Annotated in this window: 58 protein-coding genes and 1 riboswitch (2 of these 59 only partly in view); of the genes, 31 read left to right on the top strand and 27 right to left on the bottom strand. The window is 72.3% G+C overall.

Annotated elements, in window-relative coordinates:
- The 3 genes in view from NDW01_RS09725 to NDW01_RS09715 are tightly spaced (at most 51 nt apart) and all read right to left on the bottom strand, a layout consistent with a single transcriptional unit that may run on beyond the window.
- On the bottom strand, nt 1-233 hold the 5' portion of the coding sequence (locus NDW01_RS09725; RefSeq protein WP_252819000.1) for a MarR family winged helix-turn-helix transcriptional regulator. 319 nt of this gene lie to the left of the window's left edge; only the first 233 of its 552 coding nucleotides appear in the window; its start codon is at nt 231-233; its stop codon lies beyond the left edge, outside the window.
- 47 nt (nt 234-280) lie between these two features.
- The gene (locus tag NDW01_RS09720) at nt 281-1,495 is read right to left on the bottom strand and encodes a calcium:proton antiporter (protein ID WP_252818998.1); all 1,215 of its coding nucleotides are present in this window, start codon (nt 1,493-1,495) and stop codon (nt 281-283) included.
- 51 nt (nt 1,496-1,546) lie between these two features.
- Nucleotides 1,547-2,365, bottom strand: coding sequence for an SAM hydrolase/SAM-dependent halogenase family protein (locus tag NDW01_RS09715; protein WP_252818996.1), 819 nt, complete (start codon nt 2,363-2,365; stop codon nt 1,547-1,549).
- 99 nt (nt 2,366-2,464) lie between these two features.
- Here NDW01_RS09715 and NDW01_RS09710 point away from each other — a divergent pair, with 99 nt between their 5' ends.
- Together NDW01_RS09710 and otsB are read left to right on the top strand one after the other, a co-directional pair.
- Nucleotides 2,465-2,764, top strand: a complete 300-nt coding sequence (locus NDW01_RS09710) for a DUF3263 domain-containing protein (protein ID WP_252818994.1) — start codon at nt 2,465-2,467, stop codon at nt 2,762-2,764.
- A 109-nt stretch (nt 2,765-2,873) separates the two neighbouring features.
- A complete protein-coding gene (gene otsB / locus NDW01_RS09705) occupies nt 2,874-3,686 on the top strand; it encodes a trehalose-phosphatase (protein ID WP_252818992.1) in 813 nt (270 codons plus the stop codon).
- Nucleotides 3,687-3,692: 6 nt separating this feature from the next.
- Here the strand turns inward: otsB and NDW01_RS09700 are convergent, their stop codons facing one another.
- Entirely contained in the window at nt 3,693-4,232 is a 540-nt protein-coding gene (locus NDW01_RS09700) for a PadR family transcriptional regulator (protein ID WP_252818990.1), read from the bottom strand.
- Between the two features lie 44 nt (nt 4,233-4,276).
- Nucleotides 4,277-6,130, bottom strand: coding sequence for a serine/threonine-protein kinase (locus NDW01_RS09695; protein ID WP_308211669.1), 1,854 nt, complete (start codon nt 6,128-6,130; stop codon nt 4,277-4,279).
- Nucleotides 6,131-6,178: 48 nt separating this feature from the next.
- Between NDW01_RS09695 and NDW01_RS09690 the strand changes: the two genes are divergently transcribed.
- Nucleotides 6,179-6,745: an RNA polymerase sigma factor gene (locus NDW01_RS09690; RefSeq protein WP_252778089.1), complete on the top strand. Its 567-nt coding sequence runs from the start codon at nt 6,179-6,181 to the stop codon at nt 6,743-6,745.
- 133 nt (nt 6,746-6,878) lie between these two features.
- Here NDW01_RS09690 and NDW01_RS09685 read toward each other — a convergent pair whose 3' ends face one another.
- Nucleotides 6,879-8,300 carry an alpha,alpha-trehalose-phosphate synthase (UDP-forming) gene (locus tag NDW01_RS09685; RefSeq protein ID WP_252818986.1) on the bottom strand — a complete coding sequence of 474 codons (1,422 nt, stop codon included), beginning with the start codon at nt 8,298-8,300 and terminating at the stop codon, nt 6,879-6,881.
- A gap of 263 nt (nt 8,301-8,563) precedes the next feature.
- Nucleotides 8,564-8,729, top strand: a riboswitch (SAM riboswitch).
- Between the two features lie 15 nt (nt 8,730-8,744).
- Between NDW01_RS09685 and thrC the strand changes: the two genes are divergently transcribed.
- The 4 genes from thrC (at nt 8,745) to groL (ending at nt 13,273) form a co-directional block, all read left to right on the top strand.
- Nucleotides 8,745-9,989 carry a threonine synthase gene (gene thrC / locus NDW01_RS09680; protein ID WP_252818966.1) on the top strand — a complete coding sequence of 415 codons (1,245 nt, stop codon included), beginning with the start codon at nt 8,745-8,747 and terminating at the stop codon, nt 9,987-9,989.
- Entirely contained in the window at nt 9,986-10,264 is a 279-nt protein-coding gene (locus NDW01_RS09675; RefSeq protein WP_252778086.1) for a MoaD/ThiS family protein, read from the top strand. Before thrC ends, NDW01_RS09675 begins: the two co-directional genes overlap by 4 nt.
- A 429-nt stretch (nt 10,265-10,693) precedes the next feature.
- Nucleotides 10,694-10,894, top strand: coding sequence for a cold-shock protein (locus NDW01_RS09670; protein WP_252778085.1), 201 nt, complete (start codon nt 10,694-10,696; stop codon nt 10,892-10,894).
- Nucleotides 10,895-11,641: 747 nt separating this feature from the next.
- Nucleotides 11,642-13,273: a chaperonin GroEL gene (groL, locus tag NDW01_RS09665; RefSeq protein WP_252778083.1), complete on the top strand. Its 1,632-nt coding sequence runs from the start codon at nt 11,642-11,644 to the stop codon at nt 13,271-13,273.
- A gap of 197 nt (nt 13,274-13,470) precedes the next feature.
- On the opposite strand, the gene NDW01_RS09660 is transcribed toward groL, so the two are convergent.
- Nucleotides 13,471-13,860, bottom strand: a complete 390-nt coding sequence (locus NDW01_RS09660) for a cupin domain-containing protein (protein ID WP_252818964.1) — start codon at nt 13,858-13,860, stop codon at nt 13,471-13,473.
- 52 nt (nt 13,861-13,912) lie between these two features.
- Here NDW01_RS09660 and NDW01_RS09655 point away from each other — a divergent pair, with 52 nt between their 5' ends.
- Nucleotides 13,913-14,890 (top strand): helix-turn-helix domain-containing protein, encoded by a 978-nt coding sequence (locus NDW01_RS09655; protein WP_252818962.1) that lies wholly within the window; start codon nt 13,913-13,915, stop codon nt 14,888-14,890.
- Nucleotides 14,891-14,903: 13 nt separating this feature from the next.
- Here the strand turns inward: NDW01_RS09655 and NDW01_RS09650 are convergent, their stop codons facing one another.
- On the bottom strand, nt 14,904-15,917 hold the full coding sequence (locus NDW01_RS09650) for a zinc-dependent alcohol dehydrogenase family protein (protein ID WP_252818959.1): 1,014 nt from the start codon (nt 15,915-15,917) through the stop codon (nt 14,904-14,906).
- 143 nt (nt 15,918-16,060) lie between these two features.
- Between NDW01_RS09650 and NDW01_RS09645 the strand changes: the two genes are divergently transcribed.
- Together NDW01_RS09645 and NDW01_RS09640 are read left to right on the top strand one after the other, a co-directional pair.
- Nucleotides 16,061-16,858, top strand: a complete 798-nt coding sequence (locus NDW01_RS09645) for a helix-turn-helix domain-containing protein (RefSeq protein WP_252818957.1) — start codon at nt 16,061-16,063, stop codon at nt 16,856-16,858.
- A 99-nt stretch (nt 16,859-16,957) separates the two neighbouring features.
- On the top strand, nt 16,958-17,548 hold the full coding sequence (locus tag NDW01_RS09640; RefSeq protein ID WP_252818955.1) for an LURP-one-related/scramblase family protein: 591 nt from the start codon (nt 16,958-16,960) through the stop codon (nt 17,546-17,548).
- An 84-nt stretch (nt 17,549-17,632) separates the two neighbouring features.
- Here NDW01_RS09640 and NDW01_RS09635 read toward each other — a convergent pair whose 3' ends face one another.
- Both NDW01_RS09635 and NDW01_RS09630 read right to left on the bottom strand, forming a co-directional pair.
- A complete protein-coding gene (locus tag NDW01_RS09635) occupies nt 17,633-17,965 on the bottom strand; it encodes an XRE family transcriptional regulator (protein ID WP_252818953.1) in 333 nt (110 codons plus the stop codon).
- Nucleotides 17,966-18,181: 216 nt separating this feature from the next.
- A complete protein-coding gene (locus NDW01_RS09630) occupies nt 18,182-18,895 on the bottom strand; it encodes a TetR/AcrR family transcriptional regulator (protein WP_252818951.1) in 714 nt (237 codons plus the stop codon).
- Between the two features lie 119 nt (nt 18,896-19,014).
- Here NDW01_RS09630 and NDW01_RS09625 point away from each other — a divergent pair, with 119 nt between their 5' ends.
- Nucleotides 19,015-19,461 (top strand): nitroreductase/quinone reductase family protein, encoded by a 447-nt coding sequence (locus NDW01_RS09625; protein ID WP_252818949.1) that lies wholly within the window; start codon nt 19,015-19,017, stop codon nt 19,459-19,461.
- A 64-nt stretch (nt 19,462-19,525) separates the two neighbouring features.
- On the opposite strand, the gene NDW01_RS09620 is transcribed toward NDW01_RS09625, so the two are convergent.
- From NDW01_RS09620 to NDW01_RS09595, 6 genes are all read right to left on the bottom strand, one after another.
- The gene (locus NDW01_RS09620; protein ID WP_252818946.1) at nt 19,526-19,729 is read right to left on the bottom strand and encodes a ferredoxin; all 204 of its coding nucleotides are present in this window, start codon (nt 19,727-19,729) and stop codon (nt 19,526-19,528) included.
- Nucleotides 19,730-19,731: 2 nt separating this feature from the next.
- The gene (locus NDW01_RS09615) at nt 19,732-21,042 is read right to left on the bottom strand and encodes an NADH-ubiquinone oxidoreductase-F iron-sulfur binding region domain-containing protein (protein WP_252818944.1); all 1,311 of its coding nucleotides are present in this window, start codon (nt 21,040-21,042) and stop codon (nt 19,732-19,734) included.
- The gene (locus tag NDW01_RS09610) at nt 21,039-21,797 is read right to left on the bottom strand and encodes a ferric reductase-like transmembrane domain-containing protein (RefSeq protein ID WP_252818942.1); all 759 of its coding nucleotides are present in this window, start codon (nt 21,795-21,797) and stop codon (nt 21,039-21,041) included. The genes NDW01_RS09615 and NDW01_RS09610 overlap by 4 nt, the downstream gene beginning before the upstream one ends.
- On the bottom strand, nt 21,794-22,903 hold the full coding sequence (locus NDW01_RS09605) for an FAD:protein FMN transferase (protein WP_252818940.1): 1,110 nt from the start codon (nt 22,901-22,903) through the stop codon (nt 21,794-21,796). Before NDW01_RS09605 ends, NDW01_RS09610 begins: the two co-directional genes overlap by 4 nt.
- 2 nt (nt 22,904-22,905) lie before the next feature.
- The gene (locus tag NDW01_RS09600) at nt 22,906-23,274 is read right to left on the bottom strand and encodes a hypothetical protein (RefSeq protein WP_252818939.1); all 369 of its coding nucleotides are present in this window, start codon (nt 23,272-23,274) and stop codon (nt 22,906-22,908) included.
- Between the two features lie 94 nt (nt 23,275-23,368).
- Nucleotides 23,369-23,866 carry a DUF2231 domain-containing protein gene (locus tag NDW01_RS09595; protein WP_252818937.1) on the bottom strand — a complete coding sequence of 166 codons (498 nt, stop codon included), beginning with the start codon at nt 23,864-23,866 and terminating at the stop codon, nt 23,369-23,371.
- A gap of 126 nt (nt 23,867-23,992) precedes the next feature.
- Here NDW01_RS09595 and NDW01_RS09590 point away from each other — a divergent pair, with 126 nt between their 5' ends.
- The 4 genes from NDW01_RS09590 (at nt 23,993) to NDW01_RS09575 (ending at nt 28,841) form a co-directional block, all read left to right on the top strand.
- Nucleotides 23,993-24,661 (top strand): response regulator transcription factor, encoded by a 669-nt coding sequence (locus NDW01_RS09590; protein WP_252818935.1) that lies wholly within the window; start codon nt 23,993-23,995, stop codon nt 24,659-24,661.
- Nucleotides 24,658-26,013, top strand: coding sequence for a sensor histidine kinase (locus NDW01_RS09585; protein WP_252818932.1), 1,356 nt, complete (start codon nt 24,658-24,660; stop codon nt 26,011-26,013). Before NDW01_RS09590 ends, NDW01_RS09585 begins: the two co-directional genes overlap by 4 nt.
- 248 nt (nt 26,014-26,261) lie before the next feature.
- On the top strand, nt 26,262-27,170 hold the full coding sequence (locus NDW01_RS09580; protein ID WP_252818930.1) for a hypothetical protein: 909 nt from the start codon (nt 26,262-26,264) through the stop codon (nt 27,168-27,170).
- An 87-nt stretch (nt 27,171-27,257) separates the two neighbouring features.
- Complete coding sequence (locus NDW01_RS09575) at nt 27,258-28,841, top strand: outer membrane protein assembly factor BamB family protein (protein ID WP_252818927.1); 1,584 nt, start codon at nt 27,258-27,260, stop codon at nt 28,839-28,841.
- Between the two features lie 58 nt (nt 28,842-28,899).
- Here the strand turns inward: NDW01_RS09575 and NDW01_RS09570 are convergent, their stop codons facing one another.
- From NDW01_RS09570 to NDW01_RS09555, 4 genes are all read right to left on the bottom strand, one after another.
- Nucleotides 28,900-30,552 (bottom strand): DNA repair helicase XPB, encoded by a 1,653-nt coding sequence (locus NDW01_RS09570; RefSeq protein ID WP_252818924.1) that lies wholly within the window; start codon nt 30,550-30,552, stop codon nt 28,900-28,902.
- A gap of 82 nt (nt 30,553-30,634) precedes the next feature.
- Nucleotides 30,635-31,081 (bottom strand): hypothetical protein, encoded by a 447-nt coding sequence (locus tag NDW01_RS09565; protein WP_252818921.1) that lies wholly within the window; start codon nt 31,079-31,081, stop codon nt 30,635-30,637.
- Nucleotides 31,082-31,190: 109 nt separating this feature from the next.
- Nucleotides 31,191-32,426, bottom strand: a complete 1,236-nt coding sequence (locus NDW01_RS09560) for an MFS transporter (RefSeq protein ID WP_252818918.1) — start codon at nt 32,424-32,426, stop codon at nt 31,191-31,193.
- Between the two features lie 172 nt (nt 32,427-32,598).
- Nucleotides 32,599-33,078, bottom strand: coding sequence for an SRPBCC family protein (locus NDW01_RS09555; RefSeq protein WP_252818917.1), 480 nt, complete (start codon nt 33,076-33,078; stop codon nt 32,599-32,601).
- Between the two features lie 144 nt (nt 33,079-33,222).
- Here NDW01_RS09555 and NDW01_RS09550 point away from each other — a divergent pair, with 144 nt between their 5' ends.
- The 3 genes from NDW01_RS09550 to NDW01_RS09535 all read left to right on the top strand — a co-directional run bounded on the left by NDW01_RS09550 (nt 33,223) and on the right by NDW01_RS09535 (nt 35,349).
- Nucleotides 33,223-33,939: a TetR/AcrR family transcriptional regulator gene (locus NDW01_RS09550; protein WP_252818915.1), complete on the top strand. Its 717-nt coding sequence runs from the start codon at nt 33,223-33,225 to the stop codon at nt 33,937-33,939.
- The gene (locus tag NDW01_RS42790) at nt 33,936-34,751 is read left to right on the top strand and encodes an AraC family transcriptional regulator (RefSeq protein ID WP_308211668.1); all 816 of its coding nucleotides are present in this window, start codon (nt 33,936-33,938) and stop codon (nt 34,749-34,751) included. The genes NDW01_RS09550 and NDW01_RS42790 overlap by 4 nt, the downstream gene beginning before the upstream one ends.
- A 160-nt stretch (nt 34,752-34,911) precedes the next feature.
- On the top strand, nt 34,912-35,349 hold the full coding sequence (locus tag NDW01_RS09535; protein WP_252818914.1) for a pyridoxamine 5'-phosphate oxidase family protein: 438 nt from the start codon (nt 34,912-34,914) through the stop codon (nt 35,347-35,349).
- A gap of 30 nt (nt 35,350-35,379) precedes the next feature.
- On the opposite strand, the gene NDW01_RS09530 is transcribed toward NDW01_RS09535, so the two are convergent.
- Nucleotides 35,380-37,716 carry a helicase-associated domain-containing protein gene (locus NDW01_RS09530; RefSeq protein ID WP_252818912.1) on the bottom strand — a complete coding sequence of 779 codons (2,337 nt, stop codon included), beginning with the start codon at nt 37,714-37,716 and terminating at the stop codon, nt 35,380-35,382.
- Nucleotides 37,717-37,782: 66 nt separating this feature from the next.
- Nucleotides 37,783-39,036, bottom strand: coding sequence for an MFS transporter (locus tag NDW01_RS09525; protein ID WP_252818910.1), 1,254 nt, complete (start codon nt 39,034-39,036; stop codon nt 37,783-37,785).
- Between the two features lie 296 nt (nt 39,037-39,332).
- Here NDW01_RS09525 and NDW01_RS09520 point away from each other — a divergent pair, with 296 nt between their 5' ends.
- The 3 genes from NDW01_RS09520 to NDW01_RS09510 are packed head-to-tail and all read left to right on the top strand — an operon-like array spanning nt 39,333 to nt 41,396.
- Nucleotides 39,333-39,791, top strand: a complete 459-nt coding sequence (locus NDW01_RS09520; RefSeq protein WP_252818907.1) for a MarR family winged helix-turn-helix transcriptional regulator — start codon at nt 39,333-39,335, stop codon at nt 39,789-39,791.
- Nucleotides 39,788-40,612, top strand: a complete 825-nt coding sequence (locus tag NDW01_RS09515) for an ABC transporter ATP-binding protein (RefSeq protein ID WP_252818903.1) — start codon at nt 39,788-39,790, stop codon at nt 40,610-40,612. The genes NDW01_RS09520 and NDW01_RS09515 overlap by 4 nt, the downstream gene beginning before the upstream one ends.
- Nucleotides 40,524-41,396: an ABC transporter permease gene (locus NDW01_RS09510; protein ID WP_252818900.1), complete on the top strand. Its 873-nt coding sequence runs from the start codon at nt 40,524-40,526 to the stop codon at nt 41,394-41,396. The genes NDW01_RS09515 and NDW01_RS09510 overlap by 89 nt, the downstream gene beginning before the upstream one ends.
- A gap of 13 nt (nt 41,397-41,409) precedes the next feature.
- Here the strand turns inward: NDW01_RS09510 and NDW01_RS09505 are convergent, their stop codons facing one another.
- Together NDW01_RS09505 and NDW01_RS09500 are read right to left on the bottom strand one after the other, a co-directional pair.
- The gene (locus tag NDW01_RS09505; protein WP_252818898.1) at nt 41,410-42,027 is read right to left on the bottom strand and encodes a TetR/AcrR family transcriptional regulator; all 618 of its coding nucleotides are present in this window, start codon (nt 42,025-42,027) and stop codon (nt 41,410-41,412) included.
- Between the two features lie 148 nt (nt 42,028-42,175).
- Nucleotides 42,176-42,529 (bottom strand): hypothetical protein, encoded by a 354-nt coding sequence (locus NDW01_RS09500; RefSeq protein WP_252818895.1) that lies wholly within the window; start codon nt 42,527-42,529, stop codon nt 42,176-42,178.
- Between the two features lie 389 nt (nt 42,530-42,918).
- Here NDW01_RS09500 and NDW01_RS09495 point away from each other — a divergent pair, with 389 nt between their 5' ends.
- The gene (locus NDW01_RS09495; RefSeq protein WP_252818892.1) at nt 42,919-43,542 is read left to right on the top strand and encodes an HAD family hydrolase; all 624 of its coding nucleotides are present in this window, start codon (nt 42,919-42,921) and stop codon (nt 43,540-43,542) included.
- A 45-nt stretch (nt 43,543-43,587) separates the two neighbouring features.
- Nucleotides 43,588-43,974 (top strand): cold-shock protein, encoded by a 387-nt coding sequence (locus tag NDW01_RS43510; protein ID WP_252778055.1) that lies wholly within the window; start codon nt 43,588-43,590, stop codon nt 43,972-43,974.
- 154 nt (nt 43,975-44,128) lie between these two features.
- Here NDW01_RS43510 and NDW01_RS09485 read toward each other — a convergent pair whose 3' ends face one another.
- Entirely contained in the window at nt 44,129-45,532 is a 1,404-nt protein-coding gene (locus tag NDW01_RS09485; protein ID WP_252818888.1) for an MFS transporter, read from the bottom strand.
- 60 nt (nt 45,533-45,592) lie between these two features.
- Between NDW01_RS09485 and NDW01_RS09480 the strand changes: the two genes are divergently transcribed.
- Entirely contained in the window at nt 45,593-46,405 is an 813-nt protein-coding gene (locus NDW01_RS09480; protein WP_252778053.1) for a DUF3027 domain-containing protein, read from the top strand.
- A 284-nt stretch (nt 46,406-46,689) separates the two neighbouring features.
- Nucleotides 46,690-49,713, top strand: coding sequence for a sacsin N-terminal ATP-binding-like domain-containing protein (locus NDW01_RS09475; RefSeq protein WP_252818886.1), 3,024 nt, complete (start codon nt 46,690-46,692; stop codon nt 49,711-49,713).
- Nucleotides 49,714-49,827: 114 nt separating this feature from the next.
- Here the strand turns inward: NDW01_RS09475 and NDW01_RS09470 are convergent, their stop codons facing one another.
- Nucleotides 49,828-50,430 carry a TetR/AcrR family transcriptional regulator gene (locus NDW01_RS09470; RefSeq protein WP_252818884.1) on the bottom strand — a complete coding sequence of 201 codons (603 nt, stop codon included), beginning with the start codon at nt 50,428-50,430 and terminating at the stop codon, nt 49,828-49,830.
- 89 nt (nt 50,431-50,519) lie between these two features.
- On the opposite strand from NDW01_RS09470, the gene NDW01_RS09465 reads away from it, so the two are divergent.
- Entirely contained in the window at nt 50,520-51,365 is an 846-nt protein-coding gene (locus NDW01_RS09465) for an NAD(P)H-binding protein (protein ID WP_252818882.1), read from the top strand.
- Between the two features lie 47 nt (nt 51,366-51,412).
- Here NDW01_RS09465 and NDW01_RS09460 read toward each other — a convergent pair whose 3' ends face one another.
- Nucleotides 51,413-51,664: a DUF2530 domain-containing protein gene (locus NDW01_RS09460; protein WP_252778050.1), complete on the bottom strand. Its 252-nt coding sequence runs from the start codon at nt 51,662-51,664 to the stop codon at nt 51,413-51,415.
- Nucleotides 51,665-52,056: 392 nt separating this feature from the next.
- Here NDW01_RS09460 and NDW01_RS09455 point away from each other — a divergent pair, with 392 nt between their 5' ends.
- The 5 genes from NDW01_RS09455 to NDW01_RS09435 all read left to right on the top strand — a co-directional run.
- Complete coding sequence (locus NDW01_RS09455; RefSeq protein ID WP_406566956.1) at nt 52,057-52,413, top strand: MarR family transcriptional regulator; 357 nt, start codon at nt 52,057-52,059, stop codon at nt 52,411-52,413.
- Nucleotides 52,410-53,654: an MFS transporter gene (locus tag NDW01_RS09450; RefSeq protein ID WP_252819834.1), complete on the top strand. Its 1,245-nt coding sequence runs from the start codon at nt 52,410-52,412 to the stop codon at nt 53,652-53,654. The genes NDW01_RS09455 and NDW01_RS09450 overlap by 4 nt, the downstream gene beginning before the upstream one ends.
- A gap of 59 nt (nt 53,655-53,713) precedes the next feature.
- On the top strand, nt 53,714-54,253 hold the full coding sequence (gene thpR / locus NDW01_RS09445; RefSeq protein ID WP_252818880.1) for an RNA 2',3'-cyclic phosphodiesterase: 540 nt from the start codon (nt 53,714-53,716) through the stop codon (nt 54,251-54,253).
- Nucleotides 54,254-54,386: 133 nt separating this feature from the next.
- Nucleotides 54,387-54,698, top strand: coding sequence for a hypothetical protein (locus NDW01_RS09440; RefSeq protein WP_252818878.1), 312 nt, complete (start codon nt 54,387-54,389; stop codon nt 54,696-54,698).
- Nucleotides 54,699-54,707: 9 nt separating this feature from the next.
- Nucleotides 54,708-55,252 carry the 5' portion of a C40 family peptidase gene (locus NDW01_RS09435; RefSeq protein ID WP_252818876.1) on the top strand. 481 nt of this gene lie beyond the right edge of the window, so only the first 545 of its 1,026 coding nucleotides appear in the window; it begins with the start codon at nt 54,708-54,710; its stop codon lies beyond the right edge, outside the window.

The following is a 55,252-nucleotide window of genomic DNA, read 5'->3' as shown; positions in this document are numbered from 1 at the left end:
GTCGATGGGTCGATCTCGAGGAGCTCGGCGACGGCGCCGACGGTGACGTCACCACGGTCCTCGCCCTGCTTGGCGATCGCGTAGATGACCATCAGGTTGGACAGCTGGATGCCTCGTCCAGGCTCGCAGTTCTCGCGCAGCCGCCGGAGAAGCTGCGGCTTGGCCCAGAGCCTGCGGAGCTGGAACGCTGCCTGCTCGATCTCCGCGACGCTCGGGTCGATGTCTGTACCCACATCGTCACAGTAATTGAGGGCGTCACCTTTCCTCGCATCCTGCGGGATCATCCCCACCAGAAGGCCGTGGCGATGATCCCGTACAGCACCATCAGCGTCGCGCCCTCGAGCCAGTTCGACTCGCCGTCGAGGACGACGAGCACGGCGATCACCACGGCCATGATCAGCACGGCGATGAGGAGCGGCGACAGTACGAGGGTGAAGGACGCGCCGACCAGCGGGGAGAGCAGGACGAGAGCGGGCGCGACGACCAGGGCGATCTGCAGCGGGCTCTGCAGGATGACCGACAGCGCGAAGTCGGACTGGTTCTTGAGGGCGAGCTGGATGCCGACGACGTTCTCGACGGCGTTGCCGGCGATCGCGACGATGACGAGTCCGGCGAACGCCTGGGAGATGCCCAGCGAGTCCATCGCCGGTTCGAGCGCGGCGACGAACCAGTCCGAGACGAACGCCGCGCCGACTCCGGTGATCGCCAGCATGGCGAGGGCGACGGCCAGCGGCCACGTGGGCCCGTGCCCGGACTCCGCCCCCTTCCCCGCGCCCTTCCCCGAGGCCTCCGCTCCGGGCTTCTCCGCGGCCGGCTCGGCGGCGCTCGCACCGCCGTCCGCGACGACGGTGCCTTCCGCGCCCGCGCTCATGGCGGCGGCCTTCACCGGCTTGTCCGCCGCGCCGTGCCCCTCCTCGGCCTGCTGCCGCTTGATCGAGCTGGGCAGCGACGCGGCGAACAGGCAGAGCAGCAGGATCGACACCACGACCGAGAGGTTGCGCTCGTGCAGGGCCGCCTTCGTCGCGTGCGAGCCGAGCGCCGCGGTGAGCGAGGGCACGAGCAGCGCCGCGACCGACAGGAACAGCAGCACCGACAGGGTGCGGGCGGCGTCACCGCCGAACTTCTGCGGCCCGTGCTTGATGCCGCCGAGGAAGAACGCCAGACCCAGGACGAGCAGGACGTTGGCGAGGATGCTGCCGACGATGGTCGCTGTAGCGACGTCGTACAGCTTCTTCTGCAGCGCGAACAGGACGACGAACAGCTCGGGGAGGTTGCCCAGCGCGCTCTGGACGACGCCGGTGGCACCGGCGCCCAGCCGGTCGGCCAGGTTCTCGACGCTGCGCCCGACCAGGCTCGCCAGGAGTGCGAGCGCGATCGCCGCGACGATGAACGGGACGACGGTGCCGCCGATCTTCCCGAAGTGCGTGACACCGGCCGCCGCGGACGCCACGAGGGTGATGACGATCAGGCGCCAGTCGGAACGCGTGAATCCCATGGCGGAGATCATGCCGCATCCGGACCTGCGGACTTGACGTTTTCTTGGCGTTCAGTACGTCGAGGTGAGCGCCGTCGCGACGCGAACGTGCGCTCCCGGCGGCAGGCCCAGGCGCTGCGCCGCGTTTCCGGAGTTCACCGCGAGCGCCAGGCAGCCCGCCGAGTCGACGAAGGCGACCAGCTCCCCGGGAGGCACGGCGCCGAACGTCTCGCGGAACGGCACCGTGAGGGTCCGTCGCCCGAGGATGAAGCTCAGCGGGACGCCCGTGACCGCGCCGATCCGGCGCAGGTCATCGGCGGTCACGGAGAGCTGGACGTTCCCGAACCGGTCGACGGTCAGCACCTCGCCCTCGACCGTCCCCTCCTGCACGCGGCGGGTCGGCCGGGGCAGCGCCACGAGGTCGGCGACGTCGAACTCCGGCCCCACGGACGCGATGTCGCGGCCCGCCGCCAGGTGCGCCGCCACCGGCGCGAAGATGTCGCGGCCGTGGAACGTCGCCGACGTGGGCTCCAGCCACAGCTCACGGTTGGTCAGCTCGAAGGCGCGCGCGCCGCCGTCGGGAACGCACCAGGACAGCACGCCGTTGTCCGGCCCGACGAAGATCCGGCCGCCCGCGGCGACCGCGACCGCCCGCCGCGTCGTTCCCACACCGGGATCGACGACCGCGACGTGGACGCCCTCCGGGAGGTACGGCACCGTCTGGGCGAGGATCGCGGCCCCGCGTCGTACGTCGGCGGGCGGGACCAGGTGGCTGATGTCGATGACGCGGGCACTGGGGGCGATCCGCGCGATCACCCCGTGACAGGCCGCCACGAACCCGTCCTCCAGCCCGTAATCGGTCAGCAGCGATACGCAGTCTGTGAGCGCCACGCTTGCAGACTACGTCGAGGCATTACCCGGAGAACACCGCGAACAAGTCGACGATCACGCGTAGCATGACAGCCCCCCGACCCGTACAGAGGGGACCTGATGCAACCGGCGAACGCCCGGGGCGATGGCCCTGACAAGGAAGACGACGGCCGCCTGGAAGAGCGCGACCGCAAGATCCTCGACTTCGAACGACAGTGGTGGAAGCACCCCGGCGCCAAGGAGCAGGCGATCCGGGAGCTGTTCGACATGTCCTCGACCCGCTACTACCAGATCCTCAGCCGGCTGATCGAACGCCCCGAGGCGTTGGAGTACGACCCCATGCTGGTGAAACGGCTGCGGCGTCAGCGATCCGCCCGCCAGCGCCAGCGGGCGGCGCGTAGGCTCGGTATCCGAACCTGACCTGCCCGAAGCGGCGCGGTCCCTCCCCGACGGGCGATCCGGTGATCGGTCGCCTCCCCGGGCGGCCGGTCCGTGACGGGCGACCGCGGGCTGAGGAGAGGGACGATAGATGAGCGTTGAGCCGAGGTCCGAAACGGCCGCCGGAGCCGAAGGGCTGTCCGCGATCCGCGACCGCCCGCGGGAGGCGCTCATCGGCTTCGACTTCGACGGGACGCTGTCGCCGATCGTCGACGACCCCGCCGACGCGCGGGCGCATCCGGGCGTCGTCCCGGCGCTGCGCCGGATCGCGCCGCTCATCGGCACGGTGGCGGTCATCACCGGCCGTCCCGCCGCGACCGCCGTCGAGGCCGGCGGGTTCGCCGACCTGACGGGCCTCGTCATCCTGGGCCAGTACGGCCGGGAGCGCTGGGAGAACGGCGTCCTGCAGGCTCCGGAGCCGCCGCCCGGCGTCGCGGAGGCCCGCGCGAAGCTCCCCCAGATCCTGGCGAACGCCCCCGAGGGCGTCGCGATCGAGGACAAGGGGCTCGCGCTCGCGGTGCACACCCGGCGGGCCGCCGAGCCGCAGGTCGCCCTCGAACGCCTCCGGAGCCTCGTGGAGGCCCTGGCCGAGCGCACCGGCCTCGCCGTCGAACCGGGCCGTTACGTGCTCGAACTCCGGCCGCCGGGCATGGACAAGGGCGCGGCGCTGCGCGCCCTGGCCGCCGAGCGCGGCGCGTCCGCGGTGCTGTTCGCCGGCGACGACCTCGGCGACCTCGCGGCGTACGACGCGATCGACGCGCTGCGCAAGGAGGGCACGCCCGGCGTGAAGGTGTGCAGTTCGTCCGACGAGGTGACGGCGCTCGCCGAGCGCGCGGACCTCGTCGTCGACGGCCCGCCGGGCGTCGTCGCCCTCATCGAGCGACTCGCCGACGAACTGGAGTGACGCGGGTCAGTCGTCCTCGGCGAGGATGCCGTACAGGCGGCGGCGGGCGTCGTTGATGACCTCGAGGGCGCGTTCGCGCTGCTCCTCGTCGCCGGCGTGCATGACCTGCCGGAGCGCCATCATCAGCCGGCCCATCGCGGAGTGGAGGTGGGTGGCGGCCTCGCCGGCGTCCTCGGTGATCTCCGCCCACGGCGGCGTCCGCCCGGCGGCGGTCTCGGTCTCGGCGCGGCCGGCGTCCGTCAGCGCGAACAGCCGCTTGCCGGACGACTCCCGCCCGGAGATGAGTCCCTCGTCCTCCAGGAGCTGCAGCGTCGGGTACACCGAGCCGGGGCTGGGCCGCCAGAGCCCGCCGGTGCGGCTCTCCAGCTCCTGGATCATCTCGTAGCCGTGCATCGGGCGCTCGGCCAGCAGCGCGAGGATCGCGGCCCGCACGTTGCCGCGCTTCGTACGGCGCCCGCCGCGTCCGCCACGGCCGCGCGGGCCGAACCCCGGCCCCCAGTCGCCGAACGCCGCGCGCTCCTCACGGTGCGTTGATCCTCTGCGCATGACCTCTCTCCGCCGATATGTCGAACGATATATCGTACGGCGGGTCAGCCCCTGACCTGGATGCTGTCGAGGATCTTGCGGGTGAGGTCGGGCGGCCCGGCGAGTTTCACGCGGACCCACATCGTGTACCTGCCCTTGGTGTCCTTCAGCCCGACCTCGTTGATGGTGATCGTGCCGCAGCGCCACGGGTAGATCTGGCCGACGAGCGTGCCGTGGCGGTACTGCTGCACGGCGCCCGGCGTGCACTTGGCCCGATGGCTGCCCAGGGCGCGGGGCGGCACCGTGACGTTCGGGTCCCGGGTGAGGCCGGCGAAGACGCCCGGCGTCGGAACATCGTCCTTGACGAACTGGGCGTAGTCGGGGGTCGCGCGCAGCGCGGGGGCGTTCGGGCGGTCCGCGACGGAGACCGGCCAGGTGGTGTGCTGGGTCTGCAGCTTCCAGGTCGGCGGCACCCGGATGCTGAGCCGGCCCGTCACGTCGGTCACGGTGACGAGGCCGTCCCCGGGTTTGGATCCGGAGGAGGAGCCGGTGAGCTTGCCGACCGCGTACGCGCCGCCGCCCCCGACGACCAGCACCGCGGCCAGGCCGGCGATGACCAGCAGCCGTTTGCGGCTCGGCCCGCCGGACGACCCGCCGCCCCTCGCCTCGGGCCGCCGCGGTCCGGAGCCGGCCGGGTCCGCGGGACGGTCGCCTCCGGCGCCGCGCGGGCCGTACGGCCGCTGCAGGTCGACCACGGTGTCGTTACCGCCCTCCGGGGGAGGCGGCGTCTGGATCGTCCGGTCGCGGGCGTTGTCGTACGGCGCCGGGCCGTGGTCGCCGCCGACGGGGGGAACCCGGAGCGTACGGCTCGAGGGGGTGTCCTCGGGGCCGCCGGGCCCCGCCGGTTCGTCCGGGATCGGGGAGACCCGCGGGGTCCGGCCCGACCCCTCGTCACCGGACCGGTCCACCGGCCCCGCCCCGTACGGGCGGTCGGAGGGCCGTCCGTTCGATCCGGGGTCGGTCCGTCCCGCGCCGTACGAGCCCTTCGAGGGCCATCCGCCCGTTCCGGAGTCCACCATCGTCGCGTCACCCGCGGGCATGTCCCGGCGCGTGGAGTCGTCGGCGACGGACATCAGCGGGACGCTCAGCGCGGCCGCGAACGCCTCCGCGGACGGCCAGCGGCGCTCCCGGTCGCCTTCGAGCGCCCGCATCACGATCTCGTCGACGGCCGGCGGCAGGCCGCGCCGGGCCGCGCTGGGCGGCTCGCTCACCGGCGCCGGGCCCGGCGGGTCCCCGGTGAGCAGGTGGTACGTCAGCGCGCCCAGGCCGTACACGTCGGCGCGGACGTCGAGGCCGCCGCCGAACCGCGCCTGCTCCGGCGACATGTACCCCGGTGTGCCGACCGGCATCGTGAACGCCCCGGAGGCGTGCGCGAGCGCCTTGGCGAGCCCGAGGTCGGCGATGAGCAGGCGCTCGCCGCCGTCGGTCGTCGACTGGAACAGGATGTTCGACGGCTTCAGGTCCCGGTGGATGACGCCCAGCCGGTTGATCACCTCGACGCCGTGGGCGATCTCGATGGCCAGCCGCAGCGCCTCGGCGACCGTGAGATTCCGCTCACGCATCCGGTCGGCGAGCGTCCCGCCGTCGGCGTAGGACATGACGAAGTACGGCCGCCCGTCCTCGAGTTCGCCGATGTCGTGCACGCGTACGAGACGTTCGGAGTCGGCGCGGCGCAGGATCTTGGCCTCTTCGAGGAAGCGGTTGCGCACGTCGAGGTCGTCGATGAGTCCCCCGGCCAGCACCTTCACGGCCACGGGGGCATCGAGCAGTTCGTCCTGGGCGAGCCACACAGAGGCGAATGCTCCGGACCCGAGGACACGATCGATTCGGTAACGACCGACGTTCGAAGGTATGGACACCCCCGTATCATGCCCAATGCGGGGCGATATCGAGGGCGAGGACGCACCATGGCGTACGACGAGCGGACCGAGGAACTGGCGGCGAGGGCGGCCAAGGGCGACAACGCGGCGTTGAATCAACTGCTCAAGGTGATCGAGCCGGATGTCCTGCGCCATTGCGGCCGTTTTCTGCCCTGCCGGCAGGACGCCGAAGAAGCGTGTCAGGACGCGTTGATGCAGGTGGCGCGCAATATCGGGCGGTTCGAGGGCCGTTCGCGATTCAGCACGTGGCTGCACGTGGTCGTCGCCAATTCCGCGCGCTCGACCTACCGTTCGCTCAAGCGCCGCTCGATGGAGCAGGCCGGCGAGCTGCCGCAGCAGCGCCCGGACCCACGCCGTACGAGCGTCATCGCCGGCTCGCGCGTCGACATCCTGGACGCGATGGAGGACCTGGAACGGCGCAAGCCCGACCTCATCCAGGCGCTGGTGCTGCGCGACGTGTCCCAGCTGGAGTACAACGAGATCGCCCAGCAGCTCAACCTGCCGCTCGGCACGGTGAAGTCGCGCATCCACGAGGCCCGCAAGCAGTTCCGGCAGGCGCTCGGCAACGACTACGGGTCGGCTCCCCAGTCCTGACCGGCGACCGGGCTCCGGTCCTCAGGCCTCGCCCGATCGCCGTCCGCGCCGGGTGCGAGCGCCGACTCGGCGACGGGCCGGGCCGTGCGCGTCGGGCATGACGCCTGGACCGGCGGATCGGCTCGGGGCGGTCTCAGTCGAGTGCGTCGAGTTGCGCGGCGAACCAGCGCTGCGGCGGCAGGGCGGTCGCGGCGGCGGTCAGCCGGGCACAGCGCTCGGCGCGTTCGCGGCGGGGCATGAGCAGCGCCTGGTTCAGTGCCTCCGCCGTCTGCGACACGTCGAACGGGTTGATCATCAACGCGTTCTCCTCCATCTCGGCGGCGGCGCCCGCCTCGCGGGACAGCACCAGGGCGCAGCCGTCCTCGGACAGCACCGGGCCCTCCTTGGCGACGAGGTTCATGCCGTCCCGGATGGGGTTCACGAGCAGGACGTCCGCCAGCCCGTACGCCGCGAGCGAGCGCGGATAGTCGTCGTTGACCTGCAGGATCAGCGGATCCCAGCCGCTGTCGCCGAACTCGTCGGAGATCTCGGCCGCCGTCCGCTGCACGGCGGCGGTGTACTCGCGGTACTCCGGCAGGTCGTGCCGTGAGGGGTAGGCGAAGGCCAGGTGCACGACCCGGCCGTGCCACTCCGGATGCTTGGACAGCAACTCGCGGTAGGCCGCGAGCCCCCGCACGATGTTCTTCGACAGCTCGGTGCGGTCGATCCGCACGATCAGCTTGCGGTCGCCGACCTGCTCGCGTAGCGCCTGCTTGCGGGCCTGCACGTCGGGTTCGGCGGCGCGGGCGCGCAGGGACCCGCCCTCGACGCCGAGGCCGTGGACGCCGATCCTGGTGACGCGCCCGGCGTGGGTGACGGTGCGGGAGACCTTGTCGACCTTCGCCTGCAGCACGGCGGCGCAGCAGTCGATGAACGCGTCGGCCCAGCGTTCGGCGTGGAAGCCGGCGTGGTCGGCGCCGAGGACGCCTTCGAGGACCTGGCGGCCGATGTCGTCGGGCAGCAGGCGGTAGTACTCCGGCGGTGCCCACGGCGTGTGCGAGAAGTGCGCGATCTTCAGGTCGGGACGGCGTTCGCGCAGCATGCCCGGGGCGAGCGTCAGGTGGTAGTCCTGGATCGCGACCTTCGCGCCGGGCCGGGCGTCGCGGGCGAGCGCGTCGGCGAACGCCGCGTTGTACGCCTCGTAGGACTGCCAGTCCCGCCGGGAGCGCGCGTCGAAGTGCGGGGCGTTCGGCGTGTCGTAGAGCATGTGGTGGACGAACCACAGTGTGGAGTTGGCCACCGAGTTGTACGCGCGGTGGAAGGTTGCAGGCGGGATGTCCAGCATGCGGACGCCGTCGGTGCCGTAGACGTCCAGTCTTCCGTCCTGCGCCCGGCGGGTCGCCGCGCGGTCGGCGTCCGAGAGCGCCGCGCAGATCCACAGGATGTCCCCGTCCAGGCCGGCCATGGCCGAGACCAGGCCGCCGCCGCCGCGACGGACCGAGAGGGTCCCGTCATCGGCGAGCGCGAACGAGGCGGGACCGCGGTTGGACGCCACCAGGACCTGCGAGTCACCCATGTGGGGAGCGTAACCGGCCGACGTGAACAGGGGTCGAAGAAGGTCCGGTGGTCGGGCGGTGCGGGCGGCTTCCCGGGAGGACCCCGACCAAGACCATCCGAGCATGTCACCCCGCGGAAGACCGCTGGTGGCAGGGTTTCCCGGCGGCGCGCCGCCGGGCCGGCGAGGGGGCCGGAACCGGCCGCGCGGGTGTCTCGCGAACTGAGACGCGCTTGGCGGGGAACCGGTCAGTCACGTATACAAGTCCTCAGACAACTTAATAACGCTCATCCAGAGGGGTGGAGGGACCGGCCCGTTGAAGCCCCGGCAACCCTCCCGGACATGCGGTTCACCGCGTGCGAAGACACGCCGCAACTCGCTCGTAGCGAGGCCGCCCGGGACAGGTGCCAACTCCGGCTCGTGACCAAGGTGGCACGGGAAAGATGAGGAGAGAGGCCTCGCTTCATGTCGCACAACGCCGCCCCCGATCTCGGCCCCGCGACCGCATTGACGTGCCGCGAATGCGGTCAGTCCTACGATCTGGGTCCTCGCTACGCCTGTGAGCTGTGTTTCGGCCCCCTTGAGGTCTCCTACGACCACACCGGGGTGACCCGGGAGCGGATCGAGTCCGGCCCGCGCAACATCTGGCGCTACCGCGGGCTGCTGCCGGTCCCGTCGAACGTCGTCGACTCGCCGAACACCGAGCCCGGCTTCACCCGCCTCGTACGCGCCGACAACCTTTCCGAGTCGCTCGGCCTGCGGTCGCTGTGGGTCAAGGACGACAGCGGCAACCCCACCCACTCGTTCAAGGACCGCGTGGTCGCGGTGGCGCTCGCCGCCGCCCGTGAGCTCGGGTTCAAGGTGCTGGCCTGCCCGTCCACCGGCAACCTCGCCAACGCGGTCGCGGCCGCGGCGGCGCGCGCCGGCATCCGCAGCGCCGTCTTCGTGCCCTCGGACCTCGAGCGCCAGAAGATCATCACGACGGCGGTGTACGGCGGCACGTTCGTCACCGTCGACGGCAACTACGACGACGTCAACCGGCTGGCCTCCGAGCTCGCCGGTGAGCAGGAGGACTGGGCGTTCGTCAACGTGAACGTCCGGCCGTACTACGCCGAGGGCTCCAAGACCATCGGGTACGAGATCGCCGAGCAGCTCGGCTGGCGGCTGCCCGAGCAGATCGTGATCCCGATCGCGTCCGGCTCGCAGCTCACGAAGATCGACAAGGCGTTCCAGGAATTCATCAAGCTCGGCCTGGTCGAGGACCGGCCGTACAAGATCTTCGGTGCCCAGGCGACCGGCTGCTCGCCCGTCTCGGCCGCCTTCAAGGCCGGCCACGACGTCGTCCAGCCCGTCAAGCCCTCCACCATCGCCAAGTCCCTCGCGATCGGCAACCCCGCCGACGGCCCGTACGTCCTCGACGCCGTCCGCCGCACCGGAGGGGCCGTCGAGGACGTCTCGGACGAGGAGGTCGTGGACAGCATCGGCCTGCTCGCCCGCACGGAGGGCATCTTCGGCGAGACGGCCGGCGGCGTGACGCTGGGCGTGCTGCGCAAGCTGCTGTCGGCCGGCGTGCTCGACCCCGACGCCGAGACGGTGTTCATCAACTCCGGCGACGGACTCAAGACCCTGGACGCGGTGGCCCCGGTCGCCCAGCCGTCCGCGAACATCGCCCCGACCCTCGAGGCATTCCGAAAGGCAGGTCTGGCGTGAGCTCGATCAGTGTCCGCATCCCGACGATCCTCCGCAGCTACACCGGAGGCGAGGCCGAGGTGAAGGCGACGGGATCGACCGTACGCGAGGTCGTCGCCGACCTGGACGCCAACTACTCCGGCATCGCCGCGCGCATCCTCGACGACAACGGCAAGATCCGCCGGTTCGTCAATGTGTACGTGGGGGAGGAGGACGTGCGGTTCGCCGACGGCCTCGACACCCCGACTCCGGACGGCGCCCAGATCTCCATCATCCCGGCCGTCGCCGGCGGCTGACCCGTGGGGCGAACCGCGCGGTGACGGGCCGCGCGGGTGACGCCCCGTGATCGGGCACCACGTCACGATCCCCGGTGTTCGCCGAGTCCCTCGACTCGGTGAACACCGGGGATCGTGCGTTGGGCCGCCGAAATGGCGGAGCCGAACGTTCTGGCTCCGCGTTCCTGATCGGGAATTGTGTCTCCCTTATACGGATTTATGGACATGCGTCGTTAGTTCCGGCCAGAGTCGTTCGGTTTTTGACCAGCATCGGCCGTCCGCACTTGTGGGGTAAAGGCTGTTCCACGGACGGTAGCCGTGTGTAGGGTCGGCGATGGCCGCCGCAGCCGAGTCGGCGGGCGATCGACGGGTTCCGCAGTGGTCCGGCGGGCTCGAAACAGTGACTGTGGCCAATGGCCACGGGAATTGCCCTGGTGGGAGTTGTTGGGAATGGCGCAAGGCACCGTCAAATGGTTCAACGCGGACAAAGGCTACGGCTTCATCGCGGTCGACGGTGGCAGGGATGTGTTCGTGCACTACTCGGCCATCGTCGCGGATGGCTACCGCAGCCTCGAGCAGGGGCAGCGGGTCGAGTTCGAGATCACGCAGAGCGATCGCGGTCCGCAGGCGGACGCGGTTCGGGCACTCTAAGTCCCATAGCCTGACGGAGGCCCGGCGCTTCGGCGCCGGGCCTCCGGCCGTCCGCCCAGCGCGCCCTGCGCCTGTCCAGCGCGCCCTGCGCCCGCCCGGCGTAGCCCAGCCCGGCCTCCGCCCGGCGCAGCCCGGCGCGCGTCAGGTATCTGCCCGGCGCAGGCTGGCGCAGGCTGGCGCAGGCCGGCGCTCGTCCGGCCTCCGTCCGGCGTAGCCCGGCGCTCGTCCGGCCTCTGCCCGGCCTTGCGGGCCGCCCGCTTCGCCGCCGTTGAGGCCACCTTGCCGCCGTAGCGAACCAGACTCGTCCCTACTTGCCCCTTTCGTCCCGTCATCACCGACGGCGAAGATGCCACCGGCACGCTCCTTGCGGCGCCAGGCGTGCTCCCTGGGTGCTGGCGTTCCCCTGGGGCCGGTCCATCCGGCGGCCCGGCCCCTCCCGCGGCCGTCCGGCATGCCGTTGTCCCTCGTACGGGGGCTTTGCTCTTGGAGCGCCGGTGATTTCGGGCGAGGTCTCTGAGGCGCCATGGGGAGATGTTCACCCTGGTGAGAGGTGACTCCGCTTGCACTCTCAATGGGAGAGTGCTAAACAAGCGGTTGGCACTCTAGTATTGAGAGTGCCAAACAGGTGATCGAGGCGATGAGGCCTCGCGCCGGCGGCGGAATGGACGTCGTCGAGCGAGGCCGTCCGTCGCGGGCGTCGACTCGATCCGCGTGAAAGCCACCCCGTTCCGGGAGGATCTGGAGCCTATGGCTGCAAAGATGATCGCGTTCGACGAGGACGCGCGGCGCGGCCTCGAGCGCGGCATGAACCAGCTTGCCGACGCCGTGAAGGTGACCCTCGGTCCCAAGGGCCGTAACGTCGTTCTGGAGAAGAAGTGGGGCGCCCCCACGATCACGAACGACGGTGTCTCCATCGCCAAGGAGATCGAGCTCGAGGACCCGTGGGAGAAGATCGGCGCCGAGCTCGTCAAAGAGGTCGCCAAGAAGACCGACGACGTAGCCGGTGACGGCACGACGACGGCGACCGTGCTGGCCCAGGCGCTCGTCCGCGAGGGCCTGCGCAACGTGGCCGCCGGCGCCAACCCGATGTCCCTGAAGCGGGGCATCGAGTCCGCGGTGGAGCGCGTCAGCGAGCAGCTCGCGCAGATCGCCAAGGACGTCGAGACCAAGGAGCAGATCGCCTCCACGGCCTCGATCTCCGCCGGCGACACCTCGATCGGCGAGATGATCGCCGAGGCGATGGACAAGGTCGGCAAGGAAGGCGTCATCACGGTCGAGGAGAGCCAGACCTTCGGTCTGGAGCTCGAGCTGACCGAGGGCATGCGCTTCGACAAGGGTTACATCTCGCACTACTTCGTGACGGACCCGGAGCGTATGGAGGCCGTCTTCGACGACCCGTACATCCTGATCGTCAGCTCGAAGATCTCGGCGAACAAGGACCTGGTGCCGGTTCTGGAGCAGGTCATGCAGGCCGGCAAGCCGCTGGTCATCATCGCCGAGGACGTCGAGGGCGAGGCCCTGGCCACCCTGGTCGTCAACAAGATCCGCGGTGTCTTCAAGTCCGTCGCCGTCAAGGCCCCGGGCTTCGGTGACCGCCGCAAGGCCATGCTGCAGGACATCGCGATCCTGACCGGTGGCCAGGTCATCAGCGAGGACATCGGCCTCAAGCTGGAGAACACCACGCTGGACATGCTCGGCCAGGCCAAGCGCATCGTGGTGACGAAGGACGAGACCACGGTCATCGATGGCGCCGGCAACCCCGACGACATCGCCGGCCGGGTGAACGAGATCCGCGCCGAGATCGAGAACTCCGACTCGGACTACGACCGCGAGAAGCTCCAGGAGCGTCTCGCCAAGCTGGCCGGCGGCGTTGCCGTCATCAAGGCCGGCGCGGCGACCGAGGTCGAGCTGAAGGAGCGCAAGCACCGCATCGAGGACGCCGTGCGCAACGCGAAGGCGGCCGTCGAGGAGGGCATCGTGCCCGGCGGTGGCGTCGCGCTGCTGCAGGCGAGCGTCAAGGCGTTCGAGAAGACCGACCTTGAGGGCGACGAGGCGACCGGTGCGCAGATCGTGCGCCGTGCGCTGGAGGAGCCGCTGAAGCAGATCGCGGTGAACGCCGGCCTCGAGGGCGGCGTGGTGGCGGAGAAGGTCCGCAACCTCGAGCCGGGCTTCGGCCTGAACGCCGCGACCGGCGAGTACGTCAACATGTTCGACTCGGGCATCATCGACCCGGCGAAGGTGACGCGCTCCGCGCTGCAGAACGCCGCGTCCATCGCGGCGCTGTTCCTCACCACCGAGGCGGTCATCGCCGAGAAGCCGGAGAAGGAGAAGGCTCCGGCCGGCGACCCGTCCGGCGGCATGGGCGGCATGGACTTCTAGTCCACTCGCTTAAGGGGCGGTTCTCGGTGCTGGGACCGCCCCTTTCGCATGCCCGGTCTGCGCCGCAGCTCATCGAGTCTCCGCGAACCCATGTCGATGACCAGACGGCCGGCAGCAGTGGGAAGCGTTGCCGAGCGGCGGCGTCCGCGCGGCTCAGCGCAGTGCCCGACCGCAGTGTCGTAGGGGAGCGCGCGGGGTTAGTCGAGCGGTCTCCCGACGGTCGCGTCGACGTGGTGCGGCACGTCGTCGTGCCGGTCTCCGACGGTCAGCGTTCCGGTCGGCTCGAACATGAGGATCGACGCCCCGCCCGGGGCGGACGGCTTGTGCTCGACGCCACGCGGGACGACGAAGATCGCGCCCGTGGACAGTGTCACGGAGCGTTCGCCGCCGTCCTCGCGGAGCGCGATGGTCAGTTCGCCGTCGAGCACCAGGAAGAACTCGTCGGTGTCGTCGTGGGCGTGCCAGAGATGGTCCCCGGCGACCCTGGCGACGCGGACGTCGTAGTCGTTCACCCGGGAGACGATGCGCGGGCTCCAGAGGTCGCTGAAGGAGGCCAGCGCGGACTGCAGATCGATCGGTTCGTTCACCTCTCCACTCTCTCGGGTGGCCCCGGCGCAGCGTGAGTGCTAGGAAACGCGTATGCCGCAAGGATCCTCGCACCGCGTCGTGATGATGGTCGACGAGGGCTCGAACCCGTTCGAGATGGGCGTCGCGACCGAGTTGTTCGGCCTGCGCCGGCCCGAGCTGGGCATCCCGTGGTACGACTTCACGCTCTGCGCGCCAGGCCCGGTGGTCATGCACGCGGGCATGTTCACGATGTCGGGGATTCCCGGCCTCGAAGCCGTCGAACGGGCCGACACCGTGATCGTTCCCAATCGTCCCGACCCCGGGGAGGCTCCTGCCGAGCCGATCCTCGCCGCGATCCGGGCGGCCGCCGCACGGGGCGCGCGGCTCGTCGGCTTCTGCACGGGCGCGTTCACCCTGGCGGCCGCCGGCGTGCTCGACGGCCGCCCGGCGACCACCCACTGGCGCTGGGCCGACCTCTTCCGGTCCCGCTTCCCGCCAGTACGGCTCGAACCCGACGTGCTGTTCGTGGACGACGGCGACGTGCTGACGGCCGCGGGCAGTGCCGCCGCGCTCGACCTGGGCCTGCACATCGTGCGCCGCGACCACGGCGCGGAGGTCGCCAACGCCGTCGGCCGGCGCCTGGTCTTCGCCGTGCACCGCGACGGCGGCCAGCGCCAGTTCGTCGAACGCCCCATTCCGGCGATCCCCGACACCTCGCTGGCGCCCGTCCTGGCCTGGGCCCAGGAACGACTCGACCTGCCCCTGACCGTCGCCCATCTGGCCGGCCAGGCCGGCACCAGCGTCGCCACACTGCATCGCCGTTTCCAGGCGGAACTCGGCACCACCCCGCTCGCCTGGCTGACCGCCGAGCGGGTCGCGCTGGCGTGCAGGCTCATCGAGAACGGTGAGCTCCGGCTGGAGGCCGTCGCGCGCGCCAGCGGCCTGGGCACCCTCGCCAACCTGCGCACCCAGGTACGCCGCCGGACCGGCCTCAGCCCGTCCGCCTACCGGGCCCGCTTCGCGGGCACTGGACACCACTCGGGGACGTGAACGCAATCGCGGGTCAGGTGTGGCCGATGATGACCTTGCCGAAGCCGCCGCCCGACTCGCAGTATTCGAAGGCGTCGGGCACCTGCTCGAACGAGAACACCCGATCGATCACGGGGCGTACCCGGTGCGTTTCGACGGCGCGGTTGAGCTCCAGGAAGTGCGCCCGGCTGCCGGTGGCGACCCGGCGCAGCACGGCACCGGCCATGAACAGGGAGCCGGGATGAACGGGCTCGGCCCCTGCGGCACCGGACAGCCAGTAGCCGACGAAGGCCACCTCGCCGGTGGGCGCGACCGATTTCAGCGACTGCTCCAGCGGCCCCGTCGCATCGACGACGAGATCAACGCCGAGGTCATCGGTCAGGGCACGCACCTTCTCCGCCCAGGCGGGATTCTCCCGGTAGTCGATCACCTCGTCCGCCCCCAGCGCCCGCAGCCGTTCGGCCTTGGCGGCGCTGGACGTGGTCACGATCACCCGGGCGCCGGCCAGCGTGGCGAACCGCAGGGCGAACAGCGACACGGCCCCCGATCCGAGGGTCAGCACGGTCGCGCCGGGGCGAAGCAGGCCGCCGCTGGTCAGTGCGTTCCACGCGGTCACCGCCGCCAAGGGGAACGCCGCCGCCTCTTCGTACGACAGGTGCTCCGGGACGGGCACCACGCCGTCCTCGTCCAGCACCGCGTACTCGGTCAGCACCCCATCGAGCATGGTGCCGAGTTGCGCGGCGTTCTCGCGCCTGAACGGGCCGTCGAGCCAGCGCGGGAAGACGGTGGCGGCCACGCGATCGCCCGGCTTGACGCGGTCGACGTCCTCGCCGACGGCGACCACCTCCCCCGCCCCTTCGCAACCGGGCACCACGCCGGGCCGGATCGGCAGCACGTAGTCGCCGGCCAGCACCTTCAGGTCACGGAAACCGAGCGAGTTCGCGCGGATCCTGACCACGACCTGCCCGCGCCCGGGTTCGGGCTCGTCCCGCTCCTGAAGCGTCAGCCCGGCAAGGCCACGGCCCGGGTCAAGGTGGTAGCTCTTCATCGAACGCCTCTCGCACTCGTTGTTCGGCCGGCCGGTTCGGTCCGGCCGCGCGTCGGGGCACGAGCGTGCTGAGCGGCGATGACATCCGGCAATTCCCCCGAGGGAATCGCCGACGTGACGCGATCACGGATAGAACTGAGCGGGTGAGCAGCACGATCGAGCGGGACAGAATCGGCGCGGAGCTCAGACGCTGGCGTACGGTCCGGCGGGTCAGCCAGCTCGAACTGGCCGTGCTGGCCGGCACGACCCAACGCCATCTGAGCTTCATCGAGAGCGGTCGCTCGCGGCCGGGCCGTGCGATCGTGATCCGGCTGGCCGAGTCGCTCGGTCTGTCGCTGCGGGAGCGCAACGACCTGCTCACCACGGCCGGTTACGCGCCGGTGTTCCCCGAGTCGGATCTGGACGAGGCGGCGCTGCGCCCGGTCCGCGCCGCCCTGGAGCAGATCCTGCACGGCCACATGCCGTATCCGGCCCTCATCATCGGGCCGTACGGACGGGTGGTCGCGGCCAACGACGCCGTCGAGGTGTTCACCGAGGGCGCGTCCCCCGAGCTGCTCGGACCACCGGTCAACATGCTGCGGCTCATGCTCCACCCGGAGGGAATGGCGCCGAGAGTACGGAACTTCGCCGAGTGGGGCCGGCACGTCATCGAGAACCTCCGCGCCAGGACGCGGCGGAGCCCGGACCCGCGCCTCGACGATCTCGTCGCCGAACTGGCCGGGTACGTTCCCCAGGCCCCGGTCGGCCCCGAGCACCTCGGCTTCGCCGTGCCCATGAGGCTGGCGTCGGCGGACGGAGAGCTGCGCCTGATCACCACGCTGACCTCGTTCGCCACCGCGACCGACATCACGCTCGCCGAACTCCACCTGGAGGCGTTCCTGCCCGCCGACCAGGCCACCGCCGAACTGCTGCGGCTCCGAGCCGAGCGCCACCGCCCCTGAGGGCCGATCCCGCGGCCTCCGCCGTCTCTTCGATCTGGTGATCCACGGACCAGGTCATCGGTAGGACACCGAGCCGATCAAGGTCGTAAGCTTCCCGCCGTGGATCTCTTTAACTCCCCCGTCCTGCTCGTCGAGCAGCCCAAGAGAGTTCTCGCCGTCGAGTCGCGGTACACGGTCTTCAACGGCCAGGGCCAACCGGTCGCGACGGTGGGGGAGCCGAACCTCTCCGGCGGCAAGAAGGCGATGCGCTTCATGTTCTCCCAGTACTCGGGGAACACCCGCCACACCCTGCACGTCGTACGGCCCGACGGCATGCCGATGCTGATCATCGACAAGCCCTTCGCCCTGGTGACGCCGAAGGTGCAGATCGCCTGGCCGAACGGCCAGCCCATCGGTGCGATCCAGTGCCACTTCGGCCTCCGGCCGCGGTTCACGCTGCTCGACCCGCAGGACCGCCAGCTCGGCGAGATCCGCGGCGACTTCTTCGCCTGGGACTTCACGATCACCGACTGGCAGGGCGTCGAGGTCGCCCGGGTGAACAAGCAGTGGGAGGGCCTGGCCGCCGCCTGGTTCACGACGGCCGACCGCTACGCGGTCCAGATCCCGCACCAGCTGCCCGACCCGCTCCGCACCCTGGTGATTTCGACAGCCATCACCATCGACGTCGTCCTCCGCGAGAACAAGAAGTAGCCCGCAGCCGGGCGGCGCTGAGTGCCGAGGTTCTTCGTTGCTGGAGCGACCGGGATCCTCGGCGTTGCTGGTGTGGCGGTCGGGTTATGCGACGATGCAGGAATCGTCCCCGAAGTCGGCGATGATCCGCAGCTTCCCGCCGAGCGCCTCGACGTATGAACGGAGCGTGGCGACTTCCACCTTGTTCATGTCGCCGTGCTCGATCGCGGATACCCGGGGTGCTGAGACGCCCATGGCGGCGGCCACCTCCCGCTGGGTGCGGGCCTGGCGGCGGCGGACCTCCGCCAACTGGTAGGCGTGAATCTCGTCCAGCATCTGCCGCCGGATCGCCGCCCGCATCTCGTCGGTGAACTCGCGCCCCTGCTCCTCGCGGATCTGCGCGGCTTCCCGCTTGACGTCAGCCCACTTTCGGTTCATCTGTCTCCCTCGGTGAGTGCCTTCAGGTGTGCGTCGTAGCGGTCATCCGCGATCGGTATGTGTGTTCGATACCACCCCCGCCAGTTCGACTGCCCATCTACCCATAGCCCGTCAAGTTAATGCTTACGTTAAGTCTTCGCGGGCCCTTGAGCAATCCGATACACGCCGCGTTACGGAGCAGTGCCACGAGGCGAGACCGGACGAGCCTTGGGGCCGCTATGGGATGGGTTCGGTTTCCGGGAGGCCGATCAGGTCGGCGAGGCGGTCGATGCTGTAGTCGAAGAAGGCGTCGGCCGGGTCGAGGCTGTTGGCGTACTGGCCGAACAGCTCGAAGGTGATCAGGCCGAACAGCTGGGTCCAGGCCGTGGCGCTGCGGATGATGACGCCGTTCGGGATGTCGGAGTCGAGGAGACCCGCGATGTGGGCCGCCTGGTCCGCCAGGACCGGCGGCAGGGGCGGCTCCTCCCGGGCGGCCAGCGCGCCGGCCTGGTGGGCGTCGCGGACGATGGACAGGAGCGCCATCGGGACGCGGGCGCCGGGGGCGATGGTCGTCTCGGGGGCCTGGTAGCCCGGCACGGGGGAGCCGTAGACGAGGGCGTACTCGTGGGGATGCGCGGTCGCCCAGGCGCGCGTCGCGCGGCAGGCCGCCTCCCAGCGGCCACGGAAGTCGGTCGAGAGGGCGGCGCGGTCGGCGGCCTCGATCTCGGTGGCGAGCGCGTCGTACGCGTCGATGATCAGCGCGGTGAGCAGCTCGTCGCGACTGGCGAAGTAGCGGTACAGGGCCGAGGAGACCATGCCGAGCTCGCGGGCCACGGCGCGCAGTGAGAGGCCCTGGGCGCCGGAGACCGACAGCCGGCGGCGGGCGGCCTCTTTGATCTCCCGGGTCAGCTCGGACCTTGCCCGCTCGCGCGCGGTACGGCTCGCGTTCATGCCGTCCAGTCTGCCAGTCGGCAGATCGGTGGACAAATATGAGAGCAGTGCTCTTGCTTTGCCCATTCTCTCTGATGCACACTGCTCCTATACGAGAGCAGTGCTCACAAGGAGTCGAGATGACCGCCGTTCAGCCGCGTCACGTCCAGGCCGCCGGGTTCGAGGTCTACTTCAACAAGGTCGTCCACTTCCTGACCCGCAAGGGGATCAGCCTTCTCGGCACGCGCATCCTGGCCGTACGGGGGCGGACGAGCGGCGAGTGGCGCACCAACCCGGTGAACGTCCTCACCTACGACGGCGTTCGCTATCTGATCGCGCCGCGCGGTCACACCCAGTGGGTGCGCAACATCCGCGTCACCGGCGGGGGCGAGCTGCGGCTCGGCCGGCGGACCGAGGCGATCACCGTCACCGAGCTGCCGGACGAGGAGAAACCGGCGCTGCTGCGCCAGTACTTCAAGCGCTGGGGCTGGGAGGTCGCCCGGTTCTTCGAGGAGGACATCAAGAAGGCCGACGACGAGCGGCTCGCGGCCATCGCCGCGACCGTCCCGGTCTTCCGCATCGGCTGACCCCTGCCACCGCGCCGAGATCCGAAGACTGCAGCCGGAGGACCCGGCAGGAGCCTGGGAACGGTCAGCGCGTACGGTCGCGTTCGAGGAGCAACGCGAGAGTGGGACAGTCCGCCACCGCACGGCGCGCCAGCGGCAGCAGCCCGTCGGACAGGCTCCCGATGATCGGGTAACCCCACTCGTCCAGGTCGATCGTCTCCGGAAGGAGCTCGGCGCACAGGCCGTGGCCGGTGCAGGCGATCGGATCGACCCTCAGCCGCCATGTCATCGTCACCACTCCTCGGGGATCGGCAGAATCGACGGCCACCGGGCGAGCAGGCAGCCTTCCGCGCGCGCGTGAACGCGCAGGTGACGTCCGAAGACGCGCAGGGCGCTGGCCGCGAACCGCACGGCGCCGTCCGGGTGGCGGCAGGCGCCACGACCCGAGATGACCGACAGCCGCCGGTCGAGCCGGCGGTACAGCTCCGTGCTGACCCGGCAGGACGCGAGCTCGGCGAAGTCCGCGGCGATCGCCGGCAGCCCGTGGACGCACGGCCCGCACTGCCCGGCCGTCTCCGCGGCCAGCCACGCCAGGACCCGCGCGGACTCCGCCACCCCGCACGCCCGCTCGGGCAGCGCGACGAGGATGCCCGGTCCCAGCGCGAGTCCGGCCGCCTTGAACGCCGACGGCGTCGTCGGCAGGGCCAGCAGTTCGGGTGGCAGCCAGGTACCGCCGTACCCGCCGGCCAGCACGGCCTGCAGCGGCTCGGACGGGCCGCCGGCCAGGCGCAGGACCTCGCCGATGGGCGTGCCGAGCGGCGCCTCGACCACGCCGGGGCGTGCGACCGCGCCCGAGACCGTGAACAGGGCCGTGCCCGGCGCCTCCTCGCTGCCGCACGAGCGGAACCACGCGGGACCGTACCGCGCGATCAGCGCGATGTGGGCGAACGTCTCGGCGTTGCTGACGAACGTCGGCCGGCCGCCGACCCCGCGCTCGAAGGGGCGCGGCCCGAAGGACGGCCGGGCGTCGCCCGTGTCGATCCAGCGGACCAGGGAGGTCTCCTCGCTGGCGACGTAACGAGGCGGTACGGCGGTCACCCGCGTCGGCACCGGCGCCGCATGGGCCCGCTCGCGATCGGCGACCGCCCGCCGGACCGTGTCCGCCAGGGTGCGGGCCCGGCCGCGCCGTGCGTCGGCCTCCGCCCCTTCACCGGGGTCCGGCTCGGCGTGCACGCAGATGACGATCTCGCGCGCGCCGACGGCGCCGGCGGCGAGCGCGGCCCCGTCCAGTACGAGGTGCGGCGCGATCGTCAGCAGGGCGCGGTCCTTGGCGCTGGCCGGCTCGCCCTCGGCGGCGTTGACGACCACCACGGCGGGCCGTCGCCCGGCCGCCACCGAGCGAAGCTTGCGGCCGGTCGGGAACCCGCCACCACCCCGGCCGGTCAGCCCGGCCTCCTCGACGGCCTGGATCAATGAGGCGCCCGTCGTGGTCGGTGGCGGACCGTACTGCGCCAGGTGGTCGCTCAGCTTCGCCGGCCGGCCCAGCGCGTGATAGCCGGCGAGCAGTCGTACGGCGTGCGGTGCCGCCGTTCCCGCGGTCACTCCCCGTCCCCCCTCTCGTCGTCACCGGCCGAACGGGTGGCTCGCGTCGGCCGTGGGGTCGGCGTACGGCCGGCCGTTCCCGGCCCCGGGCTGCTCGCCTTGCCGAGCAGCGAGGCGGGCGTGCCGGAGCGCCGGGCCCAGCCGTCGGCCAGCGGACCGGACACGGTCCAGGCGCCGACGACCAGGACCGTCGCGAGCGTCAGCAGCCCGGCCCCGGCCCGCAGGCCCGTCTTCCCCGGCCCCGCGGCCGCCAGCCGCCAGGCCACGGCGGCCAGGGCCACGGCGGCGCAGACCCCGGCGAGCAGGAGGAACAGTGAGGACCGCACGTCCGAACCGGTACCGAGCGCGTGTACGACGGCGGCGAGCCAGCAGGCGTACGCCGCCCAGTGCAGCGCCTTCCAGCGCCGGTAGCCCATCCTGGTGCGCAGCAGGCTGGTCGCGGTCAGGACGATCAGCACGTCGAACGCGACGGTGCCCAGCCCCAGCCAGATCGGCCGGTACGCCGAGCCGAACGGCACGACGACGTCGGTCAGGGCGATCGGCGCGTAGGAGTCGGCGACCGTGGTCGCGATGTGCACGGCGAGGAAGCCCAGGCCGGCCAGCGTGAGGTTGCGGTGCAGCCCGGCGATGACGAACCGGGGCACCCGCCGCCCGCCGACGCGCAGAGCCGACAGCACGCCGAACGTCAGTACGACCGTGAGGAACAGCAGGGTGATCTCTCCGGTCGCGCGGGTCGCGTACCAGAGGAGGCTCATCCCGCCCGCCTCCCCGCCGGCCGCGCGTCCGCGGGTACACCGGCCGTTCGCCCCAGGTCGGCCGTTGGTCCCGGACCGGCCGTTGGTTCCGGACCGGCCGTCTGTCCCGGGTCGGTCGTTCGGCCTGGACCGGCCGTCTGTCCTGGACCGGTCGTCTGTCCCGGACCGGCCGCCTGCCTCGGGTCGTCCATGACCGTCAGAGCGTCCTCCGGCCAGCCGGCCAGGGCGAACGCCCGCCCGTCGAGACGGACCAGGCGGGCCGGCAACCGCAGATCGCCCAGCCACGTCCGCGCGGACCAGCCCTTCACCAGGGCCGCGGTCGCGGCGGCGTTGGCGTCCACGCAGGTGGCCGCCGCGACGCTGACCGTACGCCAGCAGGAGGCGGCGGGGATCCCGGTCGCCGGGTCGATGATGTGGTGCAGCCACTGGTCGCCGCGCCGCCAGCGCCGTACGGTCACCGACGAGGTGGCCAGGCCACCCGCGGTGATCACGACGTCCTGGCCGGAGGCGTCCGAGCCGTCGTCGCGGTGGTCGTCGGTCACGCGGATCCGCCAGCCGCCCTCGGGCGGCGGCCCGCCGACCGCGATGTCGCCGCCCAACCCGACGAGGATCCCGCAGCCGGTCTCCGCGAACGCCCGCGCGGCGGCCCGGTCGGCGGCCAGCGCCTTCGCCGTCGCGCCGAGGTCCAGCCGTACGCCCCGGGGCAGCCGCACGACGTGCCCGTCGAGGCGCACCGTGCGCCAGCCGGCGACCCGTCGCCGTACCAGACGCGGTGCCGGACCGCCGTGGCGCAGCTCCGTGATGTCCCGGTCGTACCCGGCGGCCACCAGCGCGGCCCCGACGGTGGGGTCGACCGCGCCATCCGTCGCCTCGGCCACTTCCAGGGCCCGCTCGAGCGTGCGGGCGAACAGGGGGGACACCTCGACCGGCCGGCCGGCGGCGGCGTTGAGCCGCGACAGCTCCGAGTCCGTACGGAACCGGTCGCACGCCGCGCCCATCGCCGCCAGTTCGGCGTCGAGGGCGGCCCGTGCGACGTCGAGTCGCTTCGGGTCGGTGACGAGGAGCCGCGCCGTCGTTCCCCAGATCGGGAAGTCGAGTGCGCCCATCATCAGGAGCCGCCCGAGGTCACGTGCGTCGGCCGCCGGGCGGGGGTGCTCGGCGGAGCGGCGGGTGCGGTCGCGGGCGGAGTGAGGTGGTGGCGGTGGGTCCGGTGCGGCCGCGCGGACGCGGAGGAGCCGGTCGAGGCGGCCGGGCCCGCGGAGTCGTCCGGCGGTGTGGCCGGCTGCTCCGAGGACGTCGGAGCGGCCGGGTCCGCGTGCGTCCGGTCGGCGGCCTGGCCCGGCAGCAGGTGCGCCAGGCCCGCGGCCAGCAGGCCGGACAGGACGACGCCGACACCGACCGCGCGGCGGGTCCAGACCGTCACCTGGTGCAGGCCCGCGTCGCGGCGACGCCGGCGTGAACGTTCGGGATGCTCCATCGGTCATTCCCCCCTTGACGTGGGCTCAGGGTTCGAGTGTCGTCGGCGGGTTGTTCGAAAGCCGTGCCGGAAATGTGAAGAAGTCGTTCATCCTCTAGTGGTGCCGGCCGGCGGAGTCCCCGGAGGAGGTGGCGACACCGTGCCAGGCGGCCGAGGCGCCGCTGTGGCCGATGCGCACCACCTGGACGCCGCTGGCCACCGCGCCGACGACCGCGACGACCGCGGCGGCGACGGTCAGGTACCGGGCGAACCGCATGTCCTGCCTGGCGGCGTACCAGCGCATGAACACGAGTGCGGCCAGGCCCAGCCAGAGCAGGGCGGCGAAGGGCAGCAGGCCGTCGGCCATCTCGGTGTGCCGTTCGACGAGCGCCGTCCGCTTGACGTGGTCTTCCAGCAGTTCGCCGGTGTGGGTGGCGAGCGGGACGGAGAGAAGGGCCACCGTCGCCACCCCGAGTGCCAGCGAGGCGTACCGCTCGCGGGCGGCGGGCCAGACGGCGACCACGATCGCGCCCAGGGCGGCCAGCGGGATGAGGACCACCACCGCGTGGATGACGAGGGGGTGAGCGGGCAGTCCCATGATGGTGGAGAACATGACGGTCCTTCTGGGAGGTTTTCAGCCGGAGTTGCGTGCTCCACTGTCGCGGGTCAGGGCTGAACACTGCTCAAGGGAAATGTTCAGAAGTCGTTCAGATCGGCCGCCCGGCCGTACCGTGAGACCGTGACCGACACGCCGGTACGGATCCTGATCGTCGAGGACGATCGGGGGATCTCCGCCTCCCTCCAGCGCGGTCTCACTCGCGCCGGATACGACGCGTTCGCCGTGAGCACGGCCGCCGAGGCCCTGGCCGCCGAGGCCTATGACGTGGTCCTCCTCGACCTGGGGCTGCCCGACGCCGACGGCACCGAGCTGTGCGGCACGCTGCGGCAGCGGTCCGACAGCGCCATCCTGGTGATCACCGCGCGCGGGGAGGAGCCCGACCGCGTCGCGGCGCTGGACGCGGGCGCCGACGACTACATCGTCAAACCGTTCGGGTTCGCCGAGCTGATGGCGCGGATCCGCGCGGTGCTGCGCCGCAGCAGGCTGACCGAGACGCACTTGCTCCGGCACGGCTCGCTGGTCATCGACACGCGGGCCCGGCGGGTGACCTCCGCGGGCACCGAGGTCTCCCTCACCCCGACCGAGTTCGACATCCTCGAGTGCCTCGCGACCGACCCGGGACGAGTGGTGGGCCGCCAGGAGATCCTCGAACGCGTGTGGAACACCCACTGGTACGGCCCGACGCGCGTCCTGGACGTCCACATCGCGGCGCTGCGCCGGAAGCTCGGCGACCCGTCGGCCATCCAGACCGTCTACGCCCGTGGTTTCCGGCTGGGAGATCTCGGGTGACGAGCCGGATCCTCGCGGCGTTCCTCGTCCTGACCGGCGGCCTGATCGTCGGCGCGCTGCTGCCGCTGGGGTTCGCGATGGCCGCCCAGCATCGGCACGACTATCAGAGCAGTACGCTCGAGGCCGCCCGCGCGCTCGCGAGCACGGCCGAGGAGGGCATCGAGGACCGCGACGGCGCCGCCACCCTGCCCCACCGGCTCGCGACGGTGCGCCGCGAGATCGAGGGCGGCGATCAGGCCCAGGTCGAGGTGGTCGACCGGAAGAGCCGGATCATCGCCGGCCGCGACACCGGCCTGTACACGCCCGCCCGCGCCGCCGTCGGCCTGCGCGGGCAGACCCGCGTCTCCGAGCTCGACGGCCGCCTGCTGGCGATCGTGCCGGTCGGAGCCCAGGACGAGCGGGTGAAGGGCGCGGTGCTGCTGGCCCGGCCGCTCGCCCCCCTGCGGGAGCGGGTGGACCGGCTGTGGACGCGGCTCGGCCTCGTCGCGCTCGCGGCGGTCGCCCTCGCGGTCGCCCTCGCCGTCTACCTCGCCGGATGGGTCGGCCGGCCACTGCGCCGGCTGGGGGCGGTCGCCGAGGCACTCGGCGCCGGTGAGCTGGCGGCGCGTGCCGATCCGCCGCGTCGCCCGCCGGAGGTTCGCGGCCTGGCCGAGCGGTTCAACGTGATGGCCGCCCGGCTGGAGAACCTGATCTATGACAGCCGCGCCGTGCTCGCGGACGTCTCCCACCAGCTCCGCACGCCGCTGGCGGCCCTGCGGTTGCGGATGGAGCTGTTCGCCGAGGAGGCCGAGAGCGGCGGACGTGAGGCGGACGCGGCCGAGTTCGAGGCCGCGCTGGAGGAGCTGGGCCGCCTGTCCCGCATGGTCGACGGGCTCCTCGCCGTCGCACGGGCGGAGAACACCACGACGCCTCCCCAGGTGATCCCGGTCACCGGCCTGCTACGGGATCGCGTGGACGCCTGGCGGCCGGTCGCGGCCGAACGAGGCGTCCGGCTCCTTCTGGAGCCCGGTGAGCCCCTGACCGCGATGCTCGGCCCCGGCCGTCTCGAACAGGCCATCGACAATCTGGTGGACAACGCGCTCACCGCGACGCCGAAGGGCGGTCACGTGCGGATCGGCGCGCGCCGCGCCGGTCACCGGATCCACGTCACCGTCGCCGACGACGGCCCGGGCATGTCACCCGAGGCGATGGCCGAGGCGTTCCGCAGGTTCCGCACCGGCCGGGCGGGCGGCACCGGCCTGGGCCTGGCCATCGTCCACCGACTGGTCACCGCCGAGGGCGGAGACGTGACGTTGTCCGAGACGCGCGGCGGAGGGCTCACCGTCACGCTGGACCTCCCGGCGGGGAGATGACCCGGGTGGCCGGCACGGGCGGCTGACCCGGGCGGTCGATCCGGGCGGCTGCGGAAGGGCACGGTCGACGCGGCGTCCTGGCGTCACCGGCCGACGCGGCGCCTCGGCGTCACCGGCCGACGCGGCGCCTCGGCGTCACCGGCCGACGCCGGTGAAATCACCGATGCCGGGGCCGGGGGGCCGACTTAGCGTCGCGTACGCGACTCCGCCAGGAAGGCGGGTCTCGACCTCTCGGAAGAGGTGATCCAATGCGCCGAGCACTCCTCCTCGTGGTCTCGGTCGTCGCGACGCTCGTGCTGCCCCTCCTCGCGCCGGGCAGCGCCGTCACGGCCTCCGCGTCCACCGGGCGGCCCGCCGACGTGGCGGCGCAGACCGTGACCGTGCGATACGGGCCGTACACCATTCCGGGCGCCGCGTTCGGCAAGCCCGGCGACCTGCCGACCTTCGGCGCGGCCCCGAAGCCGTGCGCCGCGTGCGACATCGTCGGGGAGAAACCCGACCTCGTCTACGCGGACGGCACGTCCGCGAACATGGACACCGGCCCGATGCTGCACCACTTCGTCATCGGCAACAACAGCGCCCACGACCTGGTCTGTCCCGCCGACCCCGACCGGCTCTGGGCCTCCGGCAACGAACGAACGGACAAGGAACTCCCCGAAGGCTACGGCGTTCCGGTCCACGTCACCGACAACTGGGGGATCATCACCGAGCTGATGAACTACAGCTCGGCACCGAAGACCGTCTACGTCTCGATCGACTACCGGATCGTGCCCGCCGGGTCGACCACACCGGTCCGCTCGATCTGGATGGACGCCGGCGGATGCCTCACCTCCGACTACGCCATCCCGGCGGGCAAGAGCGTGCACAGCTGGGGCTGGACGTCCACCGTCAGCGGGCGGCTGGTGTTCGCCAACGGTCACCAGCACGACGGCGGCGTGCACGTCTCGCTGACCGACGACGGGGCGACGGTGTGCGACTCGAACGCCGAGTACACGGAGATGGGCGGCATGAGCACGATCATGTCGATGGGCGTGTGCACCGGTGACCCGCTCGCGACCGTTCACGCGGGCGACCGGCTCGCCGTCAACTCCTATTACGACTCGCCGACGGCGCAGTTGAACGTGATGGGCATCATCCACGCCTACATCGCCCTCTGATCCCGGAGCGCGGGCCCCCTCAGCGGCGAGGGCGGCCCCGCGCGCGTTTCGACCAGCCACGGAACCAGCAGCAGTGAGGAGGCGCGGATGATCCGCGCACGAAGATCCGGTCGCTCATGGGCGACCCTGGCCGCCGCGATCCTGGCGGCGGCCCTCACCCAGATTCCCGGCGGAGCCGCCCGCCCGGCGCACGCGGCGGCGACCGGTGTCCCCGTCGTCCCGGAGTGGACGATGGCCGGCCAGAACGAGGCGAACACCCGCTACAACGCCACCGAGACGCTGATCTCCCCGAGCAACGTCGGCCGGCTCACGCCACGCTGGGTCGCGACCATGGGCGGGAACGTCGCCGCCACGCCGACGGTCTCCCTCGGGACCGTGTTCGTCCCCGACTACGGCGGGAAGCTCAGCGCGCTCGACGCGGTCACCGGCGCCCTGCGCTGGCAGCGGAACATCTCCGACTACAGCGGCGTGGCCGGCGACGTCTCCCGTACGAGCCCGGCCGTGTACGGGCCGGAGCTCATCTTCGGCGACGGCGTGTCCAGCGGGCCCCTGACCGGCGCCCGGGTCATGGCCGCCGACCGTACGACGGGCGCGAAGCTGTGGAGCACGGTCGTCGACACCGATCCGCTGGCGATGGTGACCACCTCGCCGGTCGTCGACGGCACGACCGTCTACGTCGGTGTCGCCAGCCACGCCGAGTTCGGCGACCACGACGACGTCACCTTCCGGGGGAGCGTCGTGGCGCTCAACGCCGCGACCGGCGCGATCCTCTGGAAGAGGTACATGGCCCCCGACGGCTACACCGGCGACGCGGTCTGGGGCGGCAACTTCGTCATCGACCACGTCACCGGCAACCTGTTCGTGACCACCGGCAACAACTACACGGTGCCGGACGGCGTCTGCACCCAACCGGACCAGCAGGACTGTAAGGCCGTCCCCGACGACGACTACACCGACGCGGTGGTGGCGCTGAACCCGCGGACCGGCGCGGTGAACTGGTCCTTCAAGACGCTGACCGCCGACGTCGGCGACACCGACGACTGCGACATCTGCGGACCGGACTACGACTTCGGCTCGTCGCCGAACCTGTTCACGGTCTACACCGGCGGCCGGTACCGCTCGATCCTCGGCATCGGCCAGAAGAGCGGCATCTACTGGGCGCTCGACCCGGCGACCGGCAAGGAGATCTGGCACACGGTGGTCGGTCCGGGCAGCGATCTCGGCGGCATGGAGTGGGGGTCGGCGACCGACGGCCAGCGGATCTACGTCGGCGTCGGCAACTACGACCACGAGAGCTACGACATCGTCGGCGCGGACGGCACCAAGACCACCATCAACGGCGGCTCCTGGGCGGCCCTCGACGCCGCGACCGGACAGAAGCTCTGGCAGGTCGCCGACCCGTACGGCACGATCGACGTCAGCTTCATCAGCGCCGCCAACGGCGTCGTCTACTCCGGCGGAGTGAAGGGCGCGGCGGACACGATGTTCGCGCTGAACGCGAGCAACGGGCAGATGCTCTGGCGGTACAAGAGCGGCGGCGCGGTGATCGGCGGCGCCGCGATCGCCGGCGGAATGGTGTTCTGGGGTTCGGGCTACTGGTTCGGGCTGTGCGACGACGGCACGTACGACTGCGCGCAGAACACCAAGTTGTACGCCTTCTCGCCGTTCTGACCGCGACGGACCGTCTCCGGGCTCGGCCCCTCGGCCCGGAGACGGTCCGTTCCGCGGCTCAGATGTCCTCGTCGCTGTAGACGGCGTCGGCGTCGACGATGCGGTACGCGTAGCCCTGCTCGGCGAGGAAGCGCTGGCGGTGGGCGGCGTAGTCCTGGTCGAGCGTGTCGCGGGCGACGACCGAGTAGAACCGCGCGCCCTTGCCCGACGCCTTCGGGCGCAGGACGCGGCCGAGCCGCTGTGCCTCCTCCTGCCGCGACCCGAACGTCCCCGACACCTGGACGGCGACGGACGCCTCCGGCAGGTCGATCGAGAAGTTCGCGACCTTGGAGACGATCAGGACCTGCAGCTCCCCGCTGCGGAACGCGTCGAACAGCCGCTCCCGCTCCTTGACCTTGGTCTCGCCCTTGATGACCGGCGCGTCGAGGCGTTCGCCGAGCTCGTCGAGCTGGTCGATGTACTGGCCGATGACCAGGAGCTGCTCGCCGCGGTGGCGGTCGACGAGGGCCTGCACGACCGACGTCTTGGACTCGGTGGTCGCGCAGAAGCGGTAGCGGTCCTCCTGCTCGGCGGTCGCGTAGGCGAGGCGCTCGGTGTCGGTGAGCGTCACACGGACCTCGACGCAGTCGGCCGGGGCGATCCAGCCCTGCGCCTCCATCTCCTTCCACGGTGCGTCGTACCGTTTCGGGCCGATGAGGGAGAACACGTCGCCCTCCCGGCCGTCCTCGCGCACGAGCGTGGCGGTCAGCCCGAGGCGGCGGCGGGTCTGCAGGTCGGCGGTCATCCGGAAGATCGGCGCGGGCAGCAGGTGCACCTCGTCGTAGAGGATGAGGCCCCAGTCGCGGGCGTCGAACAGCTCCAGGTGGGTGTAGACGCCCTTCCGGCGGGTGGTCAGCACCTGGTACGTCGCGATGGTGACCGGCCGGATCTCCTTCTTGGTGCCGGTGTACTCCCCGATCTCGTCCTCGGTCAGCGAGGTGCGGCGCAGCAGCTCCTGCTTCCACTGGTGCGCCGAGACGGTGTTGGTGACGAGGATCAGCGTGGTCGCCGAGGCGTGGGCCATGGCGGCGGCGCCGACGATGGTCTTGCCCGCGCCGCAGGGCAGCACGACGACGCCCGAGCCGCCGTGCCAGAACGACTCGGCGGCGTCCCGCTGGTACGCCCGCAGCTCCCAGCCGTCCTCCTCCAGGGAGATCGCGTGGGCCTCGCCGTCGACGTACCCGGCGAGGTCCTCGGCGGGCCAGCCGAGCTTGAGCAGCGCCTGCTTGAGCGCGCCGCGCTCGCTGGGGTGCACGGCAACGCTGTCGTCGTCGACGCGCTCCCCGAACATCGGCTTGAGCTTCTTGGCCCGCAGCACCTCTTCGAGCACCGCGCGGTCCGACGACACGAGGACGAGGCCGTGCGTCGGGTGCTTCTCCAGCCGCAGCCGGCCGTACCGGCCCATCGTGTCGGCGACGTCGACGAGCAGGGCGTGCGGCACGGGGTACCGCGCGTAGGTGATGAGCGCGTCGATCACCTGCTCGGCGTCGTGGCCCGCCGCGCGGGCGTTCCACAGCGCGAGCGGGGTGATCCGGTAGGTGTGGACGTGCTCGGGTGCGCGCTCCAGCTCGGCGAACGGCGCGATCGCCTTCCGGCAGGCGTTCGCCGCGTCGTGGTCGACCTCGAGCAGCAGGGTCTTGTCGGATTGAACGATCAGCGGGCCGTCGGTCACGTGATGCCTTCCTGGCGGTGGGGTCTCAGTGTCCAACAGCCGGAGCCCCCGTGAGGCTTCCCGCGCCAGATCGGTCAGTGGGTCAGTACGTGGGCGTGCTCGTGCCCGTGTGACTGCTGAACGCGCCGATGGCGAACAGCACCACCAGGAGGACGACCACCAGGACGAAGTTGAGCGCGAAGCACACCCAGGACCACAGGGTGAGCTGTTTGGCGGACTCGGGGTCGGTGGCGTGCCGGTTCATCGCCATGGCGGCCAGGATGATCCCGGGCAGCCAGGCGATGCCGCCGCAGCACAGCAGGGCGGAGACGATGTTGGCGATCAGCGCTCCGATGGCGCCGCCGTTCGACCCGGCGGGCGGCGCTCCGGGCGGCCCGTAGTAGCCGTAACCCTGCTGCTGCCCGTACCCCTGGTGCTGGGCGTAGGGGTCCTGCCAGCCGGGCTGGGTGTTCTGCCAGCCCTGCTGGTTGTACGGGTCCTGGCCGTGCGGGCCCTGACCGTACTGCCCATACGGGTCCTGCCATGTCACGGTGTGAGCCCCCAGCTCGTAGGTCGAAGGACGTAATCGACACGCCAAGCATGGCGGATAAGTCCGACTCATCCGATCACCGTTTGGTTCCATCTTGCCGCCTTAGAAGTCAATTGTCCGTCGAGTCGACGTCCGGTTCGACGAGCGAGCGGCTCGGTTCGACGAGGAACCGGCCCAGCACGAGCGCGGCGACCGGGACCCCGCACAGGGCCACGAAGACGCCCTGGGGCCCGTACGCCTGGGCGACCAGGCCGAACAGCGGCGCGATCAGGCCGCCGACGCTGACCCCGAGGCCGAGGGTGACCCCGGCGGCCGTACCGGGCCGCGTCGGCAGGTAGTCCTGGCCGAGCTTGACGAGCACCGCGAACGGGATGTTCAGCGCGACGCCGCTCAGCACCGCGAACAGCAGCGGGAGCACGGGCCCCGGCATCAGGCGCAGGCCCGCCAGCGCGGGGAGGGCGACGACGCCGCCGAGCTGGACCGTGCGGACCAGGCCGATCCGGTCGGCGACGCGGCCGCCGAGGATCGTTCCGCTGACGCCGCCGACGAGGAAGCACGCCAGCGCCGCGCCCGCGACCTCCCGCGACGCGTGCAGGTGCCGGATCCAGTAAAGCTCGATGAACGTGTTGACGCCGAAGAACGCCACCGACCGCACGACCTCGATGCCGGTCAGCACGAGGAACGGCGGCCAGCGGTCGGTGCCCGTACGGACGGCGGCCGCGGCGGCGTCGGCCCGGTGCCGGTGCCGCCGCCGGAACAGGACGAAGCCGATCAGCAGCGCCGGCGGGATGAACAGCGCCAGCGCGCCGACGCCCATCGACACGAGCGCGGGCGTCGCCAGCACCGGTGCCAGGAAGAAGCCGACGCTGCCACCCGCCGCGAACACGCTCATCGCCGCGGCGCTGTCGCCGGCCGTCTCACGGGCCCCCTTGCCCGCCGCCGGGTGGAACATCGACACGCCCAGCCCCGAGATCAGGATCAGCGTCCAGACGAGCGCGTACGAGCCGGCGAGGCCCGCGAGCCCGAGCCCCGTCCCGGCGATCGCGACCCCCGCGCCGGCGAGCCAGCTCAGCCGCAGGCGGTCGACGGCCAGGCCGATGAACGGCTGGGGGACCGCGCTGCCCAGCGTCGCGGCCATGGTGAGCCCGGACGCGGCGACGTACCCGTAGTGCCGGTCCAGCACGAAGTACGGCACGCTCGCGGGCACCAGGCCCTGGTAGAGGTCGTCGACCGCGTGCGCGACCCCCCACAGCCACATCCGGCGCCACGGCGAGGGGCGGGCGGCCCGGTCACTGGACGGCCGGTCGAGGGTTCCGGCAGAGGAGTCGCGGTGGTCGGCGGTCATGGCCGGGTCTCCGAATAACGCATGCTCGCCAGGATGGCGAGCCGACCCAAGGCGGGCTTCCGGTATTCCGCCGCAGAACGTCGATCATCCGCCTGATCTCGACGGCCTCAGCCGGGGGTCCTCCCGGCGCCGCGTTCCCGGATCGGCCGGCCCTCGCGCCGCCTCGCCGCGCTCAGGACCTGGTCTGAAGAGCGCTTCCGGGGCGGAGCCCGCCGTCGTCGTCGAGGTCCGCCAGGACGGCCGGCAGGCCGGTCGTGAGCATCCTGCGGCGAATCCGGCCCAGCATCTGGGCCATGAAGAGGCCGCCGACCCCGGTGAATCCGGTGTGCTCGTAGGTGAAGCGGGTACCGTCCCCGACGGCTTCGAGACGGTAGGCGACCTCGGTGTCGTCGCCTCCGCCGTCATCGGTCCACGTGTAGCGGAGCAGGCTCGGCTCGCGGGCCTCGAGGACCTCGCAGTTGACGATGCCGTTCCAGCCGGGCTTCGGCTTGGCCACGAACCGGAACCGCGTGCCGGGAGTCGGCGCGAACCCCTCCGGGCGCGCGCCGGCGCCGGTCGCGGTCCACAGGGGGATCAGCTCCGGATCGGTGAGAGCCCGCCAGACCTTGGCCCTGGGGTACGGGTAGTCGCGGACGATACGGATCTCGCTCACGGAATCCTCCTGGATGCTCGGCTGGTGCATCGGGATAAACGTATAGCGACTGAAGACTTATAGCAACAGAAATTCAGCGAAGATCTGATCTCACTGTAAAGGTGCTGTAGCTGGAAAAGTGCAGCCACTGGTATCATGGGCCGCATGAGCGAGCCAACGGTGGATTGGGCGTCCCTGCGGCCCCGGCCCGTGCCCCCTGATCGGTCCATGGGGCTGAGGGAACGCAAGAAGTGGATGCTGCGCCAGCAGCTCACCGCCGTGGCGACCCGGATGTTCCTCGAGCGCGGATTCGACGGTGTACGGGTGGCCGAGGTCGCCGACCGGTGCAACGTGTCGGAGAAGACCGTCTTCAACTACTTCCCGACCAAGGAAGCGCTGATCCTGGACCGCTGGGACACCACGGCCGCCGGCCTCCGCGACGCCCTCGCCGAGCCTGCCCTGACGCCGGTTCAGGCCTGCGTCCGGATCCTGGACGAGGAGACCCGCGGCCTGGTCGCCGCCTTCGAGTCGTACGAGAACCGGGCGGCGGCCGTGGCCGACATCCAGCGCTTCCGCGAGTTGCTGCAGTCGACGCCCTCCCTGCGGGCGTACCAGCGGGCGACGACGGAACGGCTCATCGATGAGGCACAGCGCGCCCTCGCCGAGCGGGCAGGCGTGGACGAGGACGCGCCAGAGCCGCGTATCGCGGCGGTGGCCCTCCTCGGCCTGTGGGACGCCCACACCCGCAGCATGCGCCGGCACCTCGCGCCCGACCGCGCCCCCGTCGACGTCTACGCCGCCATCATGGACGACGTGCGCCGCGCCGCCCGGGTGATCGAGAGCGGCGTCGACGACGCGCGTCTGGTCGTCCCTCCCGCGTGAACCCGCCGGTCGCGGACCCCGGCCCGCGGGAACCGCGGTGCCGGCGTCCCGCCCCGGCGACGTCGGTCCTCCGCCTCGATCTCGAAGGATGGACCCTGCGGGCGCTTCCGCCCCGGGGCCGGATCGACTGGCACGACCACGCGAGGCACCAGCTGATCTACCCGAGCCGCGGGGTGCTGGAGGTCTCGACCGGCGCGGGCGCCTGGGTCGTCCCGCCGCACCGCGCCGTGTGGATCCCCGCCACCGTGCCGCACTCCCACCGCGCGTACGGGCCCACCGAGATGCGCACCCTGCTGTTCGAGCCCGAGGTGAACCCGCTGCGGCTCGACCAGCCCACCGTCCTGGCCGTCACCCCGCTGCTGCGCGAGGTGATCGTCGCGCTGACCGATGACACCGGCCTGACCGGCCGGCAGCGGCACAACCTCGAGACGGTCGCCCTGGACCAGCTGTGCCGGGTCGAGTCGCTCGCCCTGCGCCTGCCCGCCCCGGCCGATCCGCGGCTGCGCGACCTCACGGCGCTCCTCGCCGACGACCCCGCGGACCGGCGCACGCTGGCGGAGCTCGGCCGGGCCGTCGGAGCGTCCGAGCGCACGCTCAGCCGACTGTTCCGGGAGCAGACCGGGATGACCTTCCCACAGTGGCGCGGCCAACTGCGGCTGCACCACTCGCTCACGCTCCTGGCCGGCGGCGCGTCCGTCACCGAGGCCGCCGCGGCCAGCGGCTTCCGCAGCCCGAGCGCGTTCATCGAGGCGTTCCGGCAGGCGTTCGGCGTCACCCCGGGCCGGTACGCGAGCGGCTCCGGCCGGCCCTGACGGCTCCCGGTGAGAGTCCGCGCCGAGGCGCGCGGGGGCGTCGAGGTCAGCGGGGAGGGTTCGCGGTGAGCGCTCGCGCCGAGGTCGGCGTCGAAAGCCCGCGGGAAACTTTGCCGGGGCGGGCGTTGGGGATGGGCGCGGCGCGGTAAAGGTTCCGGGCGTGAGCCAGGTGATGAGCGTCGAGGAGCGTCAGGCGTTCCTGGCGGGCGTGCGGATCGGCGTGCTCAGCGTCGCCGGCGACGGCGGCGACCGGGGACCGGTGACGATGCCGCTCTGGTACCGCTACGAGCCGGGCGGCGAGCTGTACTTCGTCACCGGCGCGACCAGCCGCAAGGCCGAGCTGATCAGGGAGGCGGGCCGGGTCTCGCTCTGCGCGCACAACGACGACCCGCCCTACCGGTACGTCACCGTCGAGGGACCGGTCACGGCCATCGACGAGCCCGCCGGCGAGGCCGAGCGCGCCGAGCTCGCCCATCGCTACCTCGGCCCCGAGCTCGGCGACCGGTACCTGCGGAGCACGCACGGCGAGGGCCTCGCGCTGTTCCACGTCCGCCCGGAACACTGGTGCAGCGCCGACTTCGGCAAACGCCCGGAGTGACCGCCCGGTCCCGGCCCCGATGACCGGGCATCAGGACGACCCGTCGACCTCCGCGACGCCGGTGATGCGGTGCAGGGCGAACCGCTGCACGGCGGCCCGTGTCGCGTCGTACGCGGTGAGGAACCCGCCCTCGACCCGCGCGGGCTCGATGATGCGGCTGGACGCCTGCCCCTGCTGGTCGAGGTAGCCGATCCACACGCGGGCGCCGCGGTCGGCGGCCTGGCGCAGCTGCTGGACCATCGCCATCGCGGGGGAGCGCGGCACCGCGCCGGCCGGCGCGGTCGTCCGCGCGGCCTGCTCGCCGGCCCGGAGCGCGCGTACGGCGGCGGTCACGACCGACGCGTCCGGGCCCGTGACGCCGATCTGGGAGTGGTGCGCCGGCTCGTACGTGCCGTGGGTGGTCTCGGCGCGGCGCGCGTCGAGCCGGGTGATCACGACGGAGCCCTCCGGCGACTCGGCCACCGGGGCGTACCCCAGCGCGCGCAGCGACTCCAGCAGCTCGCCGCGTGAGGAGCGGGAGGCCAGGACGGTCGGGGCGAGCCGGTGCAGCCGGAGCTGCTCCGAGCGCCGGTCCGCCAGGATCTCGTCGAGCACGGCCGGGTCGTCGCAGCGGACGTACGCCGAGGCGATGCCGACCCGCAGCCGGCCGTGCCGGCGGGCCACGTCCTCGATGAGGTACGCCAGCGGCTGCGGAACGTCCGTCGCCGAGTGCCGTTTGAGCAGGTCGATCAGCTCAGCCGCGCCACGTCCCGCGTCGAGGGCGCGGCGTACGGACGTGGGCGTGAAGCGGTAGACGGTGGCGCCGCCGGTCGACTCGACGTCGGCGGCCAGCGCCAGCTCGCGGGCCAGGTCGCTGACGAGCGGGCCGGGGGCGACCGCCGTCAGGTCCGCCTGGATCAGCACGTGGTCGACCGGCTCGGGCAGCACCGCGGCCAGCACCTTGCCCGCGTCGCCGCCCGCCAGAAGGGCACGGGCGTGGCCGGACAGCGCGCCGAGCCCGGTGACGCCGATCGTCTCGGCCTCGCGCAGCGTCCAGCCGACGAGGCGCTCGCGCAGGGTGCCGCCCCGGCGGGGCTGCTGCCAGGCGAGGTACGCGAAGACCTCCCCGGCGTTCGGCGCGGTGCCCGGCTTGGCGTCGGCGAGGGCGCCGAGGACGGACCGGCGCACCTGCGGGGCGCTCACCCGTACGGCCTCGTCGGACAGCGCGTTGATCAGCCGGTCGCGGTCGTCGCGCTCGCCCGCGAGACCGGGCGCGCGGTCGGTGAGGAGCCAGGCGGAGGCCAGGTCGGTCCAGCGGCGCTCGACGTCGCGCAGCCGCCACAGGTCGTACGCCTGGGTGGGCAGCCACCACGCGCCCGCGGGCCCGTCGTGGTCGCCGTCGCGGGCGAGCAGCCCGGCGGCGTACGCCACCTCGATCAGCAGTGCCGCCGTCCACTCGGGCACGTCGAGCGCGGTCGCGGTCGCCCGCAGGTCGCGGATGCCGAGGCCGCCGCCGCGCAGGACGCCGGGCGGGTCGACGCCCCAGCGGTCGAGCAGCTCCTCCACGGTGCGCACGAAGGTGAACGCCTGGCCGCCGGCGGTCCGGTCGACCAGGCGGCCGGAGCGCGCCGTGCCGCCGAGAGGCGGCGGCGCCGTCCGCAGCTCGGCGAACACGCGGCCGCCCCGCAGGTGCAGGCCGACCTCGCGGGGCAGCGTCACGGTCCGGTCATCGGTCGCGGCCAGCAGACCGCGCGCGAGGAGGCGCTCGATGGGGGAGGAGGCCGTGGCGAGGGTGACGGGCCGTCGGGCGCCGTCGACCCGGCCGACGGGCGGCCCCCACGTGAGCCGGTCGAGCGCGGCCCTGGCCTCCGGGCCGGCGTCCTCGATCAGCGCGCCGGCCCGGCCGGGGATCTCCTCGGCCGACTTCAGGCCGAGGTCGTCGAGCAGAGCGGTCAGGCGGTCGGACGGGTAGGCCGCGAACGCCTCCCGGACGGGTGGGCCCAGGCCGGCCGGGTGCGGGACGACCTGCCGGCCGCCGGGCACGACCCGCAGGGCGTCGTCGTCGCCCCAGATCAGGGCGAGGCCGCGCAGCCGGTCGACGGCCTCCCGGATCGGGCCGGCGTCGGACGGCGCGGCGGAGACGGCCGCCAGCAGGTCGCCGTACGCGACGGGCGAGGGCAGGACCAGGGCCGCCTCGAAGAGGTTCAGCGCGAGCCGGTCCAGGCGGTCCAGTGCCCGCGACACGGCGGATGCCGCGGAGGCCCGGGCGGCCAGCGCTCCCATGTCCGCGGGCACGGGAGTGATCAGCTCGGGACGGGCCGCGAACAGGGCGCGCAGATCCTCGTCGTCGCGCGCCCGCAGCCAGTCGGCGTAGGTGTCCGTGCTCACGCCCACAACGGTATTCGCGGATGACGACCTGATGGTCCCGCCCGGGAGATCGAACTCGATCGGCCGTCACGGGGCCGTGCCGACCCCCGCCGGGGCCGGCCGGCCGACGGAGAGCCGGTCGCCCCTGTTCACGAAGGTCAGCGCGGTGGCGGACAGCAGGGCGAGCAGCAGCAGTACGAGCCACGGCAGGCCCGCCAGGTTCAGGGTGTGGGACAGGCCGATCGCGGCGGCGCTGAGCAGGTTGCCGAAGACGGAGCCGACCCCGGACAGCAGATTGTTGACGCTGTAGTACGTCCCGACGCCGCGATCGCCGGCGAGGTCGGCGATGGTGGACATCTCGAATGGGAACACCATCATCGTGCCGACGGTCAGGATCGCCGCGCACAGCATGATGGGGAACAGCCGGACGAGCGTCCCGCCGTGCGCGGGCGGCAGCATCAGCGGGACGAACGCGACGCCCATCACGACGAGGCCGCGCACCATGACCTGGCCGGGCGTCCAGCGGCGCTCGCACCAGAGCGTGAGCCGGACCTGCCCGGCGAGGCCGAGGACCGCCGACAGGACGAACAGCGCGGTGATGCCGGCCCGCCCGCCGGACACGTGGCGTACCTCGATGGGCAGGCCGAATCCGAGCTGGTAGACGAGGGAGTACGACGCGAACATCGTCGTGGCGAAGGCGATGAAGATGCGGTCGCCGAACGCCTCCTTCCACTCCGCCCAGAACGGGCGGTCCGAGCCCTGGTGGGTGCCGGGGCACGGCGGCAGCAGCCGCCACTGCACCAGCGCCAGGACGGCGAAGATCCCGGTGGCCGTGAGGCACAGCGCCTCGAAGCCCGCGTGCATCATCGGGATGCCGGCGACCGGGCCGACCAGCACGCCGATCCGGCGGCAGACGCCCGCCAGGGCGAACGCCTCGACCTTCCGCTCCTCCTCGACCTGGGCGAGGTAGGCGCGCCGGGAGGGGACGAAGAGCGCGCGGGCGAGCCCGCTGAAGATCGACGCCCCGATCAGCCACGGCACCGCCGCGGACAGGCCGAACAGTGCGCAGGCCAGCGCCTCCAGCGCGCAGCCGGCCACCAGCACCGGCTTGTAGCCGACGCGGTCGGCGAGGGTGCCGCCCATGGCGAACACGCCCTCGCTGAAGTGGCGCAGCCCCAGGACGAGGCCGACGAGCCAGACGGCCAGCCCGATGTGGTGTGTGAGGTGGTCGGCGAGGTACGGCGCGAGCATGAGGAGGCCGGCGGTCTCCCCGACCTCGTTGACCAGCAGGATCTTGGCGGGGCGGCCCAGGGACAGGAACCCCCGCGCCGTGGCGATCACTTCTGGTCCTCTCGTACGGACATGACGCTCCGATCCGATGTCGAAGCGGGCCGGAGGCGGGGCGGGGGGTCCGGGCCTGGGGACCGCGCCGGCCACGTCTGATGACCGGCCACTCCATGGAGCGTCTTTTTTACCGTCCGTGACGAGTGGCGGAAGAGGTCGAGGTCACTTCCCTGGTCGCCACATCCTCAGTGGTCACACCAGCCTCACAGGACCCGGTCGGATTGATTACCTCTGCTAAGGAGGTAATATCCGGATTTATGGGTAGCGATGGCGTCCGGCTGGGGAGCGACCTCATGGACGTGACAATGGCGATGCGCCGTCTCGTGCGGCGCAGGCTGCGCGAAGCGGCGCCGCCTCCGGACCTGCGCCCGGCCCAGATCGAGCTCATGGTCGTCGTCGACCGCAACCCCGGCGCGAGCGTGGCGGCGGCCGCGCGCGAGCTCCGGCTGGCCGACAACTCGGTCAGCACCCTGGTGAACCAGCTCGTCCGCGCCGGGATGCTGCGCCGGGAGACGGACCCGGACGACCGCCGGGCCGCCCGGCTGGAGCTCACGGACGCCGCGCGCCGGCGCCTCGCGGCCTACCGCGACCGCCGGGCCCAGCTCGTCGGCGCCCGCCTCGACGAACTGTCCGAAGAGGACCGGGCCTCGATCACCGCCGCGCTGCCCGCCCTGCGCCGTCTCCTCGCGAGCCTCGCGGAACCGGCGAGCGGCGCACCAGAACACCCATCATCCGACGGGGGTGACACATGAACGGCGAGAGCGGACCGGCAGAACGGCAGGCGATCACCTGCCGGGGGCTGCGGCACGCGTTCGGTGACAAGGTCGCGGTCGACGGCGTCGACCTCGACGTGGCCGAAGGAGAGATCTTCGGCCTGCTGGGGCCGAACGGAGCCGGCAAGACCACGACGATCCGTCTGATCACCACGCTGCTGCCGGCGCAGCCCGGCATGGTGGAGGTGTTCGGGCTCGACGTCGCGAGCCACCGGATGGCCGTGCGCCGGACGATCGGCTACCTGCCGCAGCAGCTGTCCGCCGACGCCGCGCTGACCGGCCGGGAGAACGTCGAGCTGTTCGCCCGCCTGTTCGACGTGCCGCGCCGGCAGCGCAGGGAACGCGTCGAGGAGGTCCTGGCCGCGGTCGGGCTCGCCGACGCGGCCGAGCGGCGCGCGCAGACGTACTCCGGCGGGATGATCCGGCGGCTGGAGCTGGCCCAGGCCCTCGTCAGCGCGCCGCGCCTGCTCATCCTCGACGAGCCGACGATCGGCCTGGACCCGGTCGCGCGCGACGGCGTCTGGGAGCGCATCCAGGAGGTGCGCCGCGCGACCGGCATGACCGTCCTGGTGACCACCCACTACATGGACGAGGCCGACCAGCACTGCGGCCGGATCGCGCTGATGCACCGTGGCCGGGTGCAGGCACTCGGCACACCGTCCGAACTCAAGTCCGGGCTCGAACCGGGCGCCACCCTGGAGGAGGTGTTCCGTGCCTACACCGGAGACCGGCTCGACGAGCCGGGAGACGGCTTCCGCGACGCGCGCCGTACTCGGCGCACCGCCGGCCGGCTCGGCTGAACCGCCGGCCGCCCGCGCCCCGTGGCGGCTGCTGCTCGCCCGGGTCGCCGCGATGTGCATCGTCGAGCTGCAGAAGATGCGGCACGACCGGACCGAGCTGTACACCCGCGCGATCCAGCCCGCACTGTGGCTGCTGATCTTCGGAGAGACGTTCTCCCGGATCCGTGCCATCCCGACGGGGAAGGTGCCCTACCTGGACTACCTCGCGCCGGGCATCCTGGCGCAGTCGGCGCTGTTCATCGCGATCTTCTATGGCATCCAGATCATCTGGGAGCGGGACGCGGGCGTGCTGGCCAAGCTGCTCGTCACGCCGACCCCGCGGGCCGCGCTGGTCACGGGCAAGGCGTTCGCCGCGGGCGTGCGCTCGCTGGCGCAGGCCGTGGCCATCCTCGTGCTGTCCGCGATCCTCGGGGTCGCCCTGACGGTGAACCCGCTGCGGTGGCTCGGGGTCATCGTGGTCGTCATGCTCGGCACCGCGTTCTTCTCCTGCCTGTCCATGACCATCGCCGGGCTGGCCATGTCCCGTGACCGGCTGATGGGCATCGGCCAGGCGATCACGATGCCGTTGTTCTTCGGCTCGAACGCGCTGTACCCCGTCGGCCTGATGCCGGGATGGCTCCAGGCGATCAGCCACGTCAATCCGCTGAGCTATGAGGTCGACGCCCTGCGGAACCTGCTCATCGGCACGCCGGGGCACCTGCTCCTGGACTTCGGCGTGCTCGTGGTCGCCGCGATCGCGGGGATCACCGCCGCGTCCGCGCTGCTGGGCCGCCTCGTCCGCTGAGCGATGCCGGGGGCTACTGGACCGCCTCGGCCTTGGTGCCGACCAGGCCCATGGCGAGGCGGGTCCAGCCGCCCACGAAACGGTCCTCGTCGACGCGGTTCGGCGGTTCGTACAGGGCGTCCTGGGCCAGCCAGTAGTTGACGATCGACCCGCCGAGCACGAGCGCGACGGCGTCCCAGTCCTCGTCGATCCCGGCCATCTCCGGCTGGCCGGACAGCCACTTGGCGAACAGGTCGTACAGGGGGTTGGCGATGCCCTCGCGCATCTCGGTCACCAGACCCGGGAACTTGTCGAGATCGCGGAACAGGACCCGGATGAGGTCCGCCTCCTCCCGCATCTTGCGCAGGCCCGCGGCGGCCGCCAGGCGCAGCCGGTCCGCCAGCGGCTGCTCGCGGATCGCCGCCGACTGCTCGAAGGTCTTGGCGATCTGATCGGCCGTACGGGTGATGTGCTCGCGTACGGCGGAGGCCAGGACCTCCTCCTTCGAGCGGAAGTGGCGATAGAGGCCGCCGGCCCCGGGGGACAGGCCCGCCGCGGCCTCGATCTCCGCGACGGACGTCGCGGCGTATCCGCGCTCGGCGAAGAGCCGGAGCGCCTCGGCGACGATCCGTTCTCGGGTCGATCTTTGCATTTTCGGTAGCTCCTCCGAGAAAGAGCGTAGGCCATCGAACGGCCGGCCGATGTCCCGCGAACCGGCCCGTATGCGGCATGGCGCCGGGCGTGTACGAGTGCGGGTCCGGCGAATCCGGCGGATCGGTCCGGCCGTTGCGGCGCGGGGCTCAGCGAATCCGGCGGATCAGTCCCGCGACGACCCTTCCGGCGATGAGGTACACGACGGCGGCGATCCCGTAGTCGACCAGGACCGCCACCCGCCGGTCCTTGGGTGTGAACATGTCGCGGAACTCCCAGGCGAGCCCGTGCGCCCAGTCGTTCACCCGGTGCACGATCGGATTCGCCTGATTGGCCGAGAACACCACGAACGCGATGTGCAGGGCCAGGACCACGGCGATGACCGTCGCCGCCACCGCGACCAGGGTCGCCAGGACGCCGGTGGTCCTGGCCAGGCCGGTCCGGAGCCCCTCGCCGTCGGGCCGGCGCCGTTCGGAGCGCGCAGCGGACTCGGGCCGCGACACGCGCGCGGACCGCGAAGCGGGTTCGGGAGTGGCCTCAGTGGCCGGAACGGGTTCGGACTGCGGAACGGTCCGCTCGGCGGAGTCCCGGCCAGAGTCCTGACCGGATTCCTCGGCGACATTCCCTGACTTACTGCGCCATCTCGCCATTTTCTTTTCTTACTCTCGGGAGCGGATCGACGTCTGTGTGGTTCGGAGGGCGGTCACTGGGTATATCCGCAACACGAAACCGCAGTTACGGGCTTGTAATTAATGCAGGCCCGGCCGGTGACCAAATCAATAGATCCAGATTTCGCGCAGACTCCGCGCCCTCCCACTCGGATCCCGTCGCATCGCCACTACCGGGAGGGCGCGGGCACGCGTGTGCAGGCATGGTACGTACCCTATGGCGCGTGCTCGCTGTGGGATTCGACCTGGACCTGACACTCGCCGACACCCGTGCCGCGATCGCCGCCGTCTACGAGCGGCTGTCGACGGAGACGGGGGTCTTCATCGACCTGGCCGCCGTGGTGTCACGGCTCGGCCCGCCGCTGGAACTCGAACTGGCCCACTGGTTCCCGCCCGAGCACATCCCGGAGATGGCCGCCCGGTACCGCGCCGTCTACGAGGAGATCGCGGTGCCCCGTACCGCGCCCATGCCCGGCGCCGCCGCGGCCGTCGACGCCGTACGGGCCCGGGGCGGCCGCGTCATCGTGGTCACCGCCAAGAACCAGCACGACGCCGAGGCCACCGTGAGCTTCCTCGGCCTCAACGTTGACGAGGTGGCCGGCGGCTTCTACGCGGCGGGCAAGGGCGAGGCGCTGAGGAGGTTCGGCGCCGTGGCGTACGCCGGAGATCACGTCGCCGACATCGACGCGGCCCGCGCGGCGGACGCCCGCAGCGTCGCGATCGCCACCGGGCCGTACGATTCGGAGGCGCTCCGAGCCTACGGAGCCGATATCGTGTTGCCCGATTTGCGGGGTTTCCCGGACACTTTGAACGAACTGATCAGCCCTGGTTCCCCGTCGAGGCAATAGCCTTGATGTAACTCGCCCGGACAAGAGCTAGCAACGAGGTCCCCTGTGCCCACTGGCAAGGTCAAGTGGTACGACGCCGACAAGGGATTCGGCTTCCTCACCCGCGATGACGGCGGTGAGGTGTTCGTTCATTCCTCCGCGCTGCCCGGCGGCGTGACCTCGCTCAAACCCGGGCAGCGCGTCGAGTTCGGGGTCGTCGAGGGCCGCAAGGGACAGCAGGCGCTGAGCGTCCGCACGCTCGACAACCCGCCGTCGGTGGTCAAGGCCAAGCGTAAGAAGCCCGACGAGATGGTGCCGATCGTCGAGGACCTCATCAAACTCCTCGACGGCGTCTCCAACACCTACCGGCGGGGCAAGCACCCCGAGGGCAGGGTCGCCAAGAAGATCGGCGAGGTGCTGCGCGCCGTCGCGGACGACCTCGACCCCCAGTAGCGGCGCGCGCGGCGGCAAGCACCTGCGAGCCGACGAGCGAGCGAGCGGTTGGGGGTGGGTCCCCGTTAGGGGGCCGGCCGCCGACAGGCGGCCGGTGAGGGACGGGCCGGCCGCGTAGCGAGTGAGGAGGCGCGCGGCGGTAGGTCCGCGTGGGTCAGGCGGTGGTGTCGGCGACGCTGGGCTCGCCCTCCGCGGCGCGTTCGCGGCGTCGTACGGCGCGGCGGCTCCTGCGCGGGGCGGCCAGGGTGACCAGCGACAGCGCGAGCGCGCCCGCGACCACGGCGAGCGCGACGTGGCCGTTGGCCGCCACGATCGACATGCCCAGCCCGATCAGCCCGCCGACGACCCAGACGAGCTGGTGCACGGTCTCGGTCACCGCGAACGTCGACGAACGGATCTCCTCGCCGACCTCGCGCTGCACGATCGCGTCCAGCCCCAGCTTGCCCAGGGACTGGCCGAGCGCGCCGACGAACGCCACCACCAGCGCGGCGATCAGCCCGAAGAACGCCGCGCAGACCGCCGCCGTGACGGTCGCCGCCAGCAGGGTGCCGAACAGGATCGCCCGTGGCGCCCGCTCCTTGACCAGCGCGCCCAGGCCCGTACCGGCCAGGCCGCCCGCGCCCGCCGCCGCGGCCAGCATGCCCAGCGCGATGTTCGGGGAGACGGCGTCCACGAACTCCTTGGTGCGCAGCAGGAACGCCAGATAGAGGATCAGGAACCCGGCGAACGCCCGCAGGGCCGCGTTGGCCAGGATCGCCTCGGCGACCACCGGCCCGACCCGCAGGAGGGTCCGCCACCGGGCCCGGCCGTCCGTACGGTCCCCGGCCTCGATGGCCCCGCCGTCCTCCTCGGTCCGCTCCGGCGCGGCGTCGGCTGCCGGCGTGTCCACGTGCGACGGCAGCCGCATGGCGGAGATCGCGCCGACCATGAACAGGATCGTGGCGGCGCGCAGCACCCAGCCCGCGTTGGTCACGGCGACCAGGCCCGCCCCGACCGGCGCCATGACGGACGCGGCCACCACGCCGGTGAAGGAGGCGCGGGCGTTCGCGGTGACCAGCCCCAGGCCGGGAGGCAGCACGCGGGGCGTGACGGCGTTCCGCGACACCCCGAACGCCTTCGACAGCACCAGCGCGCCGAACGCCGCCGGCATCAGCGTCACCGGGTCCTTGTGCAGGACCGCCCCGGCCATGCCCCAGCACAGCAGGCCACGGGCGAGCATCGTGCCGGCGATCGCGATCCGGCGGGCGTGGCGCATGCGGTCGAGAACCGGGCCGATCAGCGGCGCGACGAGCGCGAAGGGCGCCATCGTCACGAGCAGGTACAACGCGACCTGCCCCCGGGCCTGCTGAACGTCGAGATTGAAGAACATCGTGCCCGCCAGCGCCACGGCGATCAGCGCGTCACCGGCGCTGTTGAGCGCGTTGAGCTCGATCAACGCGCCCAGGCCGCTGCCGCCCGCGCCTCCGGCGTGGGTGGCCCTGCGCGTCGCACGCGCGGTCCTCCGGGCCACCGCGCGCACCGCCCGCCCGGCGGCGCCCGTACGTGACCACAAACTCATGCCGTCCAGTCTGCCTCTTCGCGGCGAACCCATGCCCGTCCATGGGCGACAATCGTGTATGTGAGTCCAGTGCGTTCCACCAGTCCGGCCGCCAACCGGCGCAGCCGTACCCCCGTGATCGACGCCATCGCCGCCGAGGCCGTCGATCTGGCACGCGCGGCGGCCGAGGAGACGTCCCGGCCGGAGTTCGTCGGCGAGCACCTCGGCAGGGTGGCCGAAGGCGACCGAATCGTCACCCACTACTTCGCCTGCCTCGATCCGGCGTACCGCGGCTGGCGGTGGGCCGTCTCGGTGGTCCGGGCGGCCCGGGCCAAGCACGCCACCGTCAGCGAGAGCGTGCTGCTGCCCGGCGAGGACGCCATGCTCGCGCCCGAGTGGGTGCCCTGGAGCGACCGGCTCCGCCCCGGTGACCTCGGCCCCGGCGACCTGCTGCCGACGCCGCCGGACGACCCGCGCCTCGCGCCCGGATTCACCCCGACCGATCAGGTCGGCGCGGAGCTCGGCTGGGAGCTGGGCCTGGGCAAGGCGCGCGTGCTGTCCGCGGAGGGGCGTGAGGAGGCCGCGGTCCGGTGGCACTCCGGGGAGCACGGCCCGGACACGCCGATCGCCCGTTCCGCCCCCGCGCAGTGCGCGACCTGCGGGTTCTTCCTGCCGCTCGCGGGCTCGCTGCGGCAGGTCTTCGGGGTGTGCGCCAACGAGTACGCCCCCGACGACGGCAGGGTCGTCTCCGTCGATCACGGCTGCGGAGCCCACTCCGAGGCCGTCGTCGCGCCGCCCACGACCGAGGCCGCGCCTCCGATCGTCGACGAGATGGGCTACGACGTCGTGCCGTCGGCCACGCTCACCGAGGAGGAGGCCCTCGGCCACAGCTGACCGGGCGTAACCGACCGAAGGCGACCGGCCGAAGGTGACCGGCCGAGCGTCGCCGGGCCGGAGTGTGACCGGTGTCACCGGCGGCCGGTCACAGCCCACCCGGTCGCGACCGACCGGCCGAGCGTGACCGACCGGCCGAGCGTGACCGACCGGCCGAGCGTGACCGACCGGTCGAGCGTGACCGACCGCGTGTGACCGGTCACCGGGTAGGGGCGGCCGGGCATCGGCGGCCGATCGCAGCCGACCGGCGGCCCGTACGCGGGCGGCCGTTGGAGAGGCAGGACATGGACGACCCGTTCGGCACCACGGCGATCCGGGAGCGGGTGCTCGCCGCCTGGACCGCGTCACCGGCGCGGTTCCGCGAGGACGCCAACGCCGAAGAGGACCACACGCGCGGCGGCTACCGGGACCGGGTGATCGTCGAGCTGGCGCAGAACGCCGCCGACGCCGCCGCCCGCGCCGGTGTCCCCGGCCGGATCCGTTTCGATCTGCGGGACGGCGTCCTGCACGCCGCCAACGCCGGAGCGCCGCTGGACGCCGCCGGGGTCGAGGCGCTGAGCACCCTCCGTGCCTCCGCCAAGCGCGACGACGCCCACGCGGTCGGCCGGTTCGGCGTCGGCTTCGCGGCCGTGGTCGCGGTGAGCGACGAGCCCGTCATCGTCTCCGGCACCGGCCCGGCGATTGCGTGGTCCGCCGAGCGGACCCGCGCGGCCGCCGAGGCGGTGCCCGCCCTCGCCGCCGAGCTGGGCCGTCGCGGCGGCCACGTGCCGGTCCTGCGGCTGCCGTTCGCCGCGCCTGCCCGGCCCGTGCCCGAGGGCTACGACACGCTCGTACGCCTGCCGCTGCGCGACGCGGACGCCGAGGCGCTGGTCCGGCGGCTGCTGGCGGAGACCGGTCCGGCCCTCCTGCTGTCCCTGCCGGCCCTCGCCGAGATCACGATCGACGTGGACGGCGACGTCCGTACGCTCCGCGCGACCTGGGACGGCCCGGCGGAGGGGGCCGTGACCGGCGCGGTGACCGTGAACGGCACGACTTGGCGCACCGCCGAGGCCCACGGCACGGTGACGGCGGAGCTGCTGGCGGACCGGCCGGTCGAGGAACGGCCGTACTGGCAGGTGCGCTGGGCGATCGCCGACGAGCCGCTGCCGGACGACGTGCCGGCCGTCGTGCACGCGCCCACGCCCAGCGACGAGCCGCTGGGGCTGCCCGCGCTGCTCATCGCGTCCTTCCCCCTGGCCCCCGACCGGCGGCACGTCGCCCCCGGTCCGCTGACCGACTTCCTGGTCGAGCGCGCGGCGGAGGCGTACACCGCCCTCCTGCCGCCGACGCCGCGTCTCCTCGATCTCGTGCCCGGCCCGGTCGCCAAGGGCGAGCTGGACGCCCGGATCCGCCGCGCCATCCTGGGCCGCCTTCCCGACCTGCCGCTCCTGCCCGTCGCCGAGGACACGCGCGCCGCAGCGTACGCCGGCCTCGGCGGAGCGCCGGGCGAGGTGAGCGGAGAGCGGATCGACCCGCGCCGCGAGCCCGGTCGCCTGGGCGGTGAGCAGGGTGGCCTGGATGGTGGTGCGCCGGGTGGCCTGGGCGGTGAGCCGGTTCGGGTTCGGGGGCGGGACGCGGTGGTGGTCGACGGGCCCGCGGCGCTGCCCGGCGTGCTGTCGGAGGTCGTGCCCGGTCTGCTGCCCGCCGGGTGGCCGGCGCGCCATCCCGCCCTCGCCGCGCTCGGCGTCCGCCGCCTGAGCCTCGCCGACGTCGCCGACGCGCTCGCCGGGCTGGACCGCGAGCCCGCCTGGTGGCGGCGGCTGTACGCCGCGCTGGACGGCGCCGACCGGGACGCGCTCGCCGGGTTGCCCGTGCCCCTCGCCGACGGCCGTACCATCCGCGGGCCGCGCGGCCTTCTCGTCACCGACCCGGAGGGCCTGGACGCGCTCGGCCTGCGCGTCGTCCACCCGGAGGCGGCGCACCCGCTCCTGCTGCGGCTCGGCGCGGTCGAGGCGGGCCCGCGGGCGGTGCTCACCGACGCGGCGACGCGCGCGGCGGTCGCCGCGTCGTACGACGAGGAGGACCCCGAGCCGATCTGGCACGCCGTCCTCACCCTCGTCCGCCGCGCCCACCTGAGGCCGGGCGAGGAGCCGTGGCTGGCCGAGCTGGTGCTGCCGGGCGACGACGGCGAGCCGTACCCCGCCGGAGAGCTGCTGCTGCCGGGCGCGCCGCTGGCCGAGGTGATCGCCGACGACGCCCCCTTCGGGGTCGCGGACGCCGGCCTGGTCGAGCGGTACGGCGCGGAGGTGCTGGAGGCCGCCGGGGTGCTGCGGACGTTCGCGCTGGTCCGGGCCGAGGACGTCATCGAGCCGGAGTTCCATCTCGACGACGAGGAGCTGTGGGCGGAGGGCTTCGGCGCGGGCTACGTGATCCCGGAGTTCACCGCGGTCCGTGACCTGGAGTTCGTCGCCGACTGGGAGGGGGCGTTCCGGCTGCTGGCCGAGCCGGACCTGCGGGCCGCCGTCGTCGAACCGGCCCGCGTCGTGCTCGCCGACGGCCGCCAGGTCGACGCCTCCTCCTACACCGCGTGGTGGCTGCGGCGGCATCCCGTCCTGAACGGCCGGCGCCCCGATGAGCTGTGCCTGGGCGAGGACCTGGCCGACCTGTACGACCCGGCGCCGCCGGGCCTGGACCCGGGGATCGCCGCGGCGCTCGGCGTGCGCACCACCGTGGCGGCACTGCTCGCCGAGCCGGACGGCCCGGCCGAGCTCCTCGACCGCCTGGCGGACCCGGCCCGTACGGTCTCCAGGGAGCGGCTGCGCGCCCTGTGGGCGGCGCTGGCCGAGACGGACCTGGACGTCGAGCCGCCGGATCACGTACGGGCCCTGGTGAACGGCGAGCCGGAGATCGTTCCGGCCGAGGACGTCATCGTCGTCGACCGTCCCGACCTGCTGCCGCTGCTGCGCGGCCAGCCGCTGCTGTTCGTGCCGCCCCACGTCGCCGAGCTGCTGGACCTGGCCCTGGGCGGCGACGAGGTCCCCGGCGTGATCGGGTCGGCGGGGGAGGAGCGCCCGGTGCCGGACGCGGCGCGCGCGGTGCTGCCCGAGGCGCCCGCCTCGTACGTCCATCACGATCGACTGATCGTGGACGGCCAGGAGGTCCCCTGGTGGTACGCCGACGGGATCGTGCACGCGAGCGGCCCGGCGGGCCTGGCGCGCGGCCTGGCCTGGGCCTGCGACCGCTGGCCGGATCGCCTGCTCGCCGAGGCCGTCCTGCGCGAACCGGGCAACCTGCCCGACCTCCTCGCCGAGGAGGACCTCGGCGGGTGAACCGCACCCACGATTACGATCGTGTAGCGGGGTAGGAACTCGGTGTAGGCGGGAACGGCATCTCAGGCGGCCGTTCCCGCCCTCTCGTAGATCGCCGAAGGCGGGTCGTCGCGGTCAGGAGCCGTCGCGGGCGGCGGTGACCGTGTCGAGCCAGCGGATCAGGCGGTTCCCTTCGCGGACCATGATGTCGGGGTCGCGCAGGGCGTTGGCCAGCAGTGACATGCCCTGGTACCCGGCGACGAGGGTGAGCGCGAGATCGCCCGGGTCGGGCAGGCCGAGCGCCCGGAACTGGTGCTCCACCCAGTCCAGCAGCAGGCGGATGACACGGCCCGCCTCCTGGTCGAGGGTGCCGTCGGCGCGCTTGTCGAGTTCGACGGCGAGGGTTCCGGTGGGGCAGCCGTAGCGGGCGGCGGTGTCCCGCCGGCCGACCCACGCGTTGACCAGGGCCTTGAGCCGGCTCAGGGGGTCGGGGAGCCCGTCGAGTTCGGTGGTGAGCTCGGCGAGGCTCCCCTCGTGCTCGGCCAGGGCGGCCTGGACGAGCTCGTCCTTGGTCTTGAAGTAGTAGTAGACGTTCCCGACGGGGATGTCGGCGGCCTTGGCGATGTCGGCGATGGTGGTGCGCTCCACGCCCTGCCGGTGAAGGACCTGGGCGGCCGCGGCCGTCAGGCGGCGACGTTTGTCCGTTCCGCGCGCCCGGGACTTCGTTGAGTCAGTCACCCGACTGACTATAGACACCGGTGCTGGAGGGCGTGCTATGGTCACCGAGTCAGTCAGTCAGTCAGCTAACTAACTCTATGGAGATCGACATGATCGTGGTGACAGGCGCGACCGGTAACGTCGGCCGATCCCTCGTGCGGACCCTGGCGGAGGCCGGCGAGCAGGTGCTGGCGACCTCGCGCGGGATCTCGGAGGCCGACGTGCCGCAGGGCGTGCGGCACCGGCGGGCGGACCTGACCGCTCCGGAGGACCTCCGCCCCGTCTTCGACGGCGCCGACGCGCTGTTCCTGCAGAACGGCGGCGCCAGCGCGCACCTGCTCAGCACGCACGACATCCTCGACGCCGCCAAGGCCGGCGGCGTCACGCGCGTGGTGCTGCTGTCCTCCCTGGGCGTCGCGACCCGCCCGGAGTCGCCCTCGCACGGGATGCTGGGGCGGTCCATCGAGGACGCTCTGCGGCAGTCGGGCATGGACTGGACGATCCTGCGGCCCGGTGGTTTCAACTCCAACGCCTACGCCTGGGCAGAGTCCGTCCGCACCCGCCGGGCCGTCGCCGCGCCGTTCGGCGACGTGGGCCTGCCGACGATCGACCCGGCCGACATCGCCGAGGTCGCCGCCGCCGCCCTGCGCGAGGACGGTCACGGCGGGCAGGTCTACGAGCTGACCGGGCCCGCGCCCGTCACCCCCCGGCAGCAGGCCGAGGCGATCGGCGACGCGCTCGGCGAGCCCGTCGGGTTCATCGAGCAGACCCGCGACGAGGCCTTCGCGCAGATGCTGGGGTTCATGCCCGAGCCGGTCGCCGAGACGACCCTCGCCATCCTCGGCGAGCCGACTCCCGGGGAGCGGCGCGTCAGCCCCGACGTCGAGCGCGTCCTCGGCCGCGCGCCGCGCACCTTCGCGGACTGGGCCCGCCGCAACGTCGCGGCCTTCCGCTGAACGGGGGACTCCCGCGGTAGGCCCCGATCGTCACCGATCGTCACCGATCAGGAGCCGGACGCGTGGCGGCGGGCGGCGGCGGCCTCGCGGGCCCGCTGCAGACGCGGGATGTACCAGCAGCCGAAGACGCCCATCGCGAAGCCCGTCGCGCAGACCCAGCGCCACCAGTGGTCGCGGGCGGGCAGCGGGACGAGCAGGAGCACGATGAACGCCACGGCGAACGCCGCCGCGCCGACGGCGGCGGTCAGAACGTCGTTGGTCTTGATCGGTTCCGGGACGTGACGCCGCTCGGGACTCATGCCAGTCAGCGTAACCGGCCTCGATGATCACGGCGATCGTCAGGGCCGGTGCGCGTGGCGGCGCGCGTGTTCGGGGGGACTCGGTGGAGTTCCTGCCGGTTTTGTCGGGTCCTGGGCTGTTGCGTGGTGATCTGGTGCGTTACCTTCCGGGCAGGTGCTCGCCGGGGGCGGTTCGTCGACGGCCGGGCTCGGTGATCGTGGCACGTTGTGCCGTTCTCCGGGAGGAGGGCAGAGTCGTTCGCTTTGCTAACGAGATTGCGGAATACGAGACATGCGCGTATCGTTAGCAAGAGTAATGACTCATGCTAAAGAACATGCCAACTTCAGAGACCAGAAGCCGTGCGGGACTGGCAGCCGCCCTGCGCGTCTCCGTAAGCAGACTGTCACGACGGATGCGCGCTCAGGCGGGGCAGTCCCTGAGTGTCACCCAACTCGCCGCGCTCGGCGCCGTTTCGCGACACGCCGCACTGACCCCCGGGGAGCTGGCGGAGCACGAGAAGGTGCAACCGCCCTCGATGACCCGAGTGATCGCGGCGCTGGAGGAGCGGGGCCTGCTGACGCGCAGTCCGCATCCGACGGACCGGCGTCAGGTCATCCTGAGCGTGACGGAGGAGGGCGAGCGGCTCCTGAAGGAGGAGCGGCGCCGCAAGGAGGCGTGGCTGGCCCAGCGTCTGGCGGAGCTGACTCCCGAGGAGCAGGAGATCCTGCGCCAGGCGGCGCCGATCCTGGAACGCCTCAGCAAGGTCTGAGCCTCTTCCGGTCGCTGCGCAACCGCAACTACCGCCTGTTCGCATCCGGTCAGGTCGTCTCCAACACCGGCACCTGGATGCAGCGGGTCGCGCAGGACTGGCTGGTCCTCGACCTGACCCACGGCAGCGGCGCGGCGCTCGGCATCACCACCGGCCTGCAGTTCCTGCCGCTGCTGCTGTTCGGGCTGTACGGCGGCGTGCTGGCCGACCGGTACCGCAAGCGGCGCGTGCTCATGGTCACCCAGGCGGTGATGGGCACGCTCGCCCTGGGCCTCGGCATCCTCGCGGTCACCGGCACCGCCCAGGTCTGGCACGTCTACGCCCTGGCGTTCGGCCTCGGCCTGGCCACCGTCGTGGACAACCCGACCCGACAGACCTTCGCGGTCGAGATGGTGGGGCCCGCCGACCTCTCCAACGCGATCGCGCTGAACAGCGCCATCTTCAACATGGCGCGCATCCTCGGCCCGGCCGTCGCCGGCGTGCTGATCGCCGCCATCGGCACCGGCCCGGTCTTCCTCGTCAACGCCGGATCCTTCGGCGCCGTGCTGCTCGGCCTCTACCTCATGCGCGAGGAGGAGCTCCACCTCAAGGCGCCGGTTCCCCGGGCCAAGGGCCAGCTGCGCGAGGGGCTGCGCTACGTCCGGCAGCGCCGCGACCTGGTCATGGTGCTGCTCATGGTGCTGTTCGTCGCGGCGTTCGGCATGAACTTCCAGATGACCACCGCGCTGATGAGCCGCCAGGTGTTCCACAGCGGCGCGTCGTCGTTCGGCCTGGCCTCGACCGCGCTCGCCGTCGGCGCGCTGTCGGGCTCGCTGCTTGCCGCCCGCCGCAGGAACCTGCGGATGCGGCTCCTGTTCGCCGCCGCGACGGCCTTCGCCGTCCTGGAGATCGCGACCGGCCTGATGCCGGACTACATCTCCTTCCTCGTCCTGCTGGTGCCCACGGGCATGGCGCTGCTGACCTTCAACACGGCCGCGAACGCCGTGATGCAGCTCAGCGTCCCGGCGGAGATGCGGGGCCGGGTCATGGGCCTGTACATGCTCGTGTTCGCGGGCAGCTCGCCGATCGGCTCACCGCTCATCGGCTGGCTGGCCGAAGTCTTCGGGGCACGCTCGAGCCTGATCATCGGCGGCGTCGTGTCCCTCGTGGCCGTCCTCGGGGTCATCGCCGTCATGGCGCCACGACCGGCCCTCGACGCCGTACGGGGCGCCCGGCTGCGCGAGCTCCTCGCGACGCGATAGCCGAGCCGGTACGGGCGCGGGCAGGGCTGACGCGCGCGGCGAGGTGAGAGGCTGGCTCTGTGAGGCTCTTCGTCGCGCTGCTGCCCCCGGCGAACGTACTCGACGAGGTGGAGGCCGCCTTCGCCCCGCACCGCGCCGCCCACCCGGACCTGCGGTGGACGCGCCGGCCGTCCTGGCACGTGACGCTCGCGTTCTACGGCGAGGTCGACGAGCGGGTCGTGCCGCGCCTCCTGCCCCGGCTCGAACGAGCCGCGGGGCGGCATCCGCGCCGGGAACTGGCGTTCGCGGGGGCGGGCGCCTTCCCGCGCCCCGCCTCCGCGCGGGTGCTGTGGACCGGTGTCGAGGCCGACCTGCGCCGCCTCGCCGACTCCTGCGCCGCGGCCGCGCGCCGTGAGGGCGTCGACGTGGACGAGCACAAGCGCTTCCACCCGCACCTGACGATGGCCCGCGCCCGCGATCCGCTGGACCTGCGCTCCCTCGTGGCCGAACTTCGCGGCTACGAGGGCAGCCCGTGGACGGCCGAGGAGATCCACCTCGTCCGCAGCCACCTGGGCCCCCGGGCCCGCTACGAGACCCTCGGCGCCTGGCCGCTGGCGTGAGCCGTACAGGTAGCGCCGCGGCCGTCGTCTCCAGCGCGGCCGGCATCGGCAGAAAGATTGTTATCCGCCGGGATGACGCGCGATAGTGAGATCAGTAAGGGACGGCTCGGACCGAACCAACCACGGGGTCGACATGGACGAACAGCCACTCGACGTGACGTTCGACGCGCTGCGGCTGGCGGCGCGGGACGCCCGAGAGGCCGCCGAGATACTGGCCGGAAAGCTCGACGCGCACCTTCCGCCCTGCAACCACCATCCGGGATGGGCGACCAACGCCGCACTGAACGCCTGCACCTCGGCCTGGGCGATCCATCTCAACGGGCACGTCGAGGAGAGCCACGACGTCGGCCGGCGATTCCACCAGACGCACGCCTCCTACTCCACGACCGAGGACCTGGGGCGTAGAAGAGCGCAAAGCGCCGCGCCGCCCGCCGAGCAGGTCTGAGGGGACGCGATGGGCTCGGACGTCACGTACCAGGAGCTGCTGACCGCGCAACCGGAGATGTGGAAGGACAGCGCGGAGGGCTGGAACAAGTGGTCGACCGCCGTCCACGAACACTCCCACAGCCTCGCGTCGATCACGACGACGGTCGCCGAGGGCTGGGACGGACTCGCGTCGAGCGAGGCCCACTCGTTTGTGACCGCGGCCCACGTACGGGCGGCGAACTCCGCCACCGCCCTGCGCCGGGTGGAGGCGTGCCTGAAGGAGGCCTACGCGACGTTCGCGCGGGCGCACAACACCCTGATCTCACTCCGCGACCAGGCGGAGGGCCTCGGATTCCAGGTTCGCTCCGACGGGACGATCACCGATCCTCACAACGTCCTCTCGCGGGTCGACGGCCGGCGTCTGACGACTCTGATCAAGCGGAGGGACCAGCTGCAGAAGGCCATCCGCCAAGTGGTGGCGGGGGCCAAGGCGGCCGACGAGAAGGTCGCGTCCACGCTGAACGGCCTGATGCCGCCGCGCACCACCACCCTCGCCAGCGCGCCCAACGGCGG

This window comes from Actinoallomurus soli, assembly GCF_024055715.1.
Lineage (GTDB): Bacteria > Actinomycetota > Actinomycetes > Streptosporangiales > Streptosporangiaceae > Actinoallomurus > Actinoallomurus soli.
This window is presented reverse-complemented; position numbering and strand designations above follow the sequence as displayed.

What these genes read in the sequence shown, in the direction of transcription:
- NDW01_RS09720 (WP_252818998.1), bottom strand. Translation starts at nt 1,495, where the DNA reads ATGGGATTCACGCGTTCCGACTGGCGCCTGATCGTCATCACCCTCGTG.
- NDW01_RS09710 (WP_252818994.1), top strand. Translation starts at nt 2,465, where the DNA reads ATGCAACCGGCGAACGCCCGGGGCGATGGCCCTGACAAGGAAGACGAC.
- otsB (WP_252818992.1), top strand. Translation starts at nt 2,874, where the DNA reads ATGAGCGTTGAGCCGAGGTCCGAAACGGCCGCCGGAGCCGAAGGGCTG.
- NDW01_RS09700 (WP_252818990.1), bottom strand. Translation starts at nt 4,232, where the DNA reads ATGCGCAGAGGATCAACGCACCGTGAGGAGCGCGCGGCGTTCGGCGAC.
- NDW01_RS09690 (WP_252778089.1), top strand. Translation starts at nt 6,179, where the DNA reads ATGGCGTACGACGAGCGGACCGAGGAACTGGCGGCGAGGGCGGCCAAG.
- NDW01_RS09685 (WP_252818986.1), bottom strand. Translation starts at nt 8,300, where the DNA reads ATGGGTGACTCGCAGGTCCTGGTGGCGTCCAACCGCGGTCCCGCCTCG.
- thrC (WP_252818966.1), top strand. Translation starts at nt 8,745, where the DNA reads ATGTCGCACAACGCCGCCCCCGATCTCGGCCCCGCGACCGCATTGACG.
- NDW01_RS09670 (WP_252778085.1), top strand. Translation starts at nt 10,694, where the DNA reads ATGGCGCAAGGCACCGTCAAATGGTTCAACGCGGACAAAGGCTACGGC.
- groL (WP_252778083.1), top strand. Translation starts at nt 11,642, where the DNA reads ATGGCTGCAAAGATGATCGCGTTCGACGAGGACGCGCGGCGCGGCCTC.
- NDW01_RS09655 (WP_252818962.1), top strand. Translation starts at nt 13,913, where the DNA reads ATGCCGCAAGGATCCTCGCACCGCGTCGTGATGATGGTCGACGAGGGC.
- NDW01_RS09650 (WP_252818959.1), bottom strand. Translation starts at nt 15,917, where the DNA reads ATGAAGAGCTACCACCTTGACCCGGGCCGTGGCCTTGCCGGGCTGACG.
- NDW01_RS09635 (WP_252818953.1), bottom strand. Translation starts at nt 17,965, where the DNA reads ATGAACCGAAAGTGGGCTGACGTCAAGCGGGAAGCCGCGCAGATCCGC.
- NDW01_RS09630 (WP_252818951.1), bottom strand. Translation starts at nt 18,895, where the DNA reads ATGAACGCGAGCCGTACCGCGCGCGAGCGGGCAAGGTCCGAGCTGACC.
- NDW01_RS09625 (WP_252818949.1), top strand. Translation starts at nt 19,015, where the DNA reads ATGACCGCCGTTCAGCCGCGTCACGTCCAGGCCGCCGGGTTCGAGGTC.
- NDW01_RS09620 (WP_252818946.1), bottom strand. Translation starts at nt 19,729, where the DNA reads ATGACATGGCGGCTGAGGGTCGATCCGATCGCCTGCACCGGCCACGGC.
- NDW01_RS09610 (WP_252818942.1), bottom strand. Translation starts at nt 21,797, where the DNA reads ATGAGCCTCCTCTGGTACGCGACCCGCGCGACCGGAGAGATCACCCTG.
- NDW01_RS09605 (WP_252818940.1), bottom strand. Translation starts at nt 22,903, where the DNA reads ATGGGCGCACTCGACTTCCCGATCTGGGGAACGACGGCGCGGCTCCTC.
- NDW01_RS09600 (WP_252818939.1), bottom strand. Translation starts at nt 23,274, where the DNA reads ATGGAGCATCCCGAACGTTCACGCCGGCGTCGCCGCGACGCGGGCCTG.
- NDW01_RS09595 (WP_252818937.1), bottom strand. Translation starts at nt 23,866, where the DNA reads ATGTTCTCCACCATCATGGGACTGCCCGCTCACCCCCTCGTCATCCAC.
- NDW01_RS09580 (WP_252818930.1), top strand. Translation starts at nt 26,262, where the DNA reads ATGCGCCGAGCACTCCTCCTCGTGGTCTCGGTCGTCGCGACGCTCGTG.
- NDW01_RS09575 (WP_252818927.1), top strand. Translation starts at nt 27,258, where the DNA reads ATGATCCGCGCACGAAGATCCGGTCGCTCATGGGCGACCCTGGCCGCC.
- NDW01_RS09560 (WP_252818918.1), bottom strand. Translation starts at nt 32,426, where the DNA reads ATGACCGCCGACCACCGCGACTCCTCTGCCGGAACCCTCGACCGGCCG.
- NDW01_RS09550 (WP_252818915.1), top strand. Translation starts at nt 33,223, where the DNA reads ATGAGCGAGCCAACGGTGGATTGGGCGTCCCTGCGGCCCCGGCCCGTG.
- NDW01_RS09520 (WP_252818907.1), top strand. Translation starts at nt 39,333, where the DNA reads ATGGACGTGACAATGGCGATGCGCCGTCTCGTGCGGCGCAGGCTGCGC.
- NDW01_RS09515 (WP_252818903.1), top strand. Translation starts at nt 39,788, where the DNA reads ATGAACGGCGAGAGCGGACCGGCAGAACGGCAGGCGATCACCTGCCGG.
- NDW01_RS09505 (WP_252818898.1), bottom strand. Translation starts at nt 42,027, where the DNA reads ATGCAAAGATCGACCCGAGAACGGATCGTCGCCGAGGCGCTCCGGCTC.
- NDW01_RS09485 (WP_252818888.1), bottom strand. Translation starts at nt 45,532, where the DNA reads ATGAGTTTGTGGTCACGTACGGGCGCCGCCGGGCGGGCGGTGCGCGCG.
- NDW01_RS09475 (WP_252818886.1), top strand. Translation starts at nt 46,690, where the DNA reads ATGGACGACCCGTTCGGCACCACGGCGATCCGGGAGCGGGTGCTCGCC.
- NDW01_RS09465 (WP_252818882.1), top strand. Translation starts at nt 50,520, where the DNA reads ATGATCGTGGTGACAGGCGCGACCGGTAACGTCGGCCGATCCCTCGTG.
- NDW01_RS09460 (WP_252778050.1), bottom strand. Translation starts at nt 51,664, where the DNA reads ATGAGTCCCGAGCGGCGTCACGTCCCGGAACCGATCAAGACCAACGAC.
- NDW01_RS09455 (WP_406566956.1), top strand. Translation starts at nt 52,057, where the DNA reads ATGCGCGCTCAGGCGGGGCAGTCCCTGAGTGTCACCCAACTCGCCGCG.
- NDW01_RS09440 (WP_252818878.1), top strand. Translation starts at nt 54,387, where the DNA reads ATGGACGAACAGCCACTCGACGTGACGTTCGACGCGCTGCGGCTGGCG.